The following is a 48014-nucleotide window of genomic DNA, read 5'->3' on the forward strand; positions in this document are numbered from 1 at the left end:
TGAAGGATACCCAGTATCCTGACTTTTGGCAACTATTATTTATGAAACACCCTCATTTAAATAGATGAATACGTTTTCACGTTTAAGCTTATTTACGCTCGTCTGTCTCGGCTTGATACTTGTCGGTAATGCTGCTGACGTGCACGCCCAAGCAGCAGACGAAGTGACTCTAGAGGTTTCAAGTGCCGACAAGGTTTATGATGTAGGTGCCCCGGTGGAGGTAACATTTGCTGCCGCGAAGAATGCCCTTCCAGAAAGTGGTGTCACACTAACTATTACAAGTTCGGCAAATGTGTCGGAGGTTCCTTCTAGTGCCGTAACTGCATTGGGTAGAGTAACAGTGAAGGGTACAGCCAAATCCCCTGGTGCAGGTTATATTGAAGCAGTATGGCGCTTCGGGCAGACGACAAAGGTTGCTAGGGCTCGGTTCACTATAAGACAGGTTGGCCATAGTCCTGCCCTAATTGTTGTGAATTCGCCTTCCAATAAGTCCAAGATAAAAATTGGTGATACCTTCACGCAGACAATTACGATCGAAAATAGGGATAATACACCTCCCCGCTATCCAACTTTGCCTTTGTCTGCGTGGCAAATGGATGTTGTCTACAACCCTCTTATACTCGAAGTCATTGATGTCACAGAGGGTGGTTTTTTGGAGAGTGACGGTGTAAATGCTGTGTATGATAAGGTGACATCGTCCGGTAAAATCAGCGTCAGTCAAGCTCGAGCTGGACAAATGGCGAATGCCTCTCCTCCACCTTCTAATGTAGCAAAAGCTCCCTCTCCTACTGGTATCTCTCTGGCTCCTGGGGACAAAGGGGAATTGCTAACGATCACGTTTAAGGTGCTGGCGGTTGCTGAGGAAGCATTAGGAATACACAATGTCCGACTCCAAAGTGATGAAGATGAGGATAAGAACGGAACACCTGATCGGATATCCTACTCTATTCTCGTTAGCGACGTTATTGTCACTACGCATCAGTCTTCCGCAAAAGAGGATGTGAATCAAGATGGAGAAGTGAATATCCTTGATTTGGTTATGGTAGCTGGAAGTATCGGGGCAGTTCCATCCAATCCGCGCGCGGATGTCAACGGCGATGGGTTTGTCAATACCCTTGATCTCATCAAAATTTACATGAGTGAGCATTGGGCAAAAAGTGTGACTATCAGCGAGGTTGGGGAAGATAATGAGCCTGCACTTACTGCGCCTCCTGTGAGTCGTAATGTGGATTCGGCTACCATTCAATCCTGGATTGACCTTGCACAGGTTGAAGACGACGGTTCCGCTATTTTCGATCTCGGCATCGCGAATCTTGAAGCACTTCTTGCTTCCAGAATTCCCGGCGAGACGCGGCTCCTGTTGAACTATCCGAATCCGTTCAATCCTGAAACGTGGATTCCGTATCAGTTGGCAGAGGCGACGGATGTCACAGTGACGATCCATGCCATGAACGGTTCTCTGATTCGGACGCTTGCGTTAGGGCATCAGGCTGCAGGGGTATACCAAAGCAAGAGCCAAGCGGCGTATTGGGATGGTCGTAATGAATTAGGTGAGCAGGTAGCAAGTGGTCTCTACTTCTACACGCTCACAGCAGGTAACTTCAGTGCGACTGGCAAAATGCTGGTTCGGAAGTAAGTTTCATAACGTATGGGGTGGATTTACAAATCTGCCCCGCATTTTCATTGAATCTGTTGTATTGTGAACTATCGCAAACCATATAGAACACTCCTTACAACGGCAATTGATGCGTGCCTACTTGTGGTCCGTGTCAATTGCTTTTTATTTTTTCAAGTGAACAAGGGTAACTATGTGCTTGTCCAAATTCATTCCTAACGTGAGTTTGAAAAATAAATGCCTATTTTTGTATAAGAGAACCCTTTTAGTATAATTAAGTTATCAACATTCTTCAGTCAATAGGAATTCTCTTTACACTTTTACACTCAAGAAAGCTTAGGTATTTATTAAACCCACGTTAATTATAGGATCCACCATAAGGAATAAATAGATGAAAAAGCGAATGTTTTTCTGTTCTTTTATTTTTGCAATGTCTGTTTTTCACTTTTCAGTTCCGAATGTTATTTTTGGACAATCGTTTGCTGAACAAGTATTTCACAAGCATCGTGCAACGGTTCTGGACGAAAAGATTCAACCTTTTCTTCCAGATGTCCTACGTGGTTTTAGAAAACCAGAAATTCAAAGTGCTGTAGATCGTCCTTTTATTGTGGTTGTTTTAAACAATCCCGGTTTCATAACAGCAGTTGATCCGGAGGTAGACTATAGATTTATAGGACTTCTGACTATAAATAGTGAACTCCGAGCATTGTTCAGGGATGAACAATTTTACAATGTGCTTAAGGACTCCGATGAGATTGATAAACTTGTAACTTTAATTGAGGAATCAGGACCTGCACAACCAATACAACAACCCAACTCAGACTGTGAGCCGCCTCAGCGGGAACAGTCAAAACGAATGAGACTGGCAATAGTGTCAGAGCCTGATCAGAAGAGTGAACCTGACAAATCCCTTGACCTTATCGTCGTGGTGCTGGATCAATATAATGCTGGACTTCCCGGAGAGGTTGTCACGTTTGTTGTACCGAAAGGTAAAGGGACGTTCCCAGAATCAAAAGAAGTATTGATTAAAAAAACAACTAATGATATCGGTATAGCCAAGGCGACCCTCAGCCTCACGAATGTGGAGCCGAATGAAAAAATAAAGGTGGTGGCATTTGTTATTGGGGGAGGAGAAGCAACATTGTCGGAGGAGTTTAATGTTACTGCCCCCGGTGCAGCGTCGGCACCTTCTATACATGCAGCAGTACAAAAAGATATTTCTGTTGAAGATGTTCAGGGGCTGCTAACGCAAGTCAAGGCACTTCCGGAAACTACTCAAGCAGATCCTGTTTATCAGCGCGATATTGCTATGCTTGAGCAGCTGTTGGCAACCTTAAGACAGCCGCAAGTTGTTTCAAAGCAAACCGCACTCCTGCCGAATTATCCGAACCCGTTCAACCCAGAGACGTGGATACCGTATCAATTGTCAGAAGCATCGGAAGTCACCGTGTCTATCTATTCGGTGAACGGTAATCTAATTCGGATGCTGGCGTTAGGGCATCAGCCGGCAGGTATCTACCAAAGCAAGAGTCGTGCGGTGTATTGGGATGGTCGTAACGAGTATGGTGAGCGGGTCGCGAGTGGCCTCTACTTTTACACGCTGACTGCGGGTGATTTCACTGCCACGCGAAAAATGTTGATACGGAAGTAATTTCCATACAGAAAAAGGAGAATTTTTATGAAAATGAACAGATGTTTTGGGATGTTAACAACTTTGATAGTCTTGCTAATCTGTAGCACACCGGTCGTTACCGACGCGCAGCTGTTTGACGGAGAACGCGAAGGTTTGCTCTTGGGCATTGGCCTTGGATACGCAGCAATAGCAAGTGGCGGCGATATTGAAGGTTCGGCTACAGGAGTGGCAGGGTCTGGCAAACTCGGTTATGGCTTGTCTGATCAGCTGACGATCTATTTTTCATCAACTGTTCCAAGCGTTATACCCAGTCTTGGTTTTATGTATTTCACTGACCGGAACTCGGATTATTACCTCCATGGCGGTCTCGGGTATACGAGTGCTGACGAGGATAGTCTTCTTTCAATATCAGGTGGAATCGGTTACGAGTTGCGCGATCATGTGTCTCTTGAGTTAGGGCTGGGGTACATTAGGTATACTGATACCTATACCAGTGCATGGAATCCTTGGACAGGTGTGACGATCAATGAAACATCTCATAGTAATATTATTACCATAGCAGCTACTTTTAACGTCCATTTCTATTAGGCTCCTTGACGGTGTTGCCCAACTAATGAATATATTATACCGTTTCTGAAAATAGATAGCATATCTGACTTTTCTGAAGGGGTGCACGGTAGCGCAAACTAACTGTTTATGCTACATGCACATTGGAAGATATTCAATTAGAAATGGTATAAGTATGATGATGCTGAGGAAGATTCCCGAGTGTTGCGCGGTGGCTTTTGGCTTGATACTACCCGGTTTATGCGGGTTTCTGCGCGCGGATGGTCCACGCTGTCGTTTACAAGTGCTTACATCGGTTTTCGTTGTGTGCAGGGTATGAGTCCTTAAACGCGATTGCAAGCCGCGTCTACCAATTTTCCCATGAGCCCTACGTACTGCGCGCCGCTGACGAGGTTTGAAACCTCACCAGCGAAGATGTTGCGTAAGTCCTATGTCTGTGTCAACAACTAAAATTACCTACGCTAAAAATTGATGTTGTGTAAGTCCTAATTTTTTAACAAAAACTCTATAAGGAGAAACTAAGATGAACAGGAGAGATATTAACCGGTACAAGTTGGCTTGGATCGGTGCAATGTTGTTATTGGGTTTAGGGGTGTATTCATGTGGTAGAGAAATGCCCACCATACCGACGGCTGAAGTGGTTGAGATTGATCCAAATGATGCGAATGCTCTCTCAAGTGCTCTTATCATAGATAATGCTCAGGAGATAGATGGTACGCCGCCATCGCCATCAGATACTCCTACTGCCCCTCGGATTGAAGGAAATGTTGAGGAGTTAATCTCTTCAAATGGCAGTACCTTTCTCCTACCGTTCCGATACTCGGCAGCTAACAAACTGGCAGGGTATTATGTCTGGATACGAGGATCTGATAGGCACTTTGATGTGCCTTATACAGAGTTATCCCCGGCCATTGTCCAGGGCAACGCCGGGGCACCTGGGGCACCTGCTGCCCCTTCAGCAGCCAATGGTAATCTCATTATCCCCATTGGTCTTCCGCAAAACCTCGGGATAGGTCAATTTGAAGTGATTTACGGGGTCTATGATGACATTGGACAAATCAGTAACTTCATAGAGACTCGGATAGGATTGGTTAAGGTTGGAACGGGAGCACTCCAAGTTTCGCTCGCGTGGGACAGCACACCAGATATTGATCTTTGGATAACCGATCCGTCCGGTATTGAGATCTATTATCGTCATAAATCTTCTCCTACAGGCGGCGAGCTGGATCTGGATGATAGGGATGGTTTCGGCCCAGAGAACATATATTGGACGCAAGACGCACCAGACGGAGTCTATAAGATTGAAGTCGATTATTATCATGGCAGTGGAAAGGACGGTCAACCTGGGGGCACTGGACCTACAGATTACACTGTCACTATAAACGGGCTGGGATCTCATCGGGTGTTCGTGGGTTCTCTGAATACTCATGGAGATAGAGACTTGGTTGTTGAAATAGTAAAGCAAGGAAGCAGTCTAACCTTCCATTAGTATTTTCGGTGGTCTGTTCAGGGACATTCAGTTTTCGTGTATTTTCCAATTATATTTCTAATGAGTGCACGACACGAAGACCCGATTTACAGATTTTGGAAAATTGAAAACGGGTGTCTCTAATGGCTGGCTCAATTGTGGCTCATGCTTGACATAAGTCTAATTCACGCCAAGGAGAATTCTTTTATGCCCCTTTTTTTTCTTATATCACAAGGTTGTAAGGTTACCGTCAAAACGGCTTTCGGCATAATGATCCTTTTTTTTTTCTTTTTTACTTTGGCGGGGCCGGTCGATGCGTTTCAAACAGTTTTGGTGCGGACGACTGACGGAAACGTCTACCAAATCCGATTTCTTAATAACAATCCTCTCAATTCATATCAGAGAGGCAACTTTATAGACGACTTTTCCATTTACAATCAAACAGGAGACGTAGAGTTGTGTCCGGGACCTGACGATCCGGTGGTATGGGAACTCTACACGGCAGCACGCGTTTTAGCAAAAACACGGCGTAGCACACCCGTCTATAACACAGATACACTCGCCGAGGCTTTGGCCCAAGCTGTGGTAGATCAAGAATTATTACCAGTGACGGCAGCTGAAAAACTGGTAGTCGGAGAAATTGTTGGACATATCACAAGCGAAATACAAAGCCATACATTTCTGAAAAGTCTCAGGATAATCCCTAAGAGTGGTCCGATAGCATTTATCGCCTTACCTGCGAATTTGATTGCAAAGATTGGAAAGACAGAGATCCGAATGCGAAAACTGCTTTATGCGTTTTGGATCGCTTCGACACATGCCAATACTGCGATAGTCCTACAGAAAGTTGCCAATCAAGAAGCCAAAAAGTTATGGGATGCCATCAATGCTGGCAATGTTGTTGACATTTTAGGCGGTGATCTTGATGTAGACATGGAATCGGGTGAAGTTTCAGGTGGCATGAGCATAGATGGGCCTTTACGTCTAAGACTGATGGCAGGAGTTTATCAAGAAAATGCTGAGCGTGCAGCAGAATTAGGGACTGACTTGGAAAGTGATAATGCGTGGCACAGTTGGTTGCTGGGTTTCACAGGGATTGGTGGTATACTGGAGTTGATCGCTGCTCCTTTTGATGCTCACCGATTAAAGGGTGCGCTTGAGGAGTTGGAGACTTCATCAGGCGAAAGACTTGCGGATAAGATTGAAGAAAACATAGAGGACCTATACGAATCAGCTGCATTTCAACTAAATTGGCATGGATTTTGTTCGCCTGACTTGCGACTCGGTGCGTCGTACTTTGATGTGTATGAAGGTCACGATCTTATCTACACCTTGGCTCTGGATTCTCCACCGGATGGCGTTGCGATGATCACGATAAGCAGCGATAATCCCGATGCGACGGTTTCTCCTGCTATGCTGACGTTTACCGCCAGCGACTGGTACAAACCCAAAACGGTGAGACTGTTGACGATCGAAGATGCTGATACTGTAAATGAGCGGGTATACCTGACGCACACAGCAACGGGCTACGGTGAGATTCTTCCTCAAGGCACTTCGTTTCTGATCATTGATCGCAAGGGTAACGAGGCACCGAAGTTAGTGAAGACGATTGATTCTCTGATCCTGTCGTTGGGTGATGAGTTGAGGTTAGACATCGCCGATTACTTCCAAGATCCAGAGGGAGGTGAACTCAGGTATTCGCACTCAGTGATGGGTCAGAACTTCGACGTGTTAAGGGTCCAGCGAGATGCGGTAGGTTCCTGGATAACGATTCGTCCTCAGAAGGTAGGGAGTACGAGGTTGCACATCTGGTCGATAGATCCGGCGGGCTTGAAAACTGGGCTGGCTTTTCCTGTCACGGTCACCGATCCCCAAAACCGTCCACCTATGGCGGTTGATCCAATCCCTGATCAAACACTGAGGGTTGATGATCCTGCCACACCACTGGACTTATCCACCTACTTTCTTGATCCAAATGGCAAAACGCTCACTTACACAACAGAACTGAGTAATCCAGGTCCGGTGCTGCCACAGGTCATCGGTTCGGAGCTCACGATTTCAGCTTGGAACGTCGGCAGCACCGAGGTAACAGTCAAAGCGACAAATACCAACGACTTATTCATCACACAGACCTTTACCGTCACTGTCACTGCTGAGGATACTGGAGATCCATCACCGGAGCCAGTTACGCAATCTTTTGATCTCGCGATTGAATCTTTGATAATCAGCAAGGATATCTTGGCTCCCGATGAACCCTTCACTTTATCTATCGAAATCTACAACAAGGGACCCGGCGATTCTCCGGGGCCCGCCTTATCGTATTATCATTCGTCTATTCAAGGACTTGCCATAGGAGATCGTCCCCAATTGCAAGGAACAGTGTTGTTGGATCCACTCAAGGCTGGCGAGCGCATCACAAAGATAATTCCGTTAAAGGCACCCTCAACGCCGAGAACCTATTATTATGGTGCCTGGTTGGCAGCGAATTACGGCGATACGGATATTTATAACGATGTTGCTACCGAAGTCGGTGTCATTGTCAGCGACACAGTGAATGCAAGAGTCCAGTTGATATACTGGACCGAGGACAGTAAAATCTACCGGAGTAAGTTAGATGGAACCCAGCGCAAAGTTATCCTTGTGAGGAAAGGTATGCGGTTAGGTCGGCTTGCCCTGGATGTGTTAGGTGGTAAGATGTACTGGACCGAGTTTCCTATCTCTGGGGGGTCGACTACGCTCAAGTGCTCCAATTTGGATGGTTCGGGAATTGAAAATGTCGTCGTAAATATAGGTGCTTTGACAGACCTTTTTTTAGATACATCAAACAGCATGGTGTATTGGGCTGTGATCGTTGGAAGGTTTGAAGGCAACAAGATTCGACGCTCAAATCTGGATGGCTCCCAAGTTGAAGACTTGGTTACTAACTTTAACCTCGGGAGCATTGGGCAGTTTGAATTATTGGAAAGTTTCGCTGTGGATGTATCGGGCAGCAAGATGTACTGGACCGAGGCCGCGTACAAGATACGAGCGAATAACACTATCCAGATTATCGCCGCTGGTAAGATTCGACGCTCAAATCTGGATGGCTCCCAAGTTGAAAACCTGGTTACGGGTCTTTCCTCCAGGGCTATCGCGCTGGATATATTAGCAGGCAAGATGTACTGGATTAATAATCATACCAGCAAGATTCAGCGGTCCAACCTTGATGGTTCTCAGATTGAAGATTTGGTGAGTGCCCCGAATATGGAAACTCATTTTAACCTTTCACTTGATGTATCAGATGGCAAAATGTACTGGGGTAGTACTCACATCGTTTTGCGTGCCAATTTGGATGGTACTGAGGCTGAAATTCTATACGAAGTTGCTGATCCGCTCGATAACATCATTGGCGATATCGTTTTCGCTGCTCTACCAGGGAATATGACGCACGCTGCGCCGTCAACAGCACACAGAATATTAACAGCTATCCATCCAAAAGAAACGTTCCTGCTGCCAAACTACCCGAACCCTTTCAACCCAGAGACATGGATACCTTATCAGTTGTCAGAGTCTACGGATGTCACCCTGTCGATCTATTCTGTGGATGGGAACTTGGTTCGGACGCTGGACTTAGGGCATCAGGCTGCAGGTATCTACCAAAGTAAAAGCCGTGCAGCGTATTGGGATGGTCGCAACCAGTTCGGTGAACCCGTGGCGAGTGGTCTTTATTTTTATACCTTGATTGCCGGTGATTTCACCGCCACGCGAAAGATGTTAATAAGGAAGTAAACCGCCAAAGTGGAAAAAGAAAGAAGGATGGAGGCATTGGAAGAGAGTGTTCCTTCCATTCTTCTGTTATTTTCTTGCCTGTTAGGGGGATACACTTTTCGCACAACGGAACCCGAGGGCACCGATACCGGCATAAGCGGGACTTGTCCCGTGGCGATTTGAGGCACGCAACCACTCAGGTTCACTGTTCCATCCGCCACCACGCAGGACGCGGAAATCTACAATGTTTTCAAAATTGTTGACGATCTCTTCAACGTTATTCGCACCTGCAGTGGGATTCCGATCGGGAGAGTTGGCATAGAAGTCGGCTTGGTATTCGTCAAGGCACCACTCCCACACGTTACCTGCGATGTCATGCACACCGTAGTCGTTTGAAGGATATTCGCCGATAGGGGTTGTCTCGCCAAGATGTTTACCGTAGTTTGCTCTATTGAGATTAATGCCGTTGCCCCACGGGTATTGTTTTCTTTGTAATCCACCGCGTGCCGCTTTCTCCCATTCTGCTTCTGTCGGTAAACGCTTGTCTACCCAAACTGCGTAAGCCATCGCCGCGTACCAACTTACATAGCGAACGGGATGGTCCCGTTCTCCAAGCGGAAAGTTATTCCCATTCCAGTCTTGTAGGTAATTGGCATCGCGAAATTTTCCATCGATGCGGTCTTTTTGCCACGCGGGGTTCGCAAGGAGAAAATCCTTAAATTCTCCGTTGGTTACCTCATTTGCGTCTATGTAAAACGCGTCGAGGTGAACTTTGTGCACCGGCTGTTCGTCGTTATCAGCGTTCCCGTCGTTGCTGCCCATCTGGAATTCGCCTTCTGGGATCAAGACCATTCCCTCTGGAATAATAGGTTCGGGTTCCGGGATAATTTCCGGTTCGGGTTCGGGGGACAAATCAGTCGTTGCAGAGGTAGGTGTTGCGACGGTATAGGTAAGTGTTTGAACCCCATCCGTCCACGTAATTGTTAGTGCGAGTGGACCCGGTGTGAACGGACCGGAGATCGTAATCGTTGCACCTAATTGTTTTAAGACACCTACGTTCACTGACACGTTGCTGGGAACACCATCGAAAGTAACAGTAATAATTCCGTTGGCATTGATAGTACTTCCATTTGATGGTTCCGTACTCACCAGTGCGATTGCGTCAACCTCATTATCTTCTTCACGCTGTCCGCAACTTACTATATGAACAACGAATAAACATATAAGTGCAAGACCGGACAGTTTAAATAAAATTCTCATCAATTATTCCTTTGTACCAACGGATCCTCTTTCTGTAGGAGCGAGCTGTGCTCGCGGTTCTTTACGTAGAGACAAGCCAGTTGTTCCCAACATCAATAAACCTCCAAATAGTTGTCCGTTTCCCACTGGCTGATGCTCCAATGGTAGTTTCGCCATTCCTCGCGTTTGACCTGAATGTAGTAGTCCGCGTACTCGTTCCCAAGCGCGTTTTTGATGACTTCGTCTTCTTCAAGCGCGTCTACGGCTTCGCTGAGTGTCGTCGGCAAGGCACCAATACCCCGTTGCTGCAATTCATCTTCCGGGACCTCGTAAAGGTTGTCCTCGTTTTGCACGCCGGGATCCATCTGATTTTCGATGCCGTCTAATCCGGCTGCAAGCAGTACTGTCGCTGCGAGATAAGGATTCGCTGCACCATCACTTAATCGATTTTCGATGCGTCCCGGTGCTGGGATTCGGATCATCTGCGTCCGATTGTTGGCACCGTAGGTGACGTAAACGGGTGCCCATGATGAACCGGAACGCGGTGGTCTACGCACTAAACGTTTGTAGCTATTCACAAGCGGATTCGTGACCGCCGTGACCGCTTTCGCATGTTTTAGAACGCCACCTGTAAACCAGTAAGCAAGTTGGGATAAGCCGTTTTTATCGTTCTCATCAAGGAATAGGTTCGTCTGATTTGCCGTATCCCAGAGGCTCATGTGAAAATGTGCGCCGTTACCCGTCAGGTTGGTGAACGGCTTCGGCATGAATGTTGCCAGTAATCCTCGCTCCTCAGCGATCGTTTTAACCATCCACTTGAAAAAGGTATGCCGATCGGCTGTTGTGAGCGCGTCCGAATAGGTCCAGTTCGTCTCAAACTGACACGTCCCATCTTCGTGGTCGTTTGCGTAGGGTTCCCACTCCAATTCTTGCATATATTTAATGAGGGTTGTCATCATGTCAAGATTACGGTGCAACGCTCTTAGATCGTAACACGGTTTATCTAAAGTATCGAGTTTATCCCATGGTGTGTATTGCCCTGTCTCGTCCTGCTTCAAAAGCATGAATTCCGCCTCAATACCGACATTGAAGACGTAACCCATTTCCCTTGTTTTTTCTAATTGCTGTCGTAGAATTGTCCTCGGACAGTAGTGCCACGATTTACCTTCAACGAACATATCCCCCGCTACCCACGCTAAGTTTTTCCGCCATGGGACGATTGTCAATGAATTAAAATCGGGGATGCTCGCCATCTCCGGATCGTGTGGGTATTGCCCTATCTCACCTGCGGCAAAACCGCCAAAACCCGCGCCCTCTTCTGCCATGTCCTCAAGATGTGTGGATGGGATAACCTTTCCTTTCGGGGTCCCGCTCATTTCTACAAAAGAGCAGAGAAAAAATTCAATCCCGTTTTCTTCGACGAAACGTTCTACTTGGTCTATGGTCATGAAATGTTCTCCAATCTAAAAATGCTAACGCCAAAATACAAAGACATGATAACATTATAACTGAAGTCCTGAAAATTTCAACGCCTAAGTTTGGGATGAAAGGAAAAACAATGGAGTTCTTCTCTCGCTTCTATACAAAGTGTTCGCTTTTGATCGGTGTGTTAATTGTTATCTATCTGTTACCGATTTGGTTGTTCCCCTATTTTCCGACGCAAGACGGTGTGAGTCACGTCTATAACTCCCAAATCCTAACAGAATACAGCAACCCCGAATATGAATTTCGTGATTATTACGAGATTAACTGGTATCCTTTTCCAAACTGGCTCTCGCATTTTTCGTTGGCGATGTTAATGTTCGTCTTTCCGCCGCTTATCTCCGAGAAAATCTTTCTGAGTCTCTATGTTATCCTATTCCCGCTCGCAATCCACTATTTCCTTAACGCTGTCCAGCGCGGACGATATGCGCTCGTCATACTTAGTTTTACCTTTATCTACAATTACCTCTTCCTCATGGGGTTCTACAATTTTGCTGTCAGTGTCCCTCTCTTTTTACTCGCACTCGGCTACTGGTGGAAACACAAGGACGAGATGAACAGAAAACGGATCGTTCTACTCAATCTGCTCATCATTATCACCTATTTCGCACACCTCATCTCTTACGCCTTCATCTTGTTTTCTATCGCTTTGCTGGCACTGTTCCATTTCAGACGAGACTTCAAACGGATCCTCATTACAGGCTGCTATCTCCTACCCGCAGCCCTACTTCTTATTGCCTACCTTCCTACTTCGGACCTATTGGCAGGCGAACCGCCTGAGTTTGGACTCGGACGGGTCGGAGAACTCTTTGTCAACTTGATCGGTATGCACGTGCTGGTCTCTTACACCGAGGCTCCGAGTTGGCTTTCTGCTGCTGTATCTGCTTTTTTGATCTTTCTCAGTGTTGTAACAATCTGGCGAAACAGGAGGGAGATGGCAGCAGCGCATACTGGACAGAAAGCGTTTCTATGTCTTACTGGTGTGCTTTTCGGACTCTATTTTATCCTACCAAACTCTATCGGTCCGGGTGGTTGGGTCAATGATAGGATTGCGATTTTAGCCACCCTCGTTTTATGTGCGTGGTTCCGTGGATTTGATAAGCAACAGTGGCAACGTGTATTCACGGCGGTCGTCACGTTTTTCGCACTCATTAATATCGTTTATGTTGGCGTTCTCTTCAGAAATCTCAACGCTGAGATAAGCGAGTTTAACGCTTTTGTGCAGCGTGTTGAGAAGAATAAGGTTATCCTCCCGCTTCACTTCGATCCGAGGGGCAGTTCCGAACGCGTCGGTATCTTTGTCAATGCGGCGAATTACTACTGCCTTGACAACGGCTGCATCAACCTCGGTAACTATGAGATACAGTTTGACTATTTTCCGGTCCGATTCAACGCAGATTTTGAAACACCATTAGCAGAGAAAGAATGGGTGCAAGTTGTGCACTGGCAACCGGAGAGGATTGATCTCTGCGATTACGCTGACAATGTGGATTATCTGTTGTTGTGGGATACTCCGGACGAATCTATCGTCGCTGATGCGATTGAGAGGTGTTATACCCTGATTGCATCTGAGGGGAAGTTGAAACTTTTTAAGGGTAAGCGATAACACCACGGGGAATGGCTATCGGCTATCAGCCATCAGTGAAGCGTGTAGCAGTTTCATTCGTTTTCAAAACCCCCAGCGATCTCTGGCTGAGGGTTGATGACTGACGGCTATTCTCGGTAGGGGGCGTACCCTCCGAATCGCGACTTTTAACTTCAATATTGTCCCTTAAACGTGAGCGTCGCGATGGTGTGTGTATAGTTGAGAAAGTCAAGCAGTGGGTCTTCTTCATTGGTGCGGTTTCGGGTTATCTGGTAATCGGCGTTGAGTGTTAGATACGGATTAAATTGCCAGTTCACCTGCACATTCGCGCCTATCTGTGTATCCCGACGGTTTATTGGATTTTCTGGGATGTCTCCCGTTTCGTCGAGCGTCTGTCTGCCTTCAAACTGGACCCACAGTCTGGAGAGCCGGAGTCGCAACCAACGTCCGGTATCAAATCGATAAAAGGAACTCGCTGCGACCTCGGTGCTGACGAAGTTGAAGAAATCAACGTTGGAACGATTCAGGAATAGGTTAATCTCTTCCTGAAACATGAGTCCTTCTGTTGCTACTTGTATGAGTTTCGCTGAGCCGATATGTCGCCAGTCTTTTCGGCGTTCATTGTCGTCCAGTCCTGTCACACCTAAAATGAGATTGTTCAAATTGGTTTGGTAGCTGCCATGCTCTATCCCGTATTCCAGTTTACCGAGTATCTGTTTGAGAAGTCCAAATTCCACGCGCGATGTCATCTTATGGCTGGTGGAACCGATAAGCAGGAAATCCTCTCTACGCGTATTTTCATCGTCAAATCGGTGTAACCGCAGATTGTATTCTAACACGCGTCCAAAGCGGAGTCCGAGTTGCCGTTCGGTGTTGTTGTAGACATTCGAGGTGCGCACGAAACGTTGGAATCGATGTGAAGCCAAAAGTGGCGGTAGATTTGAGATGGGCTGAAAACTCAGTTCAGTTGAGAGGATGTCACTGAACGCGTCGAATTCGTTGAGTTTTCCCTCCGCACCGGTATAGTTTTCAACTTGGGGGACGTACTGCAGTTTGAGTCTAAGTTCATCGGTTACTGGTAAATCCCCGCTCAGGTCAACGCCAAAGCGGTTAATCATACCAGCAAGCTGTGGGTCTTCTTCTCCAGCGAGGCTGCTCGTATACGGATCTACACTCAAACCGAGTTCAATATGATTATTGAATGTATTAGAGAAGTGGGCGTTAAGTGCGAGTTCTGCGGATTCTGTTTCAGACGTTTCAGACTTTCTTTCCAAGAGGTCTTGTCCGAATTCGGGTTGAAACTGCGCGGACACGCTACTTACACCCAGTTCTATAAAGATAAAGAAGCATGTCACCAAAGAGATGGTTACTGTTTTCATTGTTTTTTGCAGATGTTGTTAGACGGGGTTGAATATGATTCAGACGGTGCCCCGGTTTGTCCTTTAATCGTTGTGTTTTTCCGTACGCGTGTAGGTATCCTTAAGAATCATTCCGTTCTCAAGTTTGACCAGCCATGTATGCCGATTGACAGAACAGTCACCCGTTACCGGGTTACACTGTAAAAAGAAGCCGATCACTCCGGCGGGGGTAAGTTTCTCTGTCAGGATTTCTACTGCAAGTTCATAAAGTTCTATATCTGTCAGTTTTTGAACCTTTTTTGGTGGTAATTTTCTCTCTCCGGCAAGAACTGTCTTCGCGAGCATCTCGAATTTACGATCTGACTGACCGACCTCACGTGCGTTTTGAATCTTCTTGATTTCCTTGAGACCTGTTTCTCTATCGATTTTAGCGAGCCATTTATGCCGCTCAACCGTGTAATCGCCTGTACCCGGTTCGCACTGCCTGAGGAACCGAGATACTCCAGTCGGACCGAGTTTTTCCAAAAGTGTTTCAACACCGAGTTCAAAAAACTCAATATTCGTCATCTCCAGCATTTCTAATCTCCTGTAACCAGGTATAGGGGTTTTCAACACGAACTTGAAGTAGTGCCCTGACGCGGTTACTTGTCCTGATCAGCCTGTCATCCGTTGTGAGGAAGACATCAGCCTGGCTACTTTCTGCACAGGCAAGGTGCAAGGCATCAAACCACTTAAATCCCAAGACTTCAAGTTCTTGGCCTCTTATATTTTCGGTCGCACCTATCGAAATGTTTTGATACGCGCGATTCAACTGAATTCTCATGTAATCGCGTTGGATTTGGTTTGGAGTATTGTTGACCTCAAGGATCAAGACATCGCTCGTAATCCAGAAACATTGTTCTGTGAAACAGGACTTGAGAAGCGTCTGAATAGCTTCCGTTTCTCGGCGGATCCGAGTCTGCGTCTGATCATTAAACGGGCGACTTAAACAACACGTATCAAGATAAATTTTCCAGTTATAAAAAGGTGTTTTCACTCAGTTACTCTGATCTTTTGTCTTTATTCTATCATTCCAGCTTGTGGACTTGAGGCGGTCGCGTAGAGTTTCCGCGGTATCCGCCCTGCTAAAAACGCTGCTCTCCCTGCTTCGACCGCTTTTTTCATCGCCTCCGCCATCAGGACGGGGCGGTGTGCTTTCGCCACTGCTGTGTTGAGCAGGACGCCGTCGCACCCTAACTCCATCGCAATTGCTGCGTCTGAGGCAGTGCCGACACCAGCATCCACGATGAGCGGCACCTGTACAAGATCGCGAATAATCTGAATATTATACGGATTCCGAATCCCCATCCCTGAGCCGATGGGTGCACCCAAAGGCATTACGGCGGCGCACCCAATGTCTTCTAATTTCTTGCATGTAATCGGATCGTCGTTGCAATATGGAAGCACCGTGAAGCCGTCTTTCACAAGCGTTTCTGCTGCACTGAGGAGCTGCTCCACATCCGGGAACAGCGTCTCTTCATCACCGATAACTTCAACTTTGATGAGCGATGTCTCAAGTGCTTCTCGCGCGAGGTTCGCTGTTAGAATTGCGTCCTTTGCTGTGAAACAGCCAGCGGTATTAGGGAGGATCGTCATACCGCGTTCACGGAGGAGTGCGAACAGGTTCTCTCCAGATGAATCTGTGAATTTCACACGACGCATCGACACCGTCGCGATTTCGGCACCGCTCGCGGTAATGGCTTCCGTCATTATATGGAAGTTCGGATACCCTGCTGTCCCAATAAGCAGCCGTGATGCATAAATTTGGTCTGCGATTTTGAATTCTTTCATTTTGGGCTTCTTTTTACTTTAATGGTTGTCTGGTGGTCAACTATCAACCGTCCGTTACAAGAAGTTTTGATTCACCAAACCCCCTCTTGACTGACTGCTGATTGCTGACGACTGACGGCTATTCTTATTTTTTATACAGTGCTACGCCAACACGCTTAATTTGCTCAATCATTTCGGGGTTACGGATATTCTTAAAGATAGACAGATCAATGGTATAAGGCAGCAGCTGGTCGTCCAGATCGTTTGCGATCCGAGAGAGGATTGTATGTGTCAGTTCAGTGCTGCCGCGAAGCGTCAGGTCAATGTCGGATCCGTTTTTGTAGTCACCTCTGGCGCGGGACCCGTACAACACGGCTTCCTCTACTTGTGGATATCGGACAAAGACATCACGAATTTTCTGAAGGGTCTGATCGGACAAACCGTATTGCATTTTCAAGAGCTCCGTCCCTCTTTCAGTTGCTGCAACCGGACGAGTAATCTCTCAAATTCGGTGAAATAGGTAGTGCAGATAGCAGCAACAACTTGGGCTGCGGTTTCCTCATCATAGGTATGCGACGTTAGATTACGTTTGTCAACCATGTCCATCCAGACTTCTCCATTTTCGATCAACCCATTCCTAAAAGCGGCACGGGTTGTGTCGCGTGAACCGTACAAGTTCATTGCCCCTTGCGCCTCAAGGAAGTCCTTCAGAGTTTTCCAAGCCAGTTCGTGTGTGTATTCAAAACCTTGTATTAATCCTTGTGCTTCTAAATCTGAGAGTTCCCGTTGTTCCGCAAGTCTGACAGCCGCCTTTAATCGATTGAAAGCCCTTCCAAAACTATTTGCGCGTTGAATCCAACGAACCTCTTGGCTTTTCATAGTGCTTTGCCTACACATCTATCTCCATGTATTTTACAATTAGTATAGCAGCGTCAAAGTTTCTTTATCAAGTGGTTTTTCATCGTGGGATTTACAATGATTTGGACATTGTGCGGCAGCGTGGTTACATACCGGGCCCGACTTCCTACGTAAATTGGCGAAAATGCCAAAAACTGAATGACCTTAGTGAAGGAGTGGATTTTGTTTACGGCGGATGGATATAAGGTTAGGGGTCAGTGGCAGCACTCAGTACTTGCAGGGTTATTTAGTTCTCCCATAAGAACAAACGCTAAGTCGTGATATGTCCCTGTAGGAGCGAGCTGTGCTCGCGATCTTCCGCTTGAGTTATTACTTGATTTCTGAGGGAAAGTAGCGTATAATTCAATCGTGCCAATGCAATCCTTAAATACTGATAATGGAGAGAGAAAAAACGTGAACTACCGCGATATTTTACAAAACATTAGACTTGCCTTCCCTCAACCTACATCTGACCCGATACATGATTCCTACTTCGTGCATTCCATCATGCGTGCACTGGACCAAGTTGACGCGCTCAAAACACATCTGCCGATGCTCGGGAGTATCGTCTCTGGGGACTTTGAAAAAGCGCGGCAGACAGTGTTACCGGACGCTATGTCCTCGGTTGAGGATGTTACTGCTGAGCTCATTGATTATCTTCGGGGGATGACTATCTTCGGGCATCCTCGGACACAACAGAACGTTATCCCGCCGACGACAATTCCAAGTGTGATAGGCGTGCTGCTCGCTTCTCTCTACAATCCGAACATCAGTTGGGATGAGTATAGTCGCCTCGTGGCGTTGGCTGAAGTTGAAGTCGTCGCGATGACCACGAAGATGGTTGGATATGACGCGGAAAAGGCAGGTGGGGTGTTTACCTTTGGCGGCACTGGAACCACACTCTACGGGGTGAAACTCGGTTTAGAAAAGGCGTGCCCGGGGACGATGCAAAACGGGACCCCAGAAGAGGCAGTTGTGTTGGTATCAGATGCCGGACACTATTGTGCGACGAACATTGTCGGTTGGCTCGGCATGGGAACGAACAATCTGGTTACAATACCAACAACCGATGACAATGAAATCGACCTCGCCCAATTGGAACAGGCGGCTCGGGAAGCACTCACAAGTGGGAAAAAGATCGCTGCGATCATTGCGACATTGGGAACCACGGATGCCTTCGGATTGGACGATTTAGAGAGCATTGTGGCGTTACGCGATACACTCGTTGATGAGTTCCAACTCGACTACCGACCGCACGTTCACGCCGATGCGGTTATCGGATGGGCATGGTCGGTATTTAACGACTATGATCTTGAGGGGAACCCCTTAGAATTCCGCCCGCGTACCGTTCGGGCTTTGGCGGGCGCGTGCCGACGCATACGGCACCTATCCCTCGCGGATTCCGTCGGGATTGACTTTCATAAGACGGGCTTTACACCTTATATTTCCAGTCTCGTCCTCGTCAAAAATCGAGAGGACGTCAATTTAGTGAAGCGTCATCCGGAACAGATGCCGTACCTTTATCACTTCGGGGAACATCGCCCCGGCATGTATACCCTTGAAACCTCCAGGGCAGGAACGGGGCCCCTTGCAGCCCTTGCGAATCTCCGATTGTTCGGGGAACAAGGCTTGCAAGCCATCATCGGACACATCGTTGAAATGACACAACTCCTGCGGGAACACTTGGAAGGGCACGCGGGTACCACCGTGCTGAACCGAGACAACTTTGGAACCGTCACCCTTTTCCGTGCGTATCCGGAGGGAGTGGACACTTTCTCAATCAAACGACAGGAATTTGAGGATGCTACGTATCGCGAGAGTTTGCGAGCGCATAACGAATACAACCGCAAAATCTTTGACTACGTGCATTCAGAGGCGATGGAGGGTAGAGGCGTGGTCATTTCCACAACCGAATGCTATCGACAGACAACATACCAAGAACCGATCGTCGCGTTGAAATCATATATTCTATCTCCGTTTGTCGATGAAGCCGATGTGAAAACTGTTGTCGATAAGGTCTTGGAGGCGAGGGAGAAGGTTGGGTGTAATGTGAGTTGTTAGTTTGCGTTAATTTGTCTGAATCACGGATTATCACGGATGACGCAAATGTTCCCAACCCCCATACATCGTCGGAATGCCCAATGTATCAACCTCCCTGCACAGCGCGGATGATCTCGACTTCACTGTTCTCGCGAAGTTCCGTCTTCTGCCACTGCGTTTTCGGGATAACTTCCCGATCGACTGCGACAGCGATACCGGCTTGGGTCGGATTCAGGTCCAAGACGATGAGCAGATCGTGAACGTTTAGATTTGAACGGATCTCTTTGTCTTCGCCATTAACGCTTATTTTCATATTTTTCAAGTGTGGTTACGGCACACGGCGTGTGCCTACTACTTTAAAAATCGGTCTAACTGAAATGGGGCAATTATCTCTGAGGTTTTACCCGTCAGAATCAGTTTGGCTATTTCATAAGCCGTAATTGGTGTGAGTAAGATGCCGTTGCGATAGTGTCCTGTTGCGTATATCAGATTCTCAATGGGTGTTTTGCCGAGTATGGGGGCATTGTCCCTACTACCGGGACGTAAGCCCGTCCATGTCTCCAGAAGTGGCAGTTCGTAAATGCCCGGTACTGCTTCCCACGCACCACGGAGCAGCTCAAATGCGCCGCCAGCCGTTAAGCGTGTGTCAAACCCCATCTCCTCACTTGTTGCACCGACGATAAGTCTGCCATCGGTTCTCGGTACCAAATATACTGATGTCGGATACCTTGCCCTGACAGTGCGGATGACATTTTTAACCGTAATACCGGCTTCCATCTGTAATGCCAACATCTGTCCTTTCACAGGACGCACCGGCGGAACGATAGTGTTTGGCAATCCTTCAATCTGGGCGGACCAACATCCTGCTGCGAGAATGAGTGTATCTGCTGCCTGAAAGCCGTCTTGTGTTTGAACGCTAGTTGCGACTCCGTTTTCTATAACAATGCTTTCAATGGTGCTATTTTCATGCAGCACGCCTCCACAAGCCTGAAAGGAACGCTGGAGTGCTTTTACCATGAGTCGGTTATCAACTTGATGATCGGTCGCGCAACGGATGGCTGCAGTCACACGCGGCGAGAGAGCAGGCTCGATTTCACGTGCTGCGCGTCCCGTCAACCACTCGACATCTAATTCTAATTCTTGTTGTGAAGCGTGGAGATGCCGCAGTTGATGTGTATCATCAGGCTCTAATCCGACGATAAGGGTGCCTTCCACCCGATAACCGACGGACATCTCTGCATCGGTCTCTAATTCATGTACCCATTGCGGATAACGTTCCAAACTTTGGCAACCGAGTTTGAGCAGTTCCGGTTCTTCGTTGTGTGCTTCAGCGAGGGGCGCGAGCATCCCAGCGGCTGCCCAAGAGGCGGCGCGTCCGGCTTCAGCACGATCGTAAATGGTGACGGAGACTCCCGATTTCGCAAGCTGCCATCCGATACCAAGCCCAATCACACCGCCACCAATGATGAGAATCGTTTTATTTTTCACTATTCTCCATCTCTAAAAAAGCAAATTTTGGAAACACGACAATTTTTCGTTTTCGATTTAATCCACCGGCATGGCGTGTGCTGGGATTTCCACACCCTGTTCGCTCCAAAATTTGTATGCACCACGGTGTAGTGGAATAACAAACGCCTTTGGTCCGTTCTCTATCGTCATATCTGCCGCGGCTTGATTTGTCTGAAGCATCATCTGATGTCCTTCTGGTGCGTAAACATGCTTTAGAAGTTTATAGATGGTTTCCTCGCTCACCGCCTTGTTCGCGATAAGTACCGTCGGCATCAGGAGAGTTCTCACCGGTTCAACTTTGCCTTCATAAGCACCTTCTGGCAAAGACCCGGAGAGATAAAACGGGTACTTTTCATAGAAGCCGTACTTCTTCGCAACTACGTCGAGATCGATCATCCGAATGGATTTGATTGCTGTGAGTTGAATAACAGCGCTGTTTGGCACACTGACAAGCCATTGGAATGCAGCGACCTGTCCGTCTTGGAGTGCTTCGGCAGCGGCACTACCACCTTTGTAGATCGGCGTAAACTTGCCCCAGATGCCAGCGAGTCTTGATAAACGCTCTAACGTTTGAGCGGTGCCTGACCCACTTGCCCCAGAAGCGATTTTTTTACCGACAATATCCTCAAACTGATGAACATCGCTGTGTGCCAGCGTTGAGAACTGGTCATAAGCAATGAAAAGTAATGTCACCATACGAATATTGGTTTTCGCACCCTCTTCTGCGAAAATTTCTTTGCCGTGGTAGCCGAGATAGCTCTCAGAGGCAAAAACGACACCGAGTGCTTCCGTATCGTCATTTACACGCCGCGTGTTTTCGACTGAACCGGCGGAAGCACCGACAGATATTTTGAGATGCGGTTCCTGTTGGGTCAAGATACGACTAACACCCCCGGCAAATTGTGAAAAACTACCACCAATCACACCGCCTAAAATTGAAAGCCACTCCTTTTCCTGACGCGAGGCATCGGTTGTTTTCGCTTTTTCACTTGACTGCTTATCGCTACATCCGTAAAGGACAACCAGTACAGTTAGTATGAAAGCTGTGAATATAAATAATAAATTATGATGTACGCCTCTGTTCTTTGTAAACATAAGGTTTCCTTTTTCGTTTGTATATTGAATAGTTATTGCTCTTCGGTTATCGGTTGTCAGTTAACTTCTGTGGATGTTGCAATCTTCCTAATGATCACAAGCTGCTCTTTATTTAACCGATAGCTGATAACTGATGACTATAAGAATACCAAATATTTTCTTGTATTTCAAGGGTTTTCTGGCTTGGGTAGAAGCCCAATTTCTCAGAACCCTAAATTTTCTTGATAAATCTTCCGAAGGCTGCTAAATTATAGGTGTAAGAGGTAACCAAAGGAAGAAAAGGAGGCGAAAAAACAGTGAAACGCATCTTTTCATATCTGTTAGTGATGGGATTCAGTTTGTGCTTCGTTATCGGCACGGTTGTTGTTGGTGAGGCTGCTCCAAAGAAACGGATTGCTGTCCTCTATTTTGAGGACCACAGTCGCTTTGATTCTCCTACCGGATGTGGTTGTATACCCAGTTTCATCGGGAATCTGTTTAGCACAAAAAAGCGTTGGGATTTGGAGGCGGGATTTGCCAAAATGCTCAATCGGAAGCTCGTCGAAACGAATATGTATGAACCCATCAGCAAAGATGAACTCCTTGATGCTATGGCACTTATGACGCTCTCACGGCACGGCTTAAAGAAACTAAATCAGGAACAACGCGCAACGCTTGCGAAGCATCTCAATGCAGACGTAATTGTGGTGGGCGATATCCAAAAATTTAATCAGGAACGTTTCAGAACCAATGCTTCACGAACACTGCGAGAAGGTGGCCGCGAAGCACAGCGGGGACCTGTCGGCGCAAGTTATGTTGCCCCTGTTATTTTGCGGGGCTCTATACACCGTGCCACCATTAAACTGAACATGAAATTCTACAATGTGTCCGGTAACGCTGTAGCAGAACCCCGAATCTCCGCCAGTCGGGACCACAATTATCTCGGCACAAAAGTTGCTTCTCTTGAAGCGAGCAGGACAGAGGAGGGAACGAACCTCACCTTTGGGCAAACGACGGAAAGTCAACGAAAAAATCCACGCCCGATTGTCAAACCGGTTGAGCTGAATGAAATCCAGTTTGCGAGTGCTGAATACGACAGAACGCTTTTCGGCATCGTAACCAATGAGGCATTAATTAAAGTCGTTTTGGCACTCCGGGATAGTGTCGGACCCAATTTCATCACACCTTGGGAGCCGAAAACTGCAACCGCCAAAGAAGGACAGGGAAAACCCGCAGCGGCACCTGGTGAGCCTATCAAAGGCAAGATCCAATATGTGGATAGTGAACATCCTGATAAAATCTATGTCAATATTGGTTCCAACTGGGATATAGCCATCAACCAGGAGTTTGACGTTTATACGAAAGGTAAGCCGGTGCGTGATTTGGACACGGGTGAAATCCTAACCTACGTGCCAAAACAGATCGGACGCGTGGCGGTTTCCGAAATCCTGACTGATAAGGTCTCTATTTTTCGCGTTGTTGAAACCACGGAACCTCTCAAAGAAGGCGATATTGTGCGCGAGATCTCACCCGATTCTAATGGGTCTGATGCATCCACTTCTGAAGCGGATTCGTCTGAAAAACAACAATAAATCTCAAAAGGAGTTATGTGATGCGCCTCTCAAATCTTAACAGCAATTTTTCACTTGAAAAAAAGGTTTGTGTCAAAGTGATCCTCCACTTCTGCGTTTTAACAGCGTGTCTCGTAATGCTATTCGGATGTGCCGATCCAGAAAAGAAAAGCGAGGGGACGGATGCCACTGCTACTAAGAAGATTAAGATCGGTTTGTCTATGGACTCTTTACGTGTAGAACGGTGGCAGAAAGACAGGGATATTTTCACGGCTGAGGCAGAGAAACTCGGTGCTGAGGTTATCGTCCAATCTGCTGATGGCGATGAACGCCGACAAAACGAACAAGCGGAAAATATGATTACGCAAGGTGTAGATGTTCTCGTTGTTATTCCGAAGGATAGTGTCGCTGCCGCACAAATCGTGCAAGCCGCGCACGCAGAGGGCATCAAGGTGATCGCGTATGACCGATTGATTCGCGAGAGTTCACCTGATCTCTATATCTCCTTTGACAATGAGCAGGTTGGATATTTGCAAGCCGAATATATCCTCCGTCAGAAGCCAAAAGGGGCTTACTTCTTGCTCGGCGGTGCACCAACCGACAATAACGCGCAACTCCTTCGGCAGGGACAGCTCCGTGCCTTGCAACCCGCGATTGATAGTGGCGACATTCGATTGGTGGCGGGAGGCGAGCATTGGGCAGTTAATTGGGATCCACGTGACGCACTCAAGAAGGCAGAGCAGGTCTTGACGCAGACGAACAACGAAATAGATGCTGTTGTCGCCTCTAATGATGGTACTGCTGGTGGCGTTATACAGGCACTTGAAGGTCAGAATTTGGCGGGAACTGTCCTTGTTTCTGGGCAGGATGCAGAACTCGCTGCGTGCCAACGGATTGTTAAAGGCACACAAACCATGACGGTTTACAAACCGATTCATCTCATTGCAACAAAGGCGGCGCAAGCCGCTGTCGCCCTCGCAAAGGGTGAAGCAATCGCCGAAGCCACGCAGACCGTTAACAACGGCAAAATTGACGTGCCATCAATCCTGCTGACACCCATCCAAGTTGACAAGGAGAACCTGGACGAGAAGGTTATTAAAGATGGGTTTCATACACACGAAGCGGTTTATCAGGAATAGTTGGCAGTACGATTTTTCTGCGAAAAATCTTTCAGTACTCAGTTATCAGTTAAGAGACAATTTGTGGCGGGTGATTTTCTCGTAAATGCCACAAGCATAAGACTGATTACTGGAAACTGACGACTGAAAACTGAAAACTAATACAATATGCCTATTTTTCTCATTGGGACAAATGCTCCAGACATCGGAATCGGGGACCGGCTGAGTTGGGTATGGCGTTCCGATGCCTATCAAAACATTATCGTTATCGCGCTTCTTGTTGGCGCGGCATGGCTTCTCCGATATGCCTCACAGCAAGAGTATTGGCGGAACGCCGCGAGACAGATTCGTATAAATCGACTTGCCATGGTCTGTCTCTTTATCCTTTTGGGGTATCTCCTTATCGGTGTGTTGGATAGCATCGGTTGGCGTGATCCGTTGATACGGCGAACCGACCAGACACTCACCCGAAATGAGAGCGGTGCTGTTGTCTATAGACCGAAAACCTTGAGTCTTCTCGATAGGCTCTGCACACCTCTTCGAGAGCGGACCGAGAAAACCTATTCTGCCCCCTTGGCAACGCATCTGTATGCGAAAAGTACCCTCCAGACTCCCGATGGACGAACGGTTCGCGATTATCCGCCGCTTGCGTATCCGCGAAGCCATCTCTTAGGGACGGACAAGGTGGGCAGCGATGTCCTTTACCTTGCACTAAAAGGCATTCGGACTGGACTTATTATCGGTGGATTTACCACATTGATTGCCGTGCCGTTTGCCATATTTTTCGGTGTTATCGCGGGTTACTTCGGCGGTAGGATAGATGATGCCGTTCAGTATATCTACGCCACCCTTGATTCTATTCCGTCTATCTTGCTTATCGTTGCCTTCATGCTCCTCTTTGGACAGGGGTTATTCAATCTGTGTCTCATCATGGGGATCAGCAGTTGGACAGGTCTTTGCCGAGTCTTACGCGGTGAAACCTTGAAACTCCGAGAATTGGAGTACATACAAGCCGCTGAAGCATTTGGTGTGCGTCGTGGACTTATTCTTCTCAAACACCTGATTCCGAATCTGATGCATATCGTGCTAATCTCCGCTATCTTACGGTTTAGTGGATTGGTTCTGGCAGAGGCGTTGCTCAGTTATCTCCAGATCGGCGTTGATCCGACGACCGGAAGTTGGGGGAATATGATTAACACGGCGCGATTGGAACTCGCACGCGACCCGATTGTTTGGTGGAATCTCGCTGCAGCGTTTACGTTTATGTTTGGACTCGTGTTACCTGCGAATCTCTTCGGCGATGCCGTTCGCGATGCCTTGGATCCGAGGCTGAGAACGGAGTAACATCATTCCCTCCAAGGTTTCTCCTCATTCCGTAATTTCTTATAGTTGCGCTTTATACGTGCGTCCCTGTTGGCTTTGCGCTTTGTTTGTTACGGAACATAGGAGGGGAAATAACGAAGTTTTCTCTCTGAGAGGCATCTAACAATACGAACCTAAATCGTTGTTTATAGTAAGCCCGTAATTATTTATACACCCCCAGGAGAAGAGTCGGGAATCGGAGTTCCTTAAGGAATAATTAAAATGAAAAAGTTAATCTATCCTTTCATATCCTTATTAGCCGTTGCTGCGTTTTGCCACAGCGGATATACTGAGGCGGTCGTCACAGACGGACTCGTGAGTTATTGGACGTTTGATCGACAAGACATTGCCGCTAATACAGTTAAAGATGTCTGGGGCGAAAATGATGCGACAATTGTAGGAGACCCCCAAGTTGTTGCTGGACAGGTAAAGGATGCTTTGGAATTTGATGGTTCAGACGATTATGTCAACTTGACAAACCTCGGAGACTTTGGGAGCTGGATGGGTACATCTACGTTTGAAGCCTGGATCAAAACCAGTTTCAAGAAAGATTGGACAACGCTTTTCAAAGTTATTGACAGAGATTGTAGTATGGGGTGGGGACTGGATTTCAACGCCTCAAGCCACTTTGATCAAATTGTTTTCAAGAAGGATACCATTAGCCGCTATATGCGGCATAAATTAGGAAAGAATGGATGCAAGAGTACAACCTCTGAAATCCCGGTTTCGATCTTTGATGGAAAATGGCATCACATTGTTCACGTAAATGACACTTATGTAGACAAAGTCGGGCTTGAGTTGAGAGAAAAACCTCTCTATATAGACGGTGAACTGCACCCTCCGGGTCTTTCCATTGTAACAGCATTAGACACCTTTATCCCGTTTGTGGAAGCTGTCTATCTCGGTGCAGGGAACAATCGTGGCAGGGCAGAGAGGTTCTTCCACGGCATCATTGATGAAGTTCGTGTTTATAATCGACCTCTCACGCATGATGAAGTCCGCCAAAATTTTGAAATCGGGCTTAGTGTGGAACCCACGCAGAAGTTGCCAACAGTCTGGGGTGCATTGAAAACGAGATGATAGAACACCCTTCTAACCTATCCAAAGTTTGGGGGAGAGATGATCCAGAAAATTTTTCTACTATTACGACTGCTTTTTGTGCCAATTCTGGCACTGACAGTTGGTTGTGGTGGCGAAGATGAGACACAGCAGAGAGCAGAAGATTTGGTTGGTAGATGGAAATTTGTATCGTTCGGGGAGCAATCTGTTGATGAAAGGATTGATGCCTTCTTTGATGACACGGGTGTGAAGGTTCATCTCACACAAAACAGTCTTGTTTTTGATGAGGACGGTTCGTGGGCACGGGACATTGGTGGTGAATTCGTTGGAGATTTAAGCAATATAATTGAACAAGTTTCCTTGTCTAAGGCGGAAGTGGATTTTTCTGACCAAGGCACCTATTTTGTTTCAGCGTCAGTGTTGTCATTGGTTACGCAAGATATTCGTGTGAGTGTTGAACCGCAATATTTTTGGAAATTAGTTGGCACAGCAGAAGAAGATTTCGCGCAACAGTTCCGCAGCGACATCTTTGGTGAGATCTATAAATTTAGTTGGGTTGTACAGAGTGATACGCTTGTTCTCACAGATGAAGAGGATCAGGAAGAGATAACTCTCAGAAAAATACGCAATTAATCCTGACTGTGTTAGATAGATTGGATGTCTAAAAAAGAACAACGGGCAGTGATGCCCGTTGTTCTTTTTTCCGTTTGTTCTAATGAGGTTACTCTGATTCGTATTCCATGAGGAATCCTCTGAACTCTCTACGATGCTTTTCCTCATCAGCAAGGAGTTTGATACAGAGGTCTTGGGTGACGTAGTCTAACCCGTCGCACAGGCGAATAATCTTATTGTATTGTTGAATCGCGACATTTTCCGCCTCAATGACCCCGTGGATCGCTGACACAAGGTCCGTTGAATCTTCTGGTGGTTGAAGCGTGGCTTGTTCGGGTTTAAAGGCAAACGAACCGGGCACTCGTCCATCTATTTCCTTGATACGGGCGGCAAGTTCCTGGGCATGTGTAATTTCTGTTTGGATATCTGTTGCCAGAGACTTCTTGATCTCTTCAGCACGGATGCCGTCCAGATCAATAGAAATAGCGAGGTAATTAATCGTTGTTTCCAACTCCAACCAATAAGCGCGAGTAAGTTCTTTGATGATTGCGTCGTTTGTTGCTTGATTCATGATGATTTCTCCTATAATGAAGTATTAGAATTTTTTATTTTTACATTTATTAGTATACCACAGATTAGAACGGATTTCAAAGAGACTCTAAAAACGCAATGAGTGCATCACGTTCTGTTTTTGACATCTGTTCAACGGCTCGCCGAGATGCCTCGGCTTCCCCACCGTGCCAGAGGATCGCTTCCATCAAGTCCCGCGCCCTACCATCATGGAGGAAATTGGTATGACCGTTAACCCTTTTCACTAAACCGATACCCCACAAGGGTGGTGTCCGCCATTCGCGACCGTTGGCGTGAAAATCAGGACGATTGTCTGCTAATTCCGGTCCCATGTCGTGTAGCAACATATCCGTGTAAGGATGAATTGTCTGGTTGCTAACTGACGGAACACCAGCTAAAACGCCCGTTCTTAACGTGGGGATGTGACAACTCGCACACTGTGCTTCGGCAAAGAGTTGCTCGCCTTGTTTGACCTGTGGATCGTCCACGTTGCGTCGCGCTGGGACTGCGAGAGTTTGAACGTAAAATGTGACGACTTCTAAAATCTCGTCGCTAACCTCCGGTGTCGCGCTGTGTTCAGTAAGTTGCGACTGCCCCGCCGAGTTTTCAACCCTAAACAGTGAGGTTGTTATGCCCATATCGTCGTTATATGCAGCTGCAACCTGTTGGAGCAATGTCGGTTGGTTGGCTTTCCATCCGAAACGACCAAGGGTGTAACGCTGTTGGACAACATCCCACACATAGTTGGGCTTTCCAGATATACCGTCTCCATCAGCATCGGCTTCATCTGCGTAGGCAAGAATGGCATCTTCAGGAATCGCTTCCAGCAAACCGAGTCCGAAGACGGCTGGTGCAACGCGTGGCGATACTTCGACATCTTCTGGCAACGGCTGATAGGTTTCCGTAACAGTGTAGTTCGGGTAACGCAGATGCACACGTGTTCCATCTGCTGTCGTCAACGTCTGCTCAGTATAGTCAATCTTAACTTTGCCTTCTGGATCTGCGTCCACAATGGCACGATTATTAAGTTGTGTCCCAAAGCCAGGCACCGGAATCGGTGGCTTTCCATCTATTGAATCCTCTGCCTTCGGGAGACTGAGTCTGAAAAGCAGGGACACGAGCCCTTCGTCAATCTTCGGTGGTCGTCCTCGACCATCACGAGAATGGCAGTTGATGCACGAGACGTTGTTATAGATGGGACCCAATCCGGGATTTACTACTGCAGGAGCTGTTACAAAAACGGCTTCAAATTCAACATCACCTTCCAGATGCTTCTCAAGTGCTGCTGCCGAAAGATTAGGCGCAGGGATTGAGAATGCGTGGCTTGATGCATCGAAAACAGTCGTCTCACCGCCGGAGAATTCGCTTGTGGAAAATACCGGTGTTGATTCTATTGCCACAGGCGATTCGGAATCACACGCGCTCAGTAGAATTGACATCAAAACGGTTAAGGACAATAAACTGTAAAAATGTTTCATCTCTTTCGCTATTCACATTACAATAAGGCTATGAATGTGTCATGAGGGAACAGCACAAATGGCTGTTCCCTATGAAAACCAAATAGCCTTTTCATGTTTACATGAATTAAGAGTTTACGGCACGACGGAGCGTGCCTACTACTACTAATTAAACTCGCTTGACGTAACAAGTGTGAGTATATCTGCTTCGAGCGTCTGTTGCACCTTGCTAACGGCATTGATCGCAGCTTGGACAGCCCCACGGTTCGCTGTAATCGAATCGCGGAATGGGTCTGGAATTGCGCCGATAGCGTCAATCGCTGCCTGCACCTCTTGCTGGAAACGAGCATCTAAATCAGGGTCGTGACTGTTCACGAAGTCGTTGAGACCTTGCCCGTCCGTCATAAATTTTCCCATATAGACGTTCTGGATTCCACGGATATTGTCTTGGAAATCTGAGATGGAGTTGAAGCTGAACTGAGATTCAACAAGGGTTGTATCGGATTCGTTGTAAGGATCAGAGATTTTACCATTCGCGACTTCATCAGCGATGGTGATCATGCCGTTGACCATCTCTTGCACGGCGGAACTCTGTGAAGGATAGATGGCACTTCCCGCGCCAGCTTGTGCGACGGCATTGCTGAAGTTTTCACCTTCTGGTGCCCACGCCAACCGCAGTTGAGAGGTACTCGCCTTGAGATTCTCTGTTGTTGAAACGAGGTACTCCAGTTCACGAGCGGTTATATCCGAGGCTTTACGTTGGTTGCCATCACGGAACAGCAGGAATTCAATTGTGTGAAATCCTTTCTGTGTATCTTCTAATCCACTGACAAAATCTACTGTCAATGCGTCATCACTATCCAAAACGGATTGTAGGTTAACGTGATCAACGGGCCAGCTGTCTAGTGCTGGATCAAGACCTTGTGTGTCTACTGGACCGAACAGGAACGCTTCGCTCTGTTCCCACGGCTTCCGCGTTGCTATCCACGCTTGTTGCGCTTTTTCAAGATTTGCTTGCGAGGTATCAGCTTTCAGGACTTTGATGGCTGCTAACAACTCACCTGCTTTTTTATCCAAATCGATGTATGTGGCTAATACAACCGTATTGGCAAAATCGTTGAGCATCGCGCCAGCATCAAAAGTTTCAGCCTGTAGGTTGTTTTGTTCCTCGTCTTCATCACTTCCGCATCCCACAACAAAAGTGGATGCGAGGAGCAAACAACACAGTCCTATAACGAGTTTTGACTTGCAAGCTGCGTCAAAAAGTGTCCAAATCTTATAGAGTTTCATGAACATCTCCATGGAATGGTTATCAGTTATCGGTTATCAGTTTTCAGTTAATCTCCTGTGGTAGTAAAAGTATCTATTACTGCTCCAAGAGGACTCTTAACTCTCACTGCGGGGCAAACTGAAAACTGACAACTGAAAACTCTTATCAATATTGAAAACCGAAACCGAGCGCGAAGGTATTTTCCTTATTTTTATCCTTCGTTGCTAACCGTCGGAGAGAATAGTGGCTCTTGAAAACCATCTTTGGATGGATGTGGTAGTTAATACCGAAAGTCCATGTGCGCCTTTCCCACCGCGGATTGTCGAAGATAATTCCTTCAACGCTCGCCATCGTATCGTAATAATCGTAACGCGCGAAGACATCTAAAGCCTTATCTGGAGGGGTGTCCTTCAGATTGGGATGTTCCGCACTGTTGTTTGGTTGCCTGAAAAATGATAGAATATCGTAGCCTGCCTCGACGTACCAACCCAAGGCTGAGCTTCCTATCGGTGTTCGCTTCACATTGAGGTTATTGGAGAGTGTGCGGTTAACTTTAGACAGTCGATCCGCATTTTCAAGCGTTCCCCAGAGGAGCAACCCGCGCACTTTCACCGCATTCACCTCATAAAATCCGTGAAAACTGACAATCCCGACGTGTGCATCGAAATCCACGTCAGGTTTCGGTCGGTTCGCTGCAGTGTCGCCGTAGTAGCCGGAAATACCGACGGTCGCGTTTCCGTTAAACGTGTAATCGAGTCGTCCAACGAACGCAGGTGCTTCAGCATTCACAGTTTCAAATCGCAGTTGGTGTCCACGAACTATCCAGTGCCGGGAACTAAAGCCGGTTGAATCCAATCCGTTGATAATCTGTGCTTGATAGTTCAGTGAACCGAGTGAACCGAAGATTTCAACACCGGTTTCGTGCCAAATCGTCGGGATGAGGTGTGTCTCCGCTTCCGGACGCGTTGTTGTAAAGTAGTGTTGTGGTCGGTGCCGTTTCGCGACGAGTCCCACTGGAACGATGATGTGTCCAACGCGGAGGTTGAAGGATGGCTGGAAGGAGAAAACAGCGGCGAGTTTTTCGACGATCACTTCGCCGCCTTTTTCAATCTCTGTCTCAAATTCCCCGAACTCTTCAAATTTGTCGAATTCCATTGTACTGCCGGTGCCACCGTGCTCGAACTCAAGTTCCGATTCGAGTCGGATAGTATCGTTGATACTATATTTTGGCGCAATGACGAAACGTTCCACGTCAATAGCAGCGCGCCTATCTGGGTCGAGTTCCCAATCGAAGTGGGAGTAGTTAATCACGCCATATCCAGAAACCGAGAATGGATTTGATTCAGCAGTAGCACTGACACTTAATAAAATAGACATTCCCCAAATCACGAGGAAAAGTAGTTGTTTCTTCATTAATATATATGTTGTTTTTCTAATATGATATTGAGACTCATTATCATATTTAGTGGCGTTCAGTTTACTTTTTTGATTTTATGTTAGAGATCGCGTTTCTAAAAATTGATAACGAATCTCATTATCTTTTAATTATACCCGCCATTCTCGCGAATGTCAAAAAAATCACGATAAATTTGCGGATAATCGCACGAATTGTTTTAATTTTACTCACAATTTCGGTGAATGTCAAAAAAATCTGCAAAAAACATCAAAATTTTTTAGTAAAATCTAAAATAAGAAGGTATTGGAAGTTCAATTACCACTTCTTTTAACGGTCTGCCTCAGATAGTTTACGCATTGCCGCTTGATATAATGCTCTGCTTTGGTTTCCAAACGGTCCTGGATTGGATAGGTTGTCTGGGAATTCCGAGAACAATTTCGCTTCACTGACTTCATTAAGATCCGTTGGACTACCCAATTCTTTAATCTCCCCTAAGTAAGCCATCCCTCAATATTCGAGGTTGTACATGAAGCAGTGTATGTAGCACAGAACTTCGATATTTTCCAGCGTCGCGCCTGTCTCTTCCAAAAGTTCACGGTGGGCTGTTTCTTCTGCCGTTTCTCCTGGGTCAACGCGTCCTCCGGGTATTACCCAGAAGTTATTGTCGCGCCATTTACAGAAGAGTATCCGGTTTTGTTGATGCGCGACGCAGTTGACAAATTCAATTTTTCCTACATCCTTTGGCGGATCACCAAAGTGGAGAAACATGTGTCCGTCCTGTTCTTCAATCCTTTGAACCATTTTTATTGTTTCTCCCAGATTTGTACGTTATGTCCCGGCAAATCGAAAGGATATTCGCCATATTCAAGCGTAGGCAGTCCGTTATCATCGACTGTGACAACAACATAGAGTCGATGTGGTGAAGTCCTTGTGTCCACGCGTTCAACGAACTGCCACTGGTCACCACTGGAGGTCGTTACCCGTATCTTTGTCCAGAGGATGCCTTCCCCATCTGTGTATGTTCCATCCGATATTTGGATGCTATGCGGATCATCTGGCGGTAAGGTGAAACTTTCGCCGATTGTAGAGGTTGAGTTTAAGTGCGTGTGCGATACAAGCACCCATGTCCCCGGTACAGGCACCTCAACACCGTTCTGATCGACGACCCAAACATGGTCGCGTACGGGAACATCTGTTTCAGAAATCTCGGGTTCTATTATTTGGTGAACACGCTCGCAAGCGGAAAGTCCAATAACAAATGCCGTAATCGTCAATATGAATGTGAGTTTTGTGATGTGTCTGTTTTTGATGTTCATGATAAATTCCTTGAAAAAATAAAACATTGGATTAGGAAATCGAACGCTTGTATAGACCGCGGAAAATCGCTGTTTAAAGCTCACAAGTTATAGAAATCGTAGAATGTCTCAATAGAACATTCAGGTCTCAGCACTTGGTACGGAAAGCATTGGAGGCAGCCTTCAACAGTTTTCTGCGCTTTGAGACACGCCAAAAATTGTGCAGCGGCGGGTTGGCGAACGGATCCGTGGCGGGCAACAAATTGTCCCCACAACGCCCAGAATGTGGTTTCATAACTGACCGGTTTCGCTGTTTTGACATAGTCTGGCGGGAAGAGTCTCAGGTAGGCTGGAATGTTATAGAGCCACGAACCACCGCGCACTGTTTCTACATCGGGATGATTTGCTTGGATATAGCGAAACATCGCTGATAACTCCGACTTTCGGAGTGGCATTCTTTCCTTACTCAATGTCCCGTGGTCAGAGGTCTCACGATTTTCAAAGTGAAGCCGAAGTTTTTTCGTGCCGCGCCATGGATAGACGTATGAGAAACACCCAAAAAATCGCCTCTCATCAGAAGCATCTGGGTCCGCAGCCATGTGTTGGAGATAGAAGTTATATGTCCAATCTTCGGGATTATCGGATGTGCAAAAACCGTCGATAAATTCATCCCAGAGCGGATTCGGAATATCATGAGAGACTCGCAAGTTGAACAAAGTTCGCAATATTGTATAGTCGATGAGTGCGTCTGCCAGTGCTTGATTGGAGACTTCGGTGATTTTCTGAGCGAATCTAACTTGCAGTGTCAGAAATTCCTTTGCGTATTGTATCAACGGATTCTCCTATATTGTCCCTGACCGACATCTCAACCGACTGTTCCATCCTTTCGTTGATGGAGGATGACACGATTGCCATCAGGGTCTTCAATAATCGCCCAAAAACATACAGCGGATTCACCCAAAGGTGAATGGGCGTGAATTCCTGCTTGTTCTAATTCTTCTAAGGCAGCCTTAACGTCTTCAACAGCAAGCGCGACCGTCCCTCCACCGGGGTGTGTGAAATCGTAACCCTGTCCTAATACCAGTGTGCCGGGATTTATCTCAAATTCTGCCCATGTGCCTTCATGCACTAAACATGCCAGTGGCATCCCAAGCAGGTCACGATAAAAGGTGAGCGATTTCTGCATATCGCTCACCGCAAAGAAAGTAAAGTCGATACCTAATACATTCATAGTTTCTATCTCCTCAACACCAACCCAAATGTTGTGCTAAGCAGCAAGGATTTGGATCGGATACTCAAGGAGATGAGACAGAGAGTACTCGTCGGACGGTGGCTGGTACTCACCATCGTATTCGGGGGCTGTCCAGAAAGTACGCCAATCCGTGGCTTGATCCCGCCCGATGTAAAGCGTCTTTCCAATCACCGCCCATGCTGTTCCATCGGATGTGAAAGCAATACAGCCTGTGCTAATCCGATCGGTGGATTCTGTGAGGTGATTGTTGAGTTCAGTCCACGTTGAGCCGCCGTTCTCCGAACGACAGAGCCAAGCACCACCGCCTCTCGGTCCGTTTTGGACTGTGGCGATCAGTAGGTCTGGGTCTGCTGGATGTACAGCGATAGCGGTGCCGTAGCGACGCGGTAAACCTTCGATCCGATTTGCCCACGAGTTCCCTCGGTCTCTACTGACATAAACACCGTTTTGCGTGTTCGCATAAACTCGATTATCGTCTGCAGGACACGTAGCGACCTGATGGACATCTTTATGAAGTTCCGGCGTGACGGGTTCCCAAGAAGTCCCTTCATCGTTGGAACGCATGATGCTTCCCACATGGATGTCAGCGTAACAAAAACCGTCTTGGGTTTTGGCAAGCGTCCGTACGGCTGGGGGACCGCCCCACGGCGTGTACCAATCTTTCCGACATTCTAATTCGTCAAACGCGACGACCCGTTCAGCGGGTCCTCCTTCTCCAACGAGGCGATAGACATAAGCACCCTCATCTGTTCCAATGAGCAGTGTCAACGGATCCTCACGAACAATGAGCAACGAAGCGATTGGATCCTCTATACCTGTTGGAATTCGTTTCTCACTATCTTCCGATAAAACCAGTAGCGTTCCATCCGACAAGGCAGACACCACGGCTTGACCGTCTGACAGTGAAACCATTGCGCCATGGGGAGCCATTTGATGGTCTGTGCCGTTATAGACTACGGTAGGTTCACTATTTCCATCATCTCCAACGGCATAGATAGCATTGTAAGTGGCAATAAACATGATGTTTCCTCCTTTTAATGGTTCTCCTATATTAACCCAAGTTGCTACGGACAAGATTTAGGCAATGAGGCTGATTATCCGTGGCATTTCACAGCGTAAATTGTTAGTTTGCCGATGCAAAAGCACAGACTAACAGTCTATGCTACAAAGATGGCAGCTTGCGTTATATTATAACTGGTGTGTCAATCGAATTTATCGACAAGGCGATAGTAGTTCAACAGGTCGGCGGATTTATAGGTTTCCACCTTGTCTGGTATTATCTCATCCTCGGTTATGGCAACTTGCAGTGGATCAATGTAGATTTTTTTGTCGTCTGAAATTTTTGTGAGGTCCACAAAATAAATATAAATTGTCTCATCCGGTTCAAACTGGTCGGGGTTGTCAAAGGAAACGAGTCGTTCCGTCACACCTATCTTATCGGTTCCCGCCATCCCCATTCTATTGGTTCCTGGTGGACCTGCCGCGCAAAATAGTGCGAAAAGAAAGTCCGGCGTGAGATAGATTGCTTCCAACGCTTCTTCGGGAGGTCTTTCCGGTGGCGCGTGTGCCTTATGTTTTTTTAACTTCGAGAATGACTGTTTGCTTCCGTGGTATAAATACATTTTTCCTTTCATAAATCCGCGAGATATCTTGAAAATCAATTATATCATATTTTGTTTGGTTTACGATGCAAATTGTCCAAATACCCTTTTTTATTCCTCGGTTAAGTGCAAATCAGTAATCGCCGCAATAAATCGCTCGGCTACTCCTTGTGCGAGTTTATTTTCCCTGTCATTTTCTGAATTTAGCGAAGCTACCATAAGTACCGCTTGGACGAAGTAACGTGACATAGCGAGGCGATAGTCTTCCCAACATGCCTCGAAGGTATATCCATTAACGCCATTTGCCTTTAGTGTTTCGTGATAGATTTTTAGGAGCTGCTGTTCCTCCACCTGCCGGTTTGATGTAACTTGTAAGCACCCGCCGATAAACCATGCAACGTCCCAAACTCCCTCTCCGCGTGATATATCCTGCCAGTCAATCACAGCAAAGCTTTGCTTTCCAAGAGAAGCACCAAAAAATACATTCTCCAAGCGAAAATCACCGTGGACCAAGGTTCTCGGTGGTTTCCTGAATTGGGATTTGTCCGCTAATTTCTCAGGTAATTGTTCTCCGAAAGCCTTAGCTGCATCCGTCAACAGAGTTCCTGCTTTGCTAACAAAAATGGGAAATGCGTTTTGGTATTGATTGAGAACCCAACGGGCAATGGAATCGGAATCCGTTGGTGAACCAACTAACCAATCAAATCCTTCAAGCTTCTCACTTTGCCACCAGTGGGCGTGAAAACCGGCAATTGCGCGAAGAGCAAGAGCTGTTTCTTCCGCTGTACTTCCTCTGATTTGATCTCCGACTTTTGCGGGTGTAAGGTCTTCAAGAATCCTAACATACTTCCCATCGGTGACGTTCATAGCACTGTAATAGCAATAGGGCGTGCGAAGGTGTATCTCATCGGCAAGGTGCTGATAAAACAGAATTTCACACTTATCTGGCGTAAATGGGCGTGTTTTCGCTCGCAGCGGTTCGTCTGGCGCATGTAATTTGACAACCAATGTGCTTGGTAGTGTCAATTGAGATTGACTAAAACTAAGATGCAAACGTGCTAACTGTCCAGCACAAGTGAATTCCGCAATTGGTTCAATACAAAGTGATGTTATAACGACATTCGGGAGCGTTCCTGTTGAGCATAGTGCTTCAGTGAGCCATTGCGGTGTAATATCGTCAGGCGTGTTAGGGATACTTAATAGTGCCACCCAAGTTCTACCCTATAATCTTTCTTAGATTCTATTACTCGGTCGGATATTATTATACTTTAACCGTATCACTTTGTCCACCTTTTCTGTAGAGACTTTCCATTAAAAGATTGTCACAGCGTATATAAGTTGCTATAATAATCATGTCTGGAGGAGGTGCTTTTTTGTGTTTTGTGTGATATAAACACTTTATCTGGAGATGCTTTGGCGATTGAGATAGAATGTCTCTTTCTTCACACGAATACGTGAGAAAAAATGAATAAAAAACAAGCCCTTTTAGGTTTTATGCTCATTGTGATGATAACACAGCGATGGGCTCTGTTTGCACAGGAGATTTCCCCGGTGTTCGAGCCAATCCACCCGTATCTGGCGACCCCTGCCCCCGGTCATATTTATGAAATTCCTGTCGTCATCATGAGGTTTTTACCGACGGCAGATGGAAAAAATTTAGATGTCTCCATGGCAGCGGATTATCGGAGCCTCGGTGAGATTTCCTTGGAGGCACTGAAGGAAAGAATTGATGTTTTTGACAAGCGCATTAAGTTTATGCTCGAAGAAGGCAGTCGATTTAGAGGCTATAAAACACCTTCGGTCGCGCCATCGATAGGTTATCGGGTGGTAGCATATATTACGGTTTATGAACAAACACCTCGTGGTTCTGTTATTGGAGAGGTAAATGGATTTCCTATCTATGCGCCTGATTTTTATCAGATATTCGAGAGATTTGATATGGCACATTATGTCAACAGCTTAGGTGTCAAAGAGATTTGGGTATGGATGGGCGGAGTTTCGCCTGATTTTCCGAGTTATGATCCAAGGCTCCATAAGCCTGAAAATTTCAGAAATTGGTGGGAATCCAACATGTCAAGTCCTCTGACTGGTGACATTTCCAACAGCAATCGGGATAACACTGATTTACCTGTGTATAATTCAACCTATACGGTTTATGGACAAAATTTCAGGCGCACCCAAGCGGAAGCCGTTCATAACCATGGACATCAATTGGAAGCGATATTGAGCCATGTCAATCATTTACAGCACGGTAATACAGACCTTTTTTGGAAAAAATTTGTCGGTCAAGACGAAAATGAAGATTTCATCACAGGACGTGTGGGCTGGACACACATGCCCCCGAATACAACCAAACACTACGATACTCAAAGCTCCGCACATGTCGAGAGTGATATTGAAGATTGGACCCCTGATAATAACGGTTCAAAGAAAGTGGTTAATGTTGATACCTGGGGAAATTTGACCTATCAGTGGCCCGACGCGAACCTTACTGAGATTCCGCAACGTGTGGAGTCACAATGGTATATCTACTGGATGCAGAATATGCCCGGGCATGGAAATCGGATTCGATACGGAGAGAAAACCATGACAAATTGGTGGGTGTTCACCGGGGATTGGGATATGGCTATTTCGTCCAAACTGGGGCTTACCTCCAAGTAATGCGTAAGCCGTGTCAACCGCTTTCATAACTGTAAGAAACGATAACTATTGGCGCGGAAGACAGCAAGCCAGAGGCGAAAAACAACACTTATCTGGTTACTACGATTTTAGACATGTAGCATTTTCATGAATGTATTGTAACTCGAAAAGTCTTCAACCCAAAATTCACATTTTCCCTTTAGGCGCGCGCCGACACCTATAAAGTGCCATCCGAGTTCTTGGGTCGCCTGCATATCCCATTCAGCATCGCCTATGTATACGACACGTTGGAAGCAATGCCCTAACTGCGATAGGCACTTGTTCATAATCGTTACGCGCTCATCACCATCATCACTGGAAGTTAGAACCGTGTTCTCCAAGTTAAATCCTACATGTTGAAGTTTCATTTGGGCAGTATGTCTCCAACCGCCTGTCGCGAATCCAACTTCGTAGTCTTCTGCAGTGGTAAGTTTATTAATCAGATGAATAGCTCCTTCTTTTGGACGACATTTTCCGCCGTTTTGAAGGTACTGCCGAATCAATTCGCCGAATTTTGTGCGAACTTCCTCAACTTGTCCTTTTTCCTGAATGTTATTCTCCTCCATGATTTGTCGCAAACTACCTGTGTCGGTGACGTTTTTGTATTTGCTCCAATCACTATAGATATAAACTTCACCCAGGACTTCTCTTATTGCGGAAATGTAACAGGCATCATCGAAACCGAAGTTTTCGACCAGGGTGCCATCAATATCAAATATTGTAGCGATCATTTATTACTTTCCCCTATTTTTTCGGTTGTTATGTTCAGGAAGGGCACCCCCTATGCGTGGGTGCAGTTCCCGTTCTATCCATGTAACATCGCCGCGTTCAAGTGCCCCGTTTTCTCGGAGTATTTCTGTGAAGCGTTTGGGGGCAATTACTCGTCCCCAGTGGAATTCACGAGCAGTTTTCGTTCATTCAAGGGTTGTACCGGCCGGTTGTTATCATGAATAATCGCTTTAAACGCTGCGATTTGTGTTTCAGACATCTCGATCGGGGTTGTCAGCACAATCCATTTGACACCTTCTGAACAAGGCGGGGTTGTCAACGAACCGTCGTAACGATAGTAGTTCCAAAAACGCGAGGGGGCTTCGTCGGTTATCTGATCATTTGGTGAGAACATAAAACGAGGATCAACTATCAAGCTGCCGTCTTCAGTAACATTCTTAATATGTTGTGTTTCACCTGGGACTGCGGGTAAATGGGACCAGATTGGGTCAAATGCGAACTTGTGACGACCGCTCTCAATTAGCAATCCAACGACTGCCAACGCGCCATCCTCACTTTTATGAACGAAGTGCGCCTCTATATCAAAGGGTTGACCGACCACCGTATGTTCGCTCGGTGCATGGAAATGGAATTGGAGCAGCTGATACCGCGTGCCATCAACCTCAATCCAGTTCCCTTCTGGACACGAAACTTCAATTGTATGACCAGTGTTTCGGACATTCATACTTGTTGGGCGGTAGTCGTACGGAATAGGCGGAAGTTTGGTTGGCGTAGGGTTCACAAGATCAATTGGTGATTGGCATCTTCCCTCAGCGCAGAGGATGTATTCCGGACTGAGCTGCGCCCAAACGTCCGGTCCATTCTCCGCTTCGTAGCCCCAGGATACCGCCTCAGTATGCTGGACAACCTGCTTTGCTTTTTTCTGATAGTTCATAGGAATATGTGTACAAGAGATGAGACTGTGCGTGATAAAGGTGAGTGCAAATAGCAGCTCAAGATTGAGTGCGGTAAATTTATTCAACTTTGTTCCCGTCCAAAGGCGTTTCTGACAACAATTGGGGTGGAAAAACAAGTGTGTCAGTTACGGATAATTGTTGATACGTTTTCAACACCTCTTGCAATTGATTGTAGAATTGCTCGCATTCTTCTTTCGTGCCGAGTAGTTCTATGCTGGGTGAATTTGACAGATTAATATGCAACTCGTATGAACGATGTCTTCCTTTGATTATCTGAATCTGGTGTACATACTGAATATTCACCATCCCGCGATAGGAAGAATTATATTTCCCATCTTGGTTGATGATTTCAATAAACATGATGAATCTCCTTTAAATTTTCATAAAAAATAGGTAACCTCCACTTGTATATCCCGTAGCATGTGCGGAATTGTAGGCAGGTTTGATTGGGTTTATCAGATTTGTTGCTAAAATATCTGAATTCATTCGATAGGATATGTCAACCGTAAGCCATTTCGGGGTGTTTTCCAAGAACGCGCAGTAGACGTTCATCGGCACCCTCCAAGACGTAGTCGGGCATACGGTAGTTTAGATAGGGCCAAAACCGCTGCGCAACGAAGCGTTGTCCGTAAACTTGGTGGAATAGGTAGCGAACCCGATCCGTTTGGTTTGGTATGCCTCGGTGCCATGTCTGTCCGTTGAGCAGATACAGATCCCCCGCTTTCATGAGGAGTGAGACAGGTTCTGAGCCTTCAAAGGTTGGATGTTCTGGATCATCGGGTTGTCTCCCAGAGTAGTGGCTACCCGGAACGAATTGGGATGGTCCATATTTAATATCGTCCTGATCGGTCAGGGCAATTTGCACGGACATACGGAACACAGGCATCCGCAGTCTCGGATCATGCCGTTCCATCTCAGGTGTGATCGGAAACTCTACGCCGTCGTCAACATGAAATCGGTTGATACCTAAATCTTTTCGGTTGAGGATGCAACCTTGGGCGATACAGTGGCAGTGCTCCCCTAACACATTTTCGGCGATGCTAATAATCGGTTCACGCACGAGCAGGTCCCGGAACATGAGGTCGCACTCAAAAAGGCGATGCACGACAATAGGGGCTTTTCCGTCTTGCCGAGAACCTTTAACGTTGCGCATCTCCATAAAGTATGGTTCAGCGAAGATTTCATCAACGCGCGCAATAATACGTTCGCACTCTTCACGTGAGAGTACATTGCGGATAATCGTCGCACCATTTTGATAGAAATCCTTCAAAACAGCATTCGAGGTCTCTGAAGGTAAAGGTTCAGCGGGGAGTGGTTTTTCTGTTGCCATGGTAATGTATAGGTTCGGTTGAATGACCCCCTATATCCTATGCGTATTCGCGAACAATCAGCGGAAGTTTCTCACGTTCTTTACCCAACTCGGCGCGTACGCCGTTTGGATTCAACACTGTAAGTGTTCCTGTGATGTCGTGAAGTGGAAAATCGCTTTTCGGTTGGGTGAATTCGACAGCGGGACGGTCGCGGTTATCTTCAACGAAGCAGTTGATGAAATCGATACCGCCCATCGTCTGAACGATGTCCGGTTGTGGTAAGGATAACGAAATCGGAGACCATTCGCCGCCGAACTGTTGGTCGCTGGCAGCGTTAATCACATTGCAATTGGTGAAGGTTACGCGTGCGCCTTTCAAGGACTTTTCCTGAACCTTGATGCCATAACCGACAGTGCTCTCAACTGTGCAGTTATCAAATTCGATGCTGCCTCCCGGTCCGTTGTCTCCAATTTTCGTTACACGGATACCTGTTCCGTGCTGACTGCTCACGTGGCAATTTTCAAAGCGGAGTGTCACGTCCTCAGTTTCTCCGGTGGTATGTGCTAAAAACACTTCAATACCGTCACCGACATTATCAACAAACTGGCATCCGGAGAAAACTACATTTTTTATCAGTTGATCACTTTTGTCAGGTTCAATGTCCACACCCGAAGCCGGTGGGGTTCCCCATGTATTTGAAAACTCACAGTTCTCAACCTTAAGATTTTCAGCACTAATAACGCTGATACCCTGTCGGTAGTGATTGTCGCAGATAATGTCACGTAGTACCACATCTTCAGAGGCATGTCGGTCCTTACCGCCGTCAACGTAAATACCGTCCCCACCACTATCTTTGAGCGTCAAACCTGATACATTTACGTTTTTACTACCTCGGATTGATAGTGTCATTCGCCACTCCGCTTTCGGATACTGCCCATACCAGCGGTGCCAGCCGAATTGTTCAAGCACAAGCCCGTTAATATAGTCCTGTTTCCACATGCGGAAGGTCGCACCATACCCACGGATAGTAAGATTCTCGACATCTTGTGCCGTGAACATCGAATCGCCTCCGCCACGATATTCACCCCGTTTTGCTGAGACGATGGTTCCACGCTCAAAAATCAATTCTTGATTTCCAGCGAGCCGAATTGGTCGAATTATCCAATCGGTGTGCATGTTGGGAACAACCACCCGCTTCGCGCCGGAATCAATAGCGGCTTGCAGTACTTCTGTCGCATCTTCCGGATCGAATCCCCACCAGGCTGCATTAGCAACACTACTTTTCCCAGACTGGACATTGGCAATCGCTTCAAGGTTTTTCATTTCTCACTCCTCTTGGAGAGGCTATACGAAAATAAAGGAAGCTGCCCGCCTGTCACAACTTAGACGTGCCGGCAGCTTTGTCCTCCTTTTGTTGTTCCGTTTACAACGCGAAGGTCTTCTCATCGTCAAGAGCCATCAGCGCGAACCATGTATTAATGTCTGTACGCTCTGGCGCAATCTTGTTAATCATATTTGCCATTATCGCCTTATAGCGTTCATCTGTGGGACCCATTTGGGTCATCCGTTCGTTGTAGGCTTCGATATCTGCTTCGCTTTTTGAATAATCTGCTTTCAGCCATGTCTCGACTTCTGCATCGGTTGGCAATGTCTTTAGTGCTTCAGCGAATTCTGCAGCAGAGATGCCAAGGAAAGCGAGCGTTGCCCGATCAATCCCTGAATCCTCGCCATAAAAATAAGCACCTAATGTGTTGCTGTTAAATGCTCTTCCCTTGTCAATCAACCGTGCGAGTTGAACCATCCCGTAGACATCTGTGTTGTAGGGGCTGCGCGGTGCGCGACGTTGGAGGTCAACAATACCGAAACTCAGTTGATCGTCCACGTCCTGAAGTTCTACCCAGGTTGTAATATCTGTCCGGGTCGGATCTACTTCTTGGCATCGTGCTTCAAACCGTTCCCGCGTCGTTTCATTGGGCCCGTAGTTTACCAACGTCTGGTTGAACGTCTCAATCTCGTCCTGTGATTTACCGCAGTTTTCCAGTACCCACGCACCGATTTCAAGGTCGTTTGGATTGTTGACTGCTGCCTCTTGGAAATCTGCAGCTGAAATACCGAGAAACGTTAGGATGCGTACATCTTGTCCAGAATTGTCGCCGTATACGTATTCACCGATTTTCCCGGCGCGTTCGGCACGTCCTTTATCTGCCATGCGCGCAACACCACAGATACCAGCGATGTCTCTCGCACGTGCGCTGCGTGGTGGAGCGGCGGTTAAGTCGACCTGCCAGAAGCTTCCCCAATCGTCAAGTTCCATGGACTGAAGCACCGTCGTAATATCGGTTCTACCGGGCGCAAAGCGAGCGAGTCGATCCTTCAATCGTTGTTTGTGTGCCTCCGTGTCTGGTAGTTGGGTGAGTGCAGCATCATTAAACTCGGCAATTTCTGCGGCTGTTTTTCCGCTTGTTTCAAGGATCCAGTGTCCGAGTGCAGAATCATCATGTTCATCAACCACTTCTGCGAAAGCGTCGGCGGAAATTCCTAAAAACGTTAAGGCGCGCTGGTCCAAACCTGAGCTTTCACCGTAGATATAATCACCGATGGTTTCGGCGTTATGTGCGCGTGCCTTGTCTGTCATCCGTGCTACACCGACAATTCCAGCAATACCCAAGTTTGAAGGGCGACGTGGTGGTTGGCGTGTCAAATCCATAGTTTATGTCCTTCCAATTCAAAAAATAAAGTATCGTGCTTTTTACAAATAAAGTATCGTGCTTTTTACCGATATTTTATCATATTTAAAGAGAGTGTCAAGCGAAAAAGCACACCGATCCCTTAATTTGCCTTGACATTTTTCATGGAAAATGCTATATTCATCTCAAAAGTGCATGGAGGAACGCAATGGGATTTCCTGTTTACGATTACCGCACGGATATACGGAATGTGTTGGTAACACCGCAAATTCGCTCACGCTTTTTAAAGATGGAACCTGGGCAGAGTGCCCAACTTCATAGCCATGACTTGGGGCATGAAATTTTCCTGATTCTGGAAGGGCGCGTCGAATTTGAAATTGAGGGTGAAACTGAAGAGTTAGGACCGGGACAAATGTGCGTCGCTCTGGCGGATCAGCCCCATACGGTGCGCGTTCTTGGTGATGAACCGATGACGATGTATCTCTCTGTTACACCGCATATTCACCCGACGCATACACCGCGTACAGAGGATGGGGAACGGTTACCACACAATTTTTCGCCACCTCGCGCTTACGATGTTGATCCCGATGTGCAGGTATCGGTCGCGGAACTCGTTGCTCGGCAGATACACGCAGCACAATTGCTTGAAGAATTGACGCAAACATGCGCAGCAGTCCAACAAGAGATGGGCAATCAACTCAAGACTGCTCTCGCCGAAGGGGATGAGGATGCTGCTACCGCAGCGCGCAAAGCCATGTGGGAGTCGATTTATCCGGTTTACAAGGCTGTTTTTGAGTTAGCTGAGGTTTGGAATACGCTTGCGCCGCGCGCAAGTCAATAATCTGTTTTTAGCAGGACTTACGTAAACCTGTTAGCTGCGCTTTACAAGTACACCTAACGACGAAAGTTTTACGGGCGAGTCGCGTAACTCCAAATTAATTTGTTTTGTTTCAGGGTTTATGGTATACTTAAAAATTAACAAAGGATAGTTTCTCCTGCATTTGCAAAAAAAATTGTTAATTTAAACTGAATTTGATTTGACAACGTTTTAACATTAGGATAAACTTACTTTTAAGAACCTCGTTTAAACGAACCGCCTTTGCGCGTCTGACGGAAGCACACGGGTATCAAGGCGATCCTATATTTTGCGGTACGTCTGTTCTCAAACGAGAATCTACATCTGTACCGAAAGGTAGAGAAAACGTCACAATATCAATGAATTATAAGGAGTGTCTTATGAAAGACCAGCTTTTTAATAGGAAAGTCCTTTTTTCCTTATTAGCTGTTGTAATGTGTTTGGGATTTACAGCCATGAGTTACGGCGCAGCCGTTGTCTCTGTGGACCCCGCTGAAGTAGAATCTCCAGCGGCTGGGGAACAACTCATGGTGAATATTAATGTAACGGGTGGTGCAGGGGTCGTCGGTTACCAAGCAACCGTAAACTTCGATGCGACTGCGCTCGAATATGTTTCTGCTGCAAACGCCGATTACCTGCCTGCAGGCGCGTTTCCAGTTATAAGACCTGGTGATGGCAGTGTATTGGTTGGTGCTGGTGGAGCAACAGCAGCCGCAGCCGCCGATGGCACGCTCGCTACGGTAACGTTTAAAGTCATTGAAGCGAAAGCGTCCACTATTAGTTTAACAGGTGTTGTTCTCTCTGATGCCGCTGCCGCTGAATTAGAAGTCACAACTATGGATGGCATGGTAACTGCTCCCGCTGCAGATGCCGCAGCCGCTGATGATACCGAAGCGGATGATACTGAGGCTGATGCCGCAGCCGCTGATGATACCGAAGCGGATGATACTGAGGCTGATGACGCAGCCGCTGATGATACCGAGGCTGAGGCTGATGATGCTGAGGCTGATGACGCAGCCGCTGATGATGCTGAGGCTGATGACGCAGCCGCTGATGACGCAGTTGCCGATGACGCAGCTGAAGATGCGCCTGCTGAAGAACCAGCCCCTGAACCTGTCAGCCAGATGTTCGAGATTACACTCACGAACCTCACTGAGGGTGAACACGGTGTCAGTGGACAAACGTTCTCACCTGCGATCTTTGTAGCACATGCCGCCGGTGTTAAACTCGCTGAAGTCGGTCAACCCGCGAATGAAGCGATCGTTGCAATGGCTGAGGGTGGAGATATTTCAGGACTCGTCGCACTTGCACAAGCTGCTGGCGCGAACGTCGCGATCGCTATGAATGCGGATGGATCGCGCAGATATACGATGCCGGGGCAATCTACGACTGTTACCGTAACTGCTGATAAAACGAATTCTTCGCTCTCTGTCGGCTCAATGTTGGTCTCAACGAACGATGCGTTCATCGCCGCTATTGACGTACCCCTCTTTGATGAAGCCGGTATGCCTGTGTCTACGACGATCGACTTAATGGCTTATGACGCTGGTAGTGAAGATAACACGGAGATGGCTTCTGATATTCCGGGACCGCTCGGTTTAGACGCTGAGATTGATCCGCCAGGCAGTAACGCACGCGTTCCGACCGAAGGTGGTGTGATTGCGCCACACGAAGGGATTCAAGGTGTTGGTGATGTGGGTGAAGCGTTTGCTTGGGAAGAACCGACAGCGATGTTGACGATTGCCCCTGTTGAAGCACCGCCGGAACCAGAACCAGAACCAGAACCGATAGTTCCTGGTTTCGATGTCACACTTGGACCCGGCTTGAACATGATTTCCATTCCATTGATGCCAGCAGAACCATATACAGCGAAATCTTTAGCAGAGATGCTCGGTGCGACAGTTGTCATCCGCTTGGATGCTGCGACGCAGAATTTCGTTGGTTACACGGTTGCTGACGAAGGTTATGGCTTCGGTATTGATGGTGGTCAAGGTTATATCGTAAATACGCCAGCCGGAGCGATGGTGAAGTTCACGGGTGATGCGTGGGACAACCAACCTGAACCGCCGCCACCGCCAGAAGAACCTGCTCCTGAGGAAAAAGCACCGGCCGATGACGTAGCCGCTGAAGATGCACCTGATGACGATGCCGCAGCTGATGACGCAGCCGCAGACGATGCCGCTGCCGACGCAGGCGAAGCTGATGACGCAG

Annotated in this window: 43 protein-coding genes; 15 read left to right on the plus strand and 28 right to left on the minus strand. The window is 47.0% G+C overall.

Annotated features, from left to right (window positions below):
* Positions 1 to 64: 64 nt before the first annotated feature.
* The 5 genes from OXH39_14000 (at position 65) to OXH39_14020 (ending at position 9051) form a co-directional block, all read left to right on the plus strand.
* Entirely contained in the window at positions 65 to 1636 is a 1572-nt protein-coding gene (locus OXH39_14000; protein ID MCY3551570.1) for a dockerin type I domain-containing protein, read from the plus strand.
* A gap of 370 nt (positions 1637 to 2006) precedes the next feature.
* Positions 2007 to 3266 (plus strand): T9SS type A sorting domain-containing protein, encoded by a 1260-nt coding sequence (locus OXH39_14005; GenBank protein MCY3551571.1) that lies wholly within the window; start codon positions 2007 to 2009, stop codon positions 3264 to 3266.
* 27 nt (positions 3267 to 3293) lie between these two features.
* Complete coding sequence (locus tag OXH39_14010) at positions 3294 to 3836, plus strand: hypothetical protein (GenBank protein MCY3551572.1); 543 nt, start codon at positions 3294 to 3296, stop codon at positions 3834 to 3836.
* A gap of 502 nt (positions 3837 to 4338) precedes the next feature.
* Positions 4339 to 5304: a hypothetical protein gene (locus OXH39_14015; protein ID MCY3551573.1), complete on the plus strand. Its 966-nt coding sequence runs from the start codon at positions 4339 to 4341 to the stop codon at positions 5302 to 5304.
* A 186-nt stretch (positions 5305 to 5490) separates the two neighbouring features.
* Positions 5491 to 9051, plus strand: coding sequence for a T9SS type A sorting domain-containing protein (locus tag OXH39_14020; protein MCY3551574.1), 3561 nt, complete (start codon positions 5491 to 5493; stop codon positions 9049 to 9051).
* An 81-nt stretch (positions 9052 to 9132) separates the two neighbouring features.
* On the opposite strand, the gene OXH39_14025 is transcribed toward OXH39_14020, so the two are convergent.
* Together OXH39_14025 and glnT are read right to left on the minus strand one after the other, a co-directional pair.
* Positions 9133 to 10290, minus strand: a complete 1158-nt coding sequence (locus OXH39_14025; GenBank protein ID MCY3551575.1) for a formylglycine-generating enzyme family protein — start codon at positions 10288 to 10290, stop codon at positions 9133 to 9135.
* Positions 10291 to 10382: 92 nt separating this feature from the next.
* A complete protein-coding gene (gene glnT / locus OXH39_14030) occupies positions 10383 to 11717 on the minus strand; it encodes a type III glutamate--ammonia ligase (GenBank protein ID MCY3551576.1) in 1335 nt (444 codons plus the stop codon).
* 110 nt (positions 11718 to 11827) lie between these two features.
* Between glnT and OXH39_14035 the strand changes: the two genes are divergently transcribed.
* Positions 11828 to 13357, plus strand: a complete 1530-nt coding sequence (locus OXH39_14035) for a hypothetical protein (GenBank protein ID MCY3551577.1) — start codon at positions 11828 to 11830, stop codon at positions 13355 to 13357.
* Positions 13358 to 13509: 152 nt separating this feature from the next.
* Here OXH39_14035 and OXH39_14040 read toward each other — a convergent pair whose 3' ends face one another.
* The 6 genes from OXH39_14040 to OXH39_14065 all read right to left on the minus strand — a co-directional run bounded on the left by OXH39_14040 (position 13510) and on the right by OXH39_14065 (position 17382).
* A complete protein-coding gene (locus tag OXH39_14040) occupies positions 13510 to 14715 on the minus strand; it encodes a hypothetical protein (protein MCY3551578.1) in 1206 nt (401 codons plus the stop codon).
* A gap of 63 nt (positions 14716 to 14778) precedes the next feature.
* Complete coding sequence (locus OXH39_14045; protein MCY3551579.1) at positions 14779 to 15270, minus strand: hypothetical protein; 492 nt, start codon at positions 15268 to 15270, stop codon at positions 14779 to 14781.
* A complete protein-coding gene (locus OXH39_14050; protein ID MCY3551580.1) occupies positions 15248 to 15730 on the minus strand; it encodes a PIN domain-containing protein in 483 nt (160 codons plus the stop codon). Before OXH39_14050 ends, OXH39_14045 begins: the two co-directional genes overlap by 23 nt.
* 23 nt (positions 15731 to 15753) lie before the next feature.
* A complete protein-coding gene (locus OXH39_14055; protein MCY3551581.1) occupies positions 15754 to 16524 on the minus strand; it encodes a thiazole synthase in 771 nt (256 codons plus the stop codon).
* Between the two features lie 124 nt (positions 16525 to 16648).
* On the minus strand, positions 16649 to 16954 hold the full coding sequence (locus tag OXH39_14060; GenBank protein MCY3551582.1) for a nucleotidyltransferase domain-containing protein: 306 nt from the start codon (positions 16952 to 16954) through the stop codon (positions 16649 to 16651).
* Positions 16955 to 16956: 2 nt separating this feature from the next.
* Positions 16957 to 17382, minus strand: a complete 426-nt coding sequence (locus OXH39_14065) for a nucleotidyltransferase substrate binding protein (GenBank protein ID MCY3551583.1) — start codon at positions 17380 to 17382, stop codon at positions 16957 to 16959.
* Positions 17383 to 17814: 432 nt separating this feature from the next.
* Between OXH39_14065 and OXH39_14070 the strand changes: the two genes are divergently transcribed.
* A complete protein-coding gene (locus OXH39_14070) occupies positions 17815 to 19461 on the plus strand; it encodes a pyridoxal-dependent decarboxylase (protein MCY3551584.1) in 1647 nt (548 codons plus the stop codon).
* Between the two features lie 85 nt (positions 19462 to 19546).
* Here OXH39_14070 and thiS read toward each other — a convergent pair whose 3' ends face one another.
* The 3 genes from thiS to OXH39_14085 are packed head-to-tail and all read right to left on the minus strand — an operon-like array spanning position 19547 to position 22044.
* Complete coding sequence (thiS, locus tag OXH39_14075; GenBank protein MCY3551585.1) at positions 19547 to 19753, minus strand: sulfur carrier protein ThiS; 207 nt, start codon at positions 19751 to 19753, stop codon at positions 19547 to 19549.
* 38 nt (positions 19754 to 19791) lie between these two features.
* Positions 19792 to 20928, minus strand: coding sequence for a glycine oxidase ThiO (gene thiO / locus OXH39_14080; protein MCY3551586.1), 1137 nt, complete (start codon positions 20926 to 20928; stop codon positions 19792 to 19794).
* A 57-nt stretch (positions 20929 to 20985) separates the two neighbouring features.
* The gene (locus tag OXH39_14085) at positions 20986 to 22044 is read right to left on the minus strand and encodes a TAXI family TRAP transporter solute-binding subunit (GenBank protein MCY3551587.1); all 1059 of its coding nucleotides are present in this window, start codon (positions 22042 to 22044) and stop codon (positions 20986 to 20988) included.
* Between the two features lie 296 nt (positions 22045 to 22340).
* Between OXH39_14085 and OXH39_14090 the strand changes: the two genes are divergently transcribed.
* The 5 genes from OXH39_14090 to OXH39_14110 all read left to right on the plus strand — a co-directional run bounded on the left by OXH39_14090 (position 22341) and on the right by OXH39_14110 (position 27766).
* Positions 22341 to 23615 carry a hypothetical protein gene (locus tag OXH39_14090; protein ID MCY3551588.1) on the plus strand — a complete coding sequence of 425 codons (1275 nt, stop codon included), beginning with the start codon at positions 22341 to 22343 and terminating at the stop codon, positions 23613 to 23615.
* 116 nt (positions 23616 to 23731) lie between these two features.
* Complete coding sequence (gene xylF / locus OXH39_14095) at positions 23732 to 24733, plus strand: D-xylose ABC transporter substrate-binding protein (GenBank protein ID MCY3551589.1); 1002 nt, start codon at positions 23732 to 23734, stop codon at positions 24731 to 24733.
* A 147-nt stretch (positions 24734 to 24880) separates the two neighbouring features.
* Complete coding sequence (locus OXH39_14100; protein MCY3551590.1) at positions 24881 to 26056, plus strand: ABC transporter permease; 1176 nt, start codon at positions 24881 to 24883, stop codon at positions 26054 to 26056.
* Between the two features lie 240 nt (positions 26057 to 26296).
* On the plus strand, positions 26297 to 27154 hold the full coding sequence (locus OXH39_14105) for a LamG domain-containing protein (GenBank protein ID MCY3551591.1): 858 nt from the start codon (positions 26297 to 26299) through the stop codon (positions 27152 to 27154).
* A gap of 39 nt (positions 27155 to 27193) precedes the next feature.
* A complete protein-coding gene (locus tag OXH39_14110; protein ID MCY3551592.1) occupies positions 27194 to 27766 on the plus strand; it encodes a hypothetical protein in 573 nt (190 codons plus the stop codon).
* An 88-nt stretch (positions 27767 to 27854) separates the two neighbouring features.
* On the opposite strand, the gene OXH39_14115 is transcribed toward OXH39_14110, so the two are convergent.
* From OXH39_14115 to OXH39_14165, 11 genes are all read right to left on the minus strand, one after another.
* On the minus strand, positions 27855 to 28316 hold the full coding sequence (locus OXH39_14115) for a ferritin-like domain-containing protein (protein ID MCY3551593.1): 462 nt from the start codon (positions 28314 to 28316) through the stop codon (positions 27855 to 27857).
* A 76-nt stretch (positions 28317 to 28392) separates the two neighbouring features.
* Positions 28393 to 29793 carry a c-type cytochrome gene (locus OXH39_14120; protein MCY3551594.1) on the minus strand — a complete coding sequence of 467 codons (1401 nt, stop codon included), beginning with the start codon at positions 29791 to 29793 and terminating at the stop codon, positions 28393 to 28395.
* Positions 29794 to 29937: 144 nt separating this feature from the next.
* Positions 29938 to 31062 carry a hypothetical protein gene (locus OXH39_14125; protein ID MCY3551595.1) on the minus strand — a complete coding sequence of 375 codons (1125 nt, stop codon included), beginning with the start codon at positions 31060 to 31062 and terminating at the stop codon, positions 29938 to 29940.
* 145 nt (positions 31063 to 31207) lie between these two features.
* Complete coding sequence (locus OXH39_14130; GenBank protein ID MCY3551596.1) at positions 31208 to 32419, minus strand: autotransporter outer membrane beta-barrel domain-containing protein; 1212 nt, start codon at positions 32417 to 32419, stop codon at positions 31208 to 31210.
* Between the two features lie 526 nt (positions 32420 to 32945).
* A complete protein-coding gene (locus OXH39_14135) occupies positions 32946 to 33239 on the minus strand; it encodes an NUDIX domain-containing protein (protein MCY3551597.1) in 294 nt (97 codons plus the stop codon).
* Positions 33240 to 33241: 2 nt separating this feature from the next.
* Positions 33242 to 33754: a hypothetical protein gene (locus OXH39_14140; protein ID MCY3551598.1), complete on the minus strand. Its 513-nt coding sequence runs from the start codon at positions 33752 to 33754 to the stop codon at positions 33242 to 33244.
* Positions 33755 to 33834: 80 nt separating this feature from the next.
* Positions 33835 to 34566, minus strand: a complete 732-nt coding sequence (locus OXH39_14145; protein MCY3551599.1) for a hypothetical protein — start codon at positions 34564 to 34566, stop codon at positions 33835 to 33837.
* 32 nt (positions 34567 to 34598) lie between these two features.
* Entirely contained in the window at positions 34599 to 34964 is a 366-nt protein-coding gene (locus OXH39_14150) for a VOC family protein (protein ID MCY3551600.1), read from the minus strand.
* 36 nt (positions 34965 to 35000) lie between these two features.
* Positions 35001 to 36005, minus strand: a complete 1005-nt coding sequence (locus OXH39_14155; GenBank protein ID MCY3551601.1) for a hypothetical protein — start codon at positions 36003 to 36005, stop codon at positions 35001 to 35003.
* 182 nt (positions 36006 to 36187) lie between these two features.
* Positions 36188 to 36607, minus strand: a complete 420-nt coding sequence (locus tag OXH39_14160) for a hypothetical protein (GenBank protein MCY3551602.1) — start codon at positions 36605 to 36607, stop codon at positions 36188 to 36190.
* A gap of 90 nt (positions 36608 to 36697) precedes the next feature.
* Positions 36698 to 37795, minus strand: a complete 1098-nt coding sequence (locus OXH39_14165) for a phosphotransferase (GenBank protein ID MCY3551603.1) — start codon at positions 37793 to 37795, stop codon at positions 36698 to 36700.
* A 255-nt stretch (positions 37796 to 38050) separates the two neighbouring features.
* On the opposite strand from OXH39_14165, the gene OXH39_14170 reads away from it, so the two are divergent.
* The gene (locus OXH39_14170; protein MCY3551604.1) at positions 38051 to 39247 is read left to right on the plus strand and encodes a hypothetical protein; all 1197 of its coding nucleotides are present in this window, start codon (positions 38051 to 38053) and stop codon (positions 39245 to 39247) included.
* Positions 39248 to 39354: 107 nt separating this feature from the next.
* On the opposite strand, the gene OXH39_14175 is transcribed toward OXH39_14170, so the two are convergent.
* The 6 genes from OXH39_14175 to OXH39_14200 form a co-directional block, all read right to left on the minus strand.
* The gene (locus tag OXH39_14175; GenBank protein MCY3551605.1) at positions 39355 to 39996 is read right to left on the minus strand and encodes an HAD hydrolase-like protein; all 642 of its coding nucleotides are present in this window, start codon (positions 39994 to 39996) and stop codon (positions 39355 to 39357) included.
* Between the two features lie 146 nt (positions 39997 to 40142).
* Positions 40143 to 41015, minus strand: coding sequence for a carbonic anhydrase family protein (locus OXH39_14180; GenBank protein ID MCY3551606.1), 873 nt, complete (start codon positions 41013 to 41015; stop codon positions 40143 to 40145).
* Positions 41008 to 41310, minus strand: a complete 303-nt coding sequence (locus tag OXH39_14185; protein MCY3551607.1) for a hypothetical protein — start codon at positions 41308 to 41310, stop codon at positions 41008 to 41010. The genes OXH39_14180 and OXH39_14185 overlap by 8 nt, the downstream gene beginning before the upstream one ends.
* Before the next feature lie 139 nt (positions 41311 to 41449).
* Positions 41450 to 42280 carry a phytanoyl-CoA dioxygenase family protein gene (locus OXH39_14190; GenBank protein MCY3551608.1) on the minus strand — a complete coding sequence of 277 codons (831 nt, stop codon included), beginning with the start codon at positions 42278 to 42280 and terminating at the stop codon, positions 41450 to 41452.
* Positions 42281 to 42317: 37 nt separating this feature from the next.
* Positions 42318 to 43583: a right-handed parallel beta-helix repeat-containing protein gene (locus tag OXH39_14195; GenBank protein ID MCY3551609.1), complete on the minus strand. Its 1266-nt coding sequence runs from the start codon at positions 43581 to 43583 to the stop codon at positions 42318 to 42320.
* Positions 43584 to 43683: 100 nt separating this feature from the next.
* Positions 43684 to 44967 carry a DUF5069 domain-containing protein gene (locus OXH39_14200; protein MCY3551610.1) on the minus strand — a complete coding sequence of 428 codons (1284 nt, stop codon included), beginning with the start codon at positions 44965 to 44967 and terminating at the stop codon, positions 43684 to 43686.
* A gap of 188 nt (positions 44968 to 45155) precedes the next feature.
* Here OXH39_14200 and OXH39_14205 point away from each other — a divergent pair, with 188 nt between their 5' ends.
* Both OXH39_14205 and OXH39_14210 read left to right on the plus strand, forming a co-directional pair.
* Positions 45156 to 45788, plus strand: a complete 633-nt coding sequence (locus OXH39_14205; protein ID MCY3551611.1) for a cupin domain-containing protein — start codon at positions 45156 to 45158, stop codon at positions 45786 to 45788.
* A 395-nt stretch (positions 45789 to 46183) separates the two neighbouring features.
* Positions 46184 to 48014 (plus strand): spondin domain-containing protein (locus OXH39_14210; protein MCY3551612.1); only part of this gene is annotated, 1831 nt, incomplete at its 3' end.

The sequence above is a fragment of the Candidatus Poribacteria bacterium genome (assembly GCA_026702755.1).
Classification (GTDB): domain Bacteria; phylum Poribacteria; class WGA-4E; order WGA-4E; family WGA-3G; genus WGA-3G.

Coding starts and splice junctions, on each gene's coding strand:
- OXH39_14000 (MCY3551570.1), top strand. CDS start 65: ATGAATACGTTTTCACGTTTAAGCTTATTTACGCTCGTCTGTCTCGGC.
- OXH39_14005 (MCY3551571.1), top strand. CDS start 2,007: ATGAAAAAGCGAATGTTTTTCTGTTCTTTTATTTTTGCAATGTCTGTT.
- OXH39_14010 (MCY3551572.1), top strand. CDS start 3,294: ATGAAAATGAACAGATGTTTTGGGATGTTAACAACTTTGATAGTCTTG.
- OXH39_14015 (MCY3551573.1), top strand. CDS start 4,339: ATGAACAGGAGAGATATTAACCGGTACAAGTTGGCTTGGATCGGTGCA.
- OXH39_14020 (MCY3551574.1), top strand. CDS start 5,491: ATGCCCCTTTTTTTTCTTATATCACAAGGTTGTAAGGTTACCGTCAAA.
- OXH39_14025 (MCY3551575.1), bottom strand. CDS start 10,290: ATGAGAATTTTATTTAAACTGTCCGGTCTTGCACTTATATGTTTATTC.
- glnT (MCY3551576.1), bottom strand. CDS start 11,717: ATGACCATAGACCAAGTAGAACGTTTCGTCGAAGAAAACGGGATTGAA.
- OXH39_14035 (MCY3551577.1), top strand. CDS start 11,828: ATGGAGTTCTTCTCTCGCTTCTATACAAAGTGTTCGCTTTTGATCGGT.
- OXH39_14040 (MCY3551578.1), bottom strand. CDS start 14,715: ATGAAAACAGTAACCATCTCTTTGGTGACATGCTTCTTTATCTTTATA.
- OXH39_14045 (MCY3551579.1), bottom strand. CDS start 15,270: ATGCTGGAGATGACGAATATTGAGTTTTTTGAACTCGGTGTTGAAACA.
- OXH39_14055 (MCY3551581.1), bottom strand. CDS start 16,524: ATGAAAGAATTCAAAATCGCAGACCAAATTTATGCATCACGGCTGCTT.
- OXH39_14060 (MCY3551582.1), bottom strand. CDS start 16,954: ATGCAATACGGTTTGTCCGATCAGACCCTTCAGAAAATTCGTGATGTC.
- OXH39_14065 (MCY3551583.1), bottom strand. CDS start 17,382: ATGAAAAGCCAAGAGGTTCGTTGGATTCAACGCGCAAATAGTTTTGGA.
- thiS (MCY3551585.1), bottom strand. CDS start 19,753: ATGAAAATAAGCGTTAATGGCGAAGACAAAGAGATCCGTTCAAATCTA.
- OXH39_14085 (MCY3551587.1), bottom strand. CDS start 22,044: ATGTTTACAAAGAACAGAGGCGTACATCATAATTTATTATTTATATTC.
- xylF (MCY3551589.1), top strand. CDS start 23,732: ATGCTATTCGGATGTGCCGATCCAGAAAAGAAAAGCGAGGGGACGGAT.
- OXH39_14100 (MCY3551590.1), top strand. CDS start 24,881: ATGCCTATTTTTCTCATTGGGACAAATGCTCCAGACATCGGAATCGGG.
- OXH39_14105 (MCY3551591.1), top strand. CDS start 26,297: ATGAAAAAGTTAATCTATCCTTTCATATCCTTATTAGCCGTTGCTGCG.
- OXH39_14110 (MCY3551592.1), top strand. CDS start 27,194: ATGATCCAGAAAATTTTTCTACTATTACGACTGCTTTTTGTGCCAATT.
- OXH39_14115 (MCY3551593.1), bottom strand. CDS start 28,316: ATGAATCAAGCAACAAACGACGCAATCATCAAAGAACTTACTCGCGCT.
- OXH39_14120 (MCY3551594.1), bottom strand. CDS start 29,793: ATGAAACATTTTTACAGTTTATTGTCCTTAACCGTTTTGATGTCAATT.
- OXH39_14125 (MCY3551595.1), bottom strand. CDS start 31,062: ATGAAACTCTATAAGATTTGGACACTTTTTGACGCAGCTTGCAAGTCA.
- OXH39_14130 (MCY3551596.1), bottom strand. CDS start 32,419: ATGTCTATTTTATTAAGTGTCAGTGCTACTGCTGAATCAAATCCATTC.
- OXH39_14135 (MCY3551597.1), bottom strand. CDS start 33,239: ATGGTTCAAAGGATTGAAGAACAGGACGGACACATGTTTCTCCACTTT.
- OXH39_14140 (MCY3551598.1), bottom strand. CDS start 33,754: ATGAACATCAAAAACAGACACATCACAAAACTCACATTCATATTGACG.
- OXH39_14150 (MCY3551600.1), bottom strand. CDS start 34,964: ATGAATGTATTAGGTATCGACTTTACTTTCTTTGCGGTGAGCGATATG.
- OXH39_14155 (MCY3551601.1), bottom strand. CDS start 36,005: ATGTTTATTGCCACTTACAATGCTATCTATGCCGTTGGAGATGATGGA.
- OXH39_14160 (MCY3551602.1), bottom strand. CDS start 36,607: ATGTATTTATACCACGGAAGCAAACAGTCATTCTCGAAGTTAAAAAAA.
- OXH39_14170 (MCY3551604.1), top strand. CDS start 38,051: ATGAATAAAAAACAAGCCCTTTTAGGTTTTATGCTCATTGTGATGATA.
- OXH39_14175 (MCY3551605.1), bottom strand. CDS start 39,996: ATGATCGCTACAATATTTGATATTGATGGCACCCTGGTCGAAAACTTC.
- OXH39_14185 (MCY3551607.1), bottom strand. CDS start 41,310: ATGTTTATTGAAATCATCAACCAAGATGGGAAATATAATTCTTCCTAT.
- OXH39_14190 (MCY3551608.1), bottom strand. CDS start 42,280: ATGGCAACAGAAAAACCACTCCCCGCTGAACCTTTACCTTCAGAGACC.
- OXH39_14195 (MCY3551609.1), bottom strand. CDS start 43,583: ATGAAAAACCTTGAAGCGATTGCCAATGTCCAGTCTGGGAAAAGTAGT.
- OXH39_14200 (MCY3551610.1), bottom strand. CDS start 44,967: ATGGATTTGACACGCCAACCACCACGTCGCCCTTCAAACTTGGGTATT.
- OXH39_14205 (MCY3551611.1), top strand. CDS start 45,156: ATGGGATTTCCTGTTTACGATTACCGCACGGATATACGGAATGTGTTG.